This is a genomic window from Streptomyces sp. CNB091, assembly GCF_000377965.1.
This window is the reverse complement of sequence record NZ_KB898999.1, coordinates 259,425-315,737: the sequence shown is the minus strand read 5'-3', so window position 1 is coordinate 315,737 and position 56,313 is coordinate 259,425. Positions and strand designations below refer to the sequence as shown.

Here is a 56,313-nt window from a genome sequence, read left to right as displayed (position 1 = left end):
TTCTTGACGAGTCATCCGCACGACAACAACGCGATCGATCTCGTCAGGCGGCAGGCCCTCGTGTGCCCGCTGGTGGATGACTCGGACGTACTCCTCGGTCTGAAGCAGCCCCGGAACGAACTCGGCCTGGTAGTCGTGCAGGGCCTCGGCGGTTGCTTCGAGAGCAAGATACGCCTTGAAACTCGGAGCTATCGCCGGCCGATACTCCGGCGACTGCCACCAGTCCTTCTTGGTCTTGGTTACTGCGGCATAGCCCACCAGCGTAGCCCGGGTCTCGGGGTCCGCCCCGTAGATCTCACAGAGCGCCATGACGTCAGCAGGCTCGACCACAGCGTTCTCTCCGTGCTCCAACCTGGTGAGCTTCGAGGGACTGCACATCAGCTTACGGACCACCTGAGTGGACGTGAGCCCCGCGGCCACGCGGAGTTGCTTGAGCTCAAGACCTAACTGGAGGCGACAGAGGGCAGGAGTCGCGGCCTCTGCGCTCGTGATCATTTTTGCCTCCCAGTATGTGTAACCCAGTGTGACGGAGAATGTCTCGCTCCTGCAAGGCGACTTCTGCTCTCCCGCAGAACCTCTCGCCTGGGGACGCCAACATGACGCTCCCGCGCGGCACTTCGCGCAGAAACTAGCTCGCAGAATTCTGCTGGAACCCTTCCAACGGTACTTGCTGCGGTGCAACGATTACTAACAGTTGCCCATGAGCGCACGAAGCAACTACAGAGCGCAGACGCCCGGTGCGTGCGCACTCCCCCCATGCCCTTCACGGGCCAGGAGTTCTCTCATGACGGAAATCACCACAAGCCGGCCACAGGGGCCGGCCGGGAATGGCACGGCTTCGGACGAGACCGAGCTTCCTCTTGACATCGAGGAAGCGGATCGCGCTGCGGATGAAGCCCTGGGGCTCAAGCTCGGGACGACCACGCGCGAAGAGATCGACGTGTACACACTTCAGCTCCGAGGACAGCTCGCGCTCTTCGTCGAGGAAGTTCGGGACGATGGCAGCTTCGATCTGCGGCGCACGTTGTTGGAAGCTGAGCACCTTCTTGACAGCGGCCCTGCCGACGGCGTCCTCGTGTTCAACGCGTGGAACTACGCCCGCGACCTGGCGCGCATGCTCAGAAGGCTCGTGACCGAGCACCGCAACCAACTCGACCGTGAGAAGACGGCGCTGCCCACCCGATCGCCCCTGGCCTCGTTGACCAGGCTCGCCGCCAGTCGACGAGCGTACTTGGTGCCGAGTGGCCTGCCCCCACACACAGGCCGATGCCGCCGGTCTCGGAATGAGTGAGAAGTGGAAGCAGGTCGCGTACGTGCTCTGCGTCGCCGCGCTCGGTATCGCGCTGGCACTCGCGATAGCGAGCGAGCGGTGAAGCCCTCCCGCCGCCTGCGCGACTGGCGCGAGTGGGCCCTCGCTCTGTTCCCCCTTCTCGTGACGGCCGCGCTCTTGCGGCACTTCACCCAGGAAGACCCCGACGAGGGCAACGGCAACTTGTCCTGACTCCCTCATCCCCGCCAAGCAGAAAGGTGCAGCGTGCTTCCTGACCTTGAAACCCACGACTTAGTGGGCGCTATCGCGGCCCCCGCCGATAAGGGGAAGAACCCCATGGCAACAACCTTGACGGGCCTGACGTCCCTGCGGATCGGCGTCCTGTGCGGTGGCGACTCGCCGGAGCGCTCGCCAGCGGAGAGCACGCGCACCGGGCGCTGCGCGACGTCGGCCTCAACGCCGAGACGTTCGACCCTGCCAGCTTCCGCATGGAGTCCCTGGGGGATCTTGTCGACGTGGCCCTCCTCGCCCTTCATGGGCCGGCGGTGAAGACGGCAAGATCCAAGGGTCTCTGGAGACCGCAGGCATTCCGTACACCGGGTCGGGAGTCCTCGCGTCCGCGCTCGGCATGCACAAGCCGACGTTTAAGGGGCTGCTCACTCAGGAGCGCATCGACACCCCTCGCTGGGTGATGGTGGACCCGAAGATCTCCGTCGAGAGCACCCTGTCCATGGTGCGCAACACGCTCGGCTTCCCGACCTTCGTCAAGCCCGCGTCCGGCGGGGGAAGCCTCGCGGCCGGCATCGCAAAGGACGAACATGCGCTGCGCGCCATGGTAGAGGCCGCCCAGGCCGAGCAGTACGCCGAGCTGGTGGTCGAGGAGTACGTCCAGGGCATCCCCTGCACCGTGGGACTCGTAGAGGTCGAGGGCCGGGTGCAGACCCTGCCGGTTCACGATGTTGAGCCGAAGGGGGATTTCTACGACTACGCCTCGAAGCACGATCTGAGCCTCCGCACCGAGCACTGCCCGTCGATCCTGCCCGCCCCGACTACCGACAGCATGAAATACCTCGCCAACAGAGTCTTCCGGATGATCGGCGCCCACGGCGTCCTCCGAGTGGACTTCATGGTCGCGGCGAGCGGACGTATCACCGTGTTGGAGTGCAACACCCTCCCCGGCCTTTCCGAACTCGGCAACCTCGCCACCATGGCCAAGGCCGGCGGAATCCCGTACCCGACGCTCATGCAACACGTCGTCAGGACGGCCTTTACCAAGCCCTCCTACGTGCCCTAAGCCAGACTGGGGGCATGAGCAATTCGACCTTCAGACCTGCGGTGCCGTACTACTCCCAGTGGGAGTCAGCGGACCTGGTACCCGACTTCGTCTCCGGCCAGCTCGACGCCGCTGACGATCCGCTCTGGCAGAAGAGTGGAGCCGACTCCCCCGAGGAGTACGCGTTCTGGGCACCGCGGATGTGTGGTGTCGCCTGCTTACGCATGGCCCTCGACCACTGGCGACACCCCGTCCCTTCCTCCATCCCGCTCGTCCGAGAGCTGCTTGAGGCTGGCGCCTACGTGCGGGAGGGAAGCGACTCGGTGAAGGGGCTCATCTACCGTCCCTTCGCCGAGTACGTTCGGGCCCGATGGGGGCTGACCGCTGAAGTACGGCCCGACCTGCCGGTCAACGAGCTGCCGGAGATCACCACGTCCGGCAGCTTGGCCTTGCTGTCCGTTCACAAGACGATCCGCACCCCCGACATCGACCCTCCCAGTAGAGGCGGACACCTCGTACTCGCAGTGGGGGCCACCGAGGAGTCAGTGTTGCTGCACAACCCGTCCGGCCTCCCCGGCCGCTCGCAGGAGGCCGCTGAGGTTCCCTGGGCACGGCTGGCCGCCTTCTACGCGGGCCGGGGGGTGGTTCTAGGTGCCTGAGCAGACGAGTCCCCGGGCGACCGAGCCCGGTTCGGTCACCAGGAGGATCGCTGTCCTGGGGGAAATGCTGGAGCTGGGCGGCGAGGCCGCAAAGGCACACTGGGACCTCGGAGTATCGACGGCCGAGTATGGTGTCGACCTACTCATCGGAGTTGGCGGCGACCTCGCCAAACAGACCACCCTCGGCGCAGCACACGCCGGCGTCGAAGCGGCGCTCGTCCGCGACAACGAGACCGCAACGGCTCTGCTGGAGAAGATCTTGCAGCCCGGGGACATTGTCCTGATCAAGGGATCCAGGGGCGGGATGCGGTGGCAGATCGCCCAAGCGCTCACCGGCAAGGAGATCACCGGCATCATCTCGACACCGAAGGAATGAATGAGAGGCCCGGACCTTTAGCCTGTCCGGGCCTCCGTCATTCCCTGGTCAGATCGACAGAGGGAGCCTGTCTCCCGCTGCCTTCTGGTCGGTTTCCAGCTCTGCCACCTTGCGGGCCTTGATCCCGGCCCGCTTCATCTGGGCCATGTAGCGCCGTGCCGTACGAGGGGCCCGGCCAAGAACCTCACCCAGGTTCTCAGCGGTCACATCTCTTCCGGCCGTTTCGAGGCTGGCGATGGCGCGATCGCCAGCCTCCACGCCGACGGCACCGTGAGCGAGGCGGGCCCCCGCTCTCTGTGGTCCCGGCTTGAAGACGCGCACCGCGTCTTCACCGAGCACGACGAGCCCGGCCCCGAGCGCTACGGCCTCACCGTCGACAACGAGGCCCAGCGCGTATGGCTCGACTCCCCGGAGGGCCCGAGCTGGGACCTCCGCACGTAGCCGGCCGAGCAGGCGGCCCAGCTCTGGTCGGCCTCGGCTCCGGCCGGGCGGGATCTGTGAATGTTCTGGAGCGATGGCGACGGGCGGCGGAAGTTCCGCTTCGCGGAACTGGTCGGGGACTCTGCCAGGCAGTCGTGTCGTGCCGGCCGGCACCATCTACGTACTGATCTACGTCCTGCGCAAGGGCGCGGCCTGGCGATCTCAGGAGGTCAGGAAGTCGAGTTGGCCTTCTGGGAGGTCGGCTTGTGGGCAAGGAAGCCGGCGATCTTCCATGTCAGCTCTTCGTCGGGCTCCTGCACCAGTTGAGCGTCGATGGTGAACCCGGCCCGGTGCAGCAACTGCGCAAGTCGGCCCGGAGGCAGGCGGTAGGACTCGAAGGACACGGGAAGGCCGCCGTAGGCCTGTGTAGGACGACGGTGCTCACCGGAACCGACGTGGCTCACGAGGAGCAGATGTCCACCGGGTGCCAGGGTGCGGTGGAACTCGGCGAACACGAGCGGCAGCAGCTCGGGAGGCGTGTGATGGGTGGAGTAGAAGGCCAGGATGCCGCCGAGTGCGTCGTCCGCGAACTCCAGGGCGGTGATGGATCCCACGGAGAAGGGCAGGTCCGGAAAGGCGGTGCGCGCCAGTTCGATCATCTTCGGGGACACGTCGATGCCGATCGGCGACACCCCGAGCCCGGCGAGGTGCGCCGTCACTTTGCCCGGGCCGCAGCCCACGTCGGCGACCGGTCCTCGGCCAGATGCCTGCACGAGTTCGGCGAACGCGGTCAGCATCGAGCGTGACAACGGGTCTAGCTCTGATGGGGGCTTGACGAGGGCGGCGTAGGCGTTGGCCACGGTGTCGTACGACTCCCGGACCTCGGACAGGTAAGAAGGCTCGGTCACGCAGCGAATCTAGTGCCGCATCAGGCACCGTTCGCCCTGTCGGACAGGGCAGGCAGGATGGCGGCATGAGTGAGCAACTGGTGTTGCCGGTTTCGTCGTCGTGGCAGCGGATCGATGCCTGGCTGGCGGTGCACGCGCCCACGACGTTGGCGTTTCTCCGTCCCCCCGTGGCTGCGGATGAGCTGGAATCGGTTCAACGGGCACTCGGCGTGCAGCTTCCCGTCGAACTGCGTGAGTCGTTGAGCTGTCACAACGGGGTGAGCGAGTGGACGAGCCTGCTGCCGGAGCAGTTGCCGTTCGGTGCGGCAGGCATCGCCGAGCATTGGCGGATGTGCATGGAGATCGCGTCGGACGACGACGGCCTGGTCGCGCGCCCCTGGGACGATGAGCCCTGGTGGCACCCCTTGTGGGTTCCCTGGGCTGTGAGTGCCGACGGAAACGCCCACGTGATCGACCTTCGCCCTGGAGACGAGGCCGGACGTCTGGGCTGGGCCGGCCACTCCGGCGGAGGTGATTTCTCCGACTCGTGGCCCGGCCTGGCCGCATATCTACACGATGTCTCCCGGGCTCTCCACTCCGGCGGTGGCGTCCGCGACATGTACCCCTACCTGACCCCGGACCGCCGGCTGTGGTGGCATCGCGGCCAGGATTGCCGGTCTCTGAACGATGAGCCGCTCGTCCCGGCGCCGCTGGGGCTGGGGTAGGCACCACGACTGCGATGTGGCGGGCGGCGGTGAGCGGGTTGATCGCGAGGACGCCATCTTCGGTTGAACCGGGCAGGGTGCGGTGCGACACCGCGATCCCGCAGGTCCGCCCGAGGCTCAAGCCCCGAGCCGCGAGCACCGGGCTTCGAGCTTTCTCTGTAGGTATGGGTGGTTGGGTTCAACCCACCCACCCTCCCTCCCGATCCCTGACCAGGTTTCGAACCGCCCTGTGGGCTGCGCGAACTCGACCAGAAGTGACGGTTGGTGACCGGGTTGCGCCGGAGCGTATGCACGCTCTAGGTTCGCGATGAGCAACCCACTATCCGTAAAACGGACAACCCCGGTGGTGCTCGCAACACCGACCGGGGTCTGACCGTAAGAGATCGCACCCTTTAGAAAGACGATCCCCATGGCTGCCGCCAACCTTAGTGCCGCCCTGCGCGCACCCGTCGCCCACCCCATGGCGAAAGCCGGGTACGGGAAGCGTCACGCCCCCGATCAAGCCCCGTCCCGCGCCGACGACTTCTCCGACCTGGAGCCGCGTGAGGCGGCCATCGCCTCGTACATCGACCGGCTCCCCGAAGGCGCGGCGATCGGCTACAAGGTCCTCGCCGAGGAGCTGCCGGACTTCGGGCAGCAGGCGTGCCGCAGCGCGCTCGACCGGCTGACCCGGGCCGGACACCTCCGGCGTATCAGGGTCCATGTCACTGTGGCCGACGGCCAGATGCGCTGGGTGACGCGTACGTACTTCTCCCGGACCGCCCGCGACGCCGCCTGGTGGGCCGCCCATGTGCGGTTCGTCCGGGGCCTGGACGCGCCCGGCCAGCCCCCGGCACCCGCTGCCGCCGGCCAGCCCCCGGCACCCGCTGCCGCCGGCCAGCCCCCGGCCCCCGCTGCCGCCAGCCAGCCCCCGGCCCCCGCTGCCGCCGAATCGGCCGAGGAGCCCGAGCCCGGCGTGCGCGCCCCGCGCTCGGAGGCGTACGACGTCCTCGCCGGGCTCGGCCGCCGCGAGCCCCGGCTCCAGCTCTCCGAGGGCGACTGCGTGCAGCTGGAACACCTGGTCGGGGAGTGGCTGGCGCGCGGCGTCGGCCGCGAACAGATCACCCAGGCCCTGACCTCGGGCCTGCCGGCGTCCGTGCACTCCGCCGGACCCCTCCTCCGTAAACGACTGGAGACCAAAATGCCGCCGAGCCCCGCACCCCGGCCGGAGAACGACCACCCGAGCGAGCAGATCGTGGGCATGGTGATGATGTGCCTCTTCTGCGACGAGGACGAGACGACGACCACGCTGGACCACGGCGTGTGCTCCGACTGCCGCGCCCAGGTCGCCCGCGACGAGGCGGCCGGCCTGACCGGCGACGTCCCCGACACCTTCCTGGCCCGCCCGCGCGCCGAGGTCGACGTCGCCGCCCGCATGGCCGAGGTCCGCTCGGCCACCGTCCGCCCGGTCCTCCCGGCTCCGAGGTCGCGCCGGTGAGCGGGCGCGTGCCGGGTGAGCCCGAGATGTCCGTGGAGGAGTTCGAGGAGCTGTCCCGTCGCGCGCCGGAACTGGTGCGTCTGGAGTTCATCGGCGGGAAGGTGCGGGCGAAGCCTCCGGCCGACGGTACGCACGGGCAGGTCGTGATGTGGCTGATGAAGCGGTGCCGGGAGCACCGGCCGGACCTGTGGCTCTACCCGGCCTGTGGCCTCGCCGTCGAGACGTACCGCTCCGCCACCACCCGGCCCTTCGGCGCGGTCGTCGAACTGCCCGCGCCGGTCGGGTTCGCGCTCGACACCGAGAAGCTCAAGGAGTACGCCGCGTGAAGGAGTACGCCGAGTGACGGTGTACGCCGACTGACCCTTTCGGCTCGCCCGCCCGCCGCGGATCGTGTGGGCTGGGTGTGCCCGATCGTGTGGGCTGGGACACAAACGGGAGTGCTGCCGGGCTGGGTGGGCAACAGCCCCGTACGAGCGGTTCGGAGCGACACGCCGTACCGGGTGGTGAGCGGGACATCTCATCATCCGATATGGGCGGGTCTATTCCGGACTGCTCGTTAGACTGAGCCGACCGCAGTAATGACTGAGCGAGGAGCGCACGTGGGCCTTGTCGTGCAGAAGTACGGAGGCTCCTCCGTAGCCGATGCCGAGGGCATCAAGCGGGTCGCCAAGCGAGTCGTCGACGCCAAGAAGAACGGCAACCAGGTGGTTGTCGTGGTGTCCGCGATGGGCGACACGACGGACGAGTTGATAGACCTCGCCGAGCAGGTGTCTCCGATGCCTACCGGCCGTGAGTTCGACATGCTGCTGACCGCCGGCGAGCGGATCTCCATGGCCCTGCTGGCGATGGCGATCAAAAACCTGGGCCACGAGGCCCAGTCGTTCACGGGCAGCCAGGCCGGTGTCATCACCGACTCGGTCCACAACAAAGCGCGCATCATCGACGTCACGCCGGGCCGCATCCGGACCTCGATCGACGAGGGCAACATCGCCATCGTCGCCGGGTTCCAGGGCGTGAGCCAGGAGGGCAAGAACATCACGACCCTCGGCCGCGGCGGGTCGGACACGACCGCCGTCGCGCTGGCCGCCGCGCTGGACGCCGAGGTCTGTGAGATCTACACCGACGTCGACGGCGTCTTCACCGCGGACCCCCGGGTCGTGAAGAAGGCGAAGAAGATCGACTGGATCTCCTTCGAGGACATGCTGGAGCTGGCCGCGTCCGGCTCCAAGGTGCTGCTGCACCGCTGCGTCGAGTACGCACGCCGTTACAACATCCCGATCCACGTCCGCTCGTCCTTCTCCGGACTGCGCGGCACCTGGGTCAGCAACGAGCCGCAAGGGGACCAGCAGGTGGAGCACGCGATCATCTCCGGAGTCGCCCATGACGTCTCGGAGGCCAAGGTCACCGTCGTCGGCGTCCCGGACAAGCCCGGCGAGGCGGCGGCGATCTTCCGCGCCATCGCGAACGCCGAGGTCAACATCGACATGGTGGTGCAGAACGTCTCCGCCGCGTCGACCGGCCTGACGGACATCTCCTTCACCCTGCCCAAGGCCGAGGGTCGCAAGGCCATCGACGCCCTGGAGCGGACCAGGAGCTCCATCGGCTTCGACTCGCTCCGTTACGACGACCAGATCGCGAAGATCTCCCTGGTCGGCGCCGGCATGAAGACCAACCCGGGCGTCACGGCCGGATTCTTCGAGGCGCTGGCCGACGCGGGCGTGAACATCGAGCTGATCTCGACATCCGAGATCCGCATCTCGGTGGTCACCCGGGCCGACGACGTCAACGAGGCCGTGCGCGCCGTGCACTCCGCCTTCGGTCTCGACAGCGACTCCGACGAGGCCGTCGTCTACGGAGGCACCGGCCGATGACCGGACACCGCCCTTCGCTCGCGGTCGTCGGCGCGACCGGGGCGATCGGCGGTGTCATGCTCCGGATCCTCTCGCAGCACGCGGACGTCTGGGGCGAGGTCAGACTCGTCGCCTCACCGCGCTCGGCCGGCCGCAAGCTGGCCGTGCGCGGTGAGGAGACCGAGGTCCTCGCGCTCGCCGAGGACGTGTTCGACGGCATCGACGTGGCCCTCTTCCTGGTGCCGGACGAGGTGTCCGCCCGCTGGGCCCCGATCGCCGCCGCCAAGGGCGTCGTCGTCATCGACGACTCGGCCGCCTTCCGGCTCGACGACGACGTGCCGCTGGTCGTCCCGGAGATCAACTCCCATGCCGCCCGGCTCCGGCCACGCGGCATCGTCGCGTCCCCGAACTGCACCACGCTGTCGCTGATCGTCGCGATCGGCGCCCTGCACGCCGAGTACGGACTGCGCGAGCTGATCGTCTCCTCCTACCAGGCCGTCAGCGGCGCGGGCCGGGACGGCGTCGCCGCCCTGCGCGAGCAGCTGGCGCTGGTGGCCGGCACGGAGCTGGGCACCCAGCCCGGGGACGTACGCCGGGCCCTGGGGGACAGCGCGGAGGCGGCGGGGAGCCCGTTCGCCGCACCCGTCGCCCTGAACGTCGTGCCCTGGGCAGGTACGGACGCCGGCGACGGCTGGTCCACGGAGGAGATCGCCATCCGCGAGGAGTGCCGCAAGGTGCTGGGCCTGCCGGATCTGAAGGCCACCGCGACCTGTGTGTACGTACCCGTGGTCGCCACGCACTCGATGTCCGTCCACGCCCGCTTCGAGAACGAGGTCGCCGTGGGCAAGGCGCACGAGATCCTGGCGACCGCCCCCGGCGTGGTCCTCTTCGACAGCCCGGCGTCCGGAGATTTCCCGACCCCGTCCGATGTGGTGGGCACCGACCCCACCTGGGTGGGCCGCGTCCGGCGCTCGATGGACGATCCGCATGCCCTGGAAATGTTCCTTTGCGGTGACAACCTCCGAAAAGGTGCGGCTTTGAACGTGGCGCAGATCGCCGAATCGGTCGCCGCCGAATTCCCCCGGGCATGATCGAACCTGTTTTGTAGGATCTGTGAACGCCCTATGAGTAATTTGCTGGTCTGAACCTCTTGAGCTGGGACGTTGTCGTATCCGACGATGATCTCCCGGCCATCTGCAACCGCATCTTGGTCGGGCTGCGTCTATGCGGTCACTTCTTGCGTGGCCAGACGCTATGACGGGGCATTTGGGGAAGAGCAGGTACGTATGAGGGCATGTCGCACAGCGTCGAACGTGACGCCGTACGCGTACAACCCTGACGGGGGGCAGCGTGTCCAACAGGCGTGGCAGCAGAGGTTCTCGACATCACCGTGGTGGGCCCGTTGCGAGGCGCGTCGGCGCGTCCGCTCCGGCGGCCCCGTGCGCCCGGCGGCATGCCGGTGATCGCGCCCATGCCCGCCGCGCGCCCGGCACAGTTGCCCTCGCAGCGCGGGGATGCTGAAGAGACGGTGGCAGCGGGAACCACGGTCGACCATCTCACCGAGACCTATCGAGCCCACTACCGCTCCCTGCTCGGCCTCGCGGCCCTGCTGCTGGACGACACCGCGTCCTGCGAGGACGTGGTGCAGGAGGCGTTCATCCGCGTGCACTCCGCGCGGAACCGGGTCCGCGAACCGGAGAAGACTCTCGCCTATCTGCGGCAGACGGTCGTCAACCTCTCGCGCTCCGCGCTGCGTCGCCGCATCCTCGGGCTGAAGCTGCTCTCCAAGCCGATGCCGGACATGGCGAGCGCGGAGGAGGGCGCCTACGACCAACTGGAACGGGACGCGCTGATCAAGGCCATGAAGGGGCTGCAGCGACGCCAGCGCGAGGTGCTGGTGCTGCGCTACTTCGCGGACATGACGGAGGCCCAGGTCGCCGAGACGCTGGGCGTCTCGCTGGGCTCGGTCAAGGCGTACGGTTCCCGGGGTATCGCGGCGCTGCGCGTCGTGATGGAGGCCCAGGCATGAGCGGGCCCGAGCAGCGCGACGAGCACAGGCACGAGAATGACCCGACGGGAAACGGAATTGTGAACCACGGGCCGGAGAAGACTCCGCACACCGATCCGGACCGCCCGCACGACGGGAGCACGGGGCCCGAGCCGGGCGAGACCCCGGAACCGGCGCCACCCGCGCGGGCGGACAACGAGGCCGCCGAGGACCCCGACGAGCGGGACCCGGGGACGGCGCAGGGCGACGACGACCTCGTCGGCACGCTGACCGACCTCTTCGCCCGTGACCGGGGCGGAGCCTCCCCCGCCTCCGAAGAGCTGGACGAGGTGGCCCTGCGCCGCATGCTGCACGGCGCGGTGCGGGAGCTGGCCCCCTCCGAGGGGACCCTCGACCACCTCCACCGCGCCGTCCCCGCCCGCCGGGCCAGGCGACGGCAGGCCGTCGTCGGGGCGGCTGCGGCAGCCCTGCTGATCGGCACCGCCGTCCCCGCCTTCGTCCACGTCGCGACCTCGGACGGCCCGTCCAACGCCCGCCCCGCCATCGCCGGACACGGCGAGCAGGCCCAGGGCGGCAACGGGGACGAGACCGGCTCCGAGGCGCCCGGCCGGCGGACCGTGGAGCCCACCGAGCGGGAGAGCGAGGGCAGCGCGGGCGAGGCCGACCCGGAGCCCAGCCCCAGCGCGGGCGAGGGCCGTGACCCCGGCGGTGCGGCGACGGGCGCGGCGACCGACTCCCCGAGCGCGGACTTCGCCTCCCTGCCGGTCTGCGACCCGAGTCAGCTCGGCGTCGCGTCCGCGGGCACCGACGCGCCGGGAGCCGACGGCACCGTCTACGGCAGCTTCAAGATCGCCAACGTGTCCGGCAGCGACTGCACGGTCAGCAGCAACGGCACGGTGGGCTTCACCGCCATGGGCGCGGCCGACCCGCTCAAGATCGGCGTGGTCCAGCACGCCGCGGGCGACGCGGCCCCCGGGCTGCCCGACCCCTCGCAGGAGCCGGGCACGGTGCTGCTGAAGCCGGCCATGGCGTACGAGGTGCGGTTCGCCTGGGTGCCGGCCGACACCTGTCCGGCCGTGGGCCCGTCACCGAGCCCGACCCCGTCGGCGGACGGGGCCGGCGGATCGGTCGGCGAGGGAGACACCGACGAGCCCTCGGGCGTCGACACGCAGGCGCTGAACGAGGACGGTGAGGGCGCGGCGGAGGGCAGCGTCGCCGTGACGCACACCCCGGAGACGGGAGCGCCCACCGCGGAGACGGAGATCCCCAACGCCTGCTCGGGCACCATCTACCGTACGGGCGTGCTCGCCACGTCGTAGTCGGGTGACGCCGGTCCCGCCACTGCGCGACGGGACCTCCCGTCGTAGTCCGGCGACCGCAGGACCTCCCGTCGTAGTCCGGCGACCGCGGGCTCCCACCGTCGTACTCCGGCGACCGCGGGCTCCTCCCGTCGTAGTCCGGCCACGCCGGGTCCTTACGGGGCCGCGGGGGCTTTCCGAGCCGCCTCAGAGGCCTCAGGCGCCTCCGGGGCCCCCTGCGCCTCCTGCGCCTCCGGCGACGACGGGGCCGCCGCGTCCTCCGGTACGAGGCCCAGCGCGATGTCGCGCTCGGCCTCCGCCTCGCGGCGCACCAGCCGGAACCACATGAAGAGCACGAAGCCGGCGAAGACGAACCACTCGCCCGTGTACCCCAGGTTCTGGAAGGCCTTCAGGTCGAGGCCGCTGCCCTCGGGGGCCGCCGCGGGCACCGGCTTCATCGCACCGCCCGTACCGCCCGCCTCGGCCTCGGGAAGCGTCACCCAGGCGTCGTACACGTCGTACGGCACGAGGTTCACCAGGGTCGCCGCGCTGATCATGCCGACCTGGCCCCCGGGCAGCCCGCCCCGGGCGTTCACGCCCTTGCTGCGGGAGTTCTCAGAGGCCTGGAGGTCGCCGGTCACCGTGACCTCGCCCTCCGGCGCGGCGGGCACCCGGGCGCCGGTCGCGGAGCCGGGCAGCCAGCCCCGTACCACCGGCAGGGCCTTACCGCTGTCCGTGCGCAGCATGTTCAGGACGTAGAAGCCCCGACGGTCGTCCAGCTCGCGGCCGGGCACCAGGAACTGGTCGGCGTACGTGCCGGTGGCGACGGCCGGGCGGCCGGACGTCACCTTGTCGACGGGCAGCAGCTCGTCCAGGGGTTTCGCGGCCCGGGTGCTGGGATCGGGCCGCTTCTCCGCCTGTTCGTGCGACTGCACGCGGTCCTCGAAGCGGCCGAGCTGCCACATGCCCATGAACACGCAGAACGGGATGGCCAGCACGACGAAGAGGTTGATCCCCCACCATCGCGGGGTCAGCAGGAACCGGTACACCCCTCAAAGGTACGGTTCCCCGCCCCGGGTTCCCGGGGCGGGGTCCGCCATTTATCCGGTACTTACGCCGCTTCCGGCCCCGGGGTGCCTACCACGGCGCCTCCCCCGAGGTGCTTCAGGGCGAACTCCAACTCCAGCCGCACCTGCTTGATCCGCTCCTCCACCACCAGCGATCCGTGCCCGGCGTCGTACCGGTACACCTCGTGGACCGCGCCGCGCGCCGCCAGCCGGTCCACGTAGTTCTCCACCTGACGGATGGGGCAGCGCGGATCGTTGACGCCCGCCGAGATGTAGAGGGGGGCGCGCACCGCGTCGACGTACGTCAGCGGGGACGAGGCCTCGAAGCGCTCGGGAACCTCCTCCGGCGTGCCGCCCAGCAGCGTGCGGTCCATCGCCTTCAGGGCCTCCATCTCGTCGTGGTACGCCGTGACGTAGTCCGCGACCGGCACAGCGGCCAGGCCCAGCGTCCAGGAGTCCGGCTGGGTGCCGAGCCCGAGCAGGGTCAGATAGCCGCCCCAGGACCCGCCCGCCAGGACCAGGCGCTCCGGGTCCGCGAGCCCGGAGGCCACCGCCCACTCCCGTACGGCCGCGATGTCCTCCAGCTCGATCAGGCCGACCCGGTGCTTCAGCGCGTCCGTCCAGGCGCGGCCGTAGCCGGTGGAGCCCCGGTAGTTGACCCGGACGACCGCGAAGCCGTGGTCCACCCAGGCGGCGGGGCCGGAGGCGAAGGCGTCGCTGTCGTGCCAGGTCGGCCCGCCGTGGATCTCGAAGACCGTGGGGAAGGGGCCGTCGCCGGCGGCGGGCTTCTGCACGAGGGCGTGGATACGGCCGCCCGGCCCCTCCACCCAGGCGTCCTCGACGGGCACCGACGGCGGGGCCTTCGCGCCCGGCGGGTCCAGAACCACCGCACCGCTCGTCGACCGCACCACGGGCGGCCGCTCGGCCGAGGACCACAGGTACTCCACGGTGCCGTCCGGGCGGGCCGTGGCGCCCGACACGGTGCCCGCGGGCGTCTCCACGCGCACGGGAGCCGGGGCCCCCGGCTCGTACCGCCACAGCTCGCTGCGGGCCTCGAAGCCGTGCTCGACGAGCAGCGCGGAGCCGTCCGGATACCACTCGGCCCCCACGTCGCCCGGGAGGTCGACCGGCAGCGCGGTCTCCGTGCCCGCGACCGGGTCCCAGATCATCGGCTCCCAGCGGCCCCGGCGCTGATGCCCGACGAGGAGCCGGGTGTCACCGGCCACCGGGGCGAAGCCCAGTACGGCGAGGCCCAGTTCCTTCGTGCCGCCCTCGGTGTCGTCCAGCTCGGCCACCGTGGAGCCGTCGGGGCGCACCACGCGCAGCGCCGAGTGCATCGCGTCGCCGTGCTCGGTGTGCTCCAGGGCGATCAGGGTCCCGTCGTGGGAGAGGTCCCCGACCCCCGCGGACTCCCGGTGCCGGTAGATCTCCACGGGCTCGGCGCCCGGCGTCCGCACCAGGTGGACCGTCGTGCCGTCCTCGTCGGTCGAGCGGCCGATCACCGCCGAACCGTCCCGCCCGATGGCCAGGCCCGCCGGGTAGGAGGGAGCGAGGCCGGGGGCGGCCGGCTCGTCCTGACCGCCGTCGAACGGCTGGCGCATCCACACCCCGAACTCGTCGCCGTCGGTGTCGCTGAACCACCAGACGGCCTCGCCGTCCGGCGTCAGCACGCCGTCCGTCGTGCCGTTCGGCCGGTCCGTGACCTGGCGCTGCCGTCCGCTCGCCCGGTCCCACGCGTACAGCTCGTAGGTCCCGGTGGCGTTGGAGACGAACAGCGCGCGGTCGGGGGCGTCCTCGGCCCAGTCGGGCAGGGAGACGCGAGGCGCACGGAACCGCATCTCCCAGTCGGGCACAGCTGCTGCTGCATCAGTGGTCATCCCCTCATCCAACCCGATCCGGGGGCCGGACCCGTAACCGGATTCGGAAGACATGAAGCCGACGCGAAGTCGACCAGAAGTCGTTGTCGTGCGTCCTGTTGTGCGCCCTCTCGTGCGTCCTGTCGTGCACCCGAATTCGCCACCGGGCCGCATGCCCCGACCGAAAGAAAAGCGCGGCGGTCTTTCCGGATGCTCGCGCATTCGACTGTGATCGAATTCACTGAGGGCGAGAGGATCGATGGAGTCGTTCGTGCGCGACAGGAATCTGGAATGGCCTGTTCCGTTTGTCGGTCCTGGTGGACGGCGTGATTGATCGGACCAAGATCGGACGATACGGGCACGCGCCGCCCCTCCGGCTCCGCACTGCGCTGACCAGTGCTAATGTCCATCGACTTTTCGGTTTTCCGTTCGAGGGGGCCTCGGCGACCGGGAGTCGAGGGAGGGTATTTCCGTGGTAAGTGGTCGTATGCGCAAGGCCGGTTTCGTCGCCGGAGCCGCAGCGGTTCTCCTGTTCGCCACGAACACCAGTGCCTGGGCCAACTGGACCGCCAATAACTGGGTGGGAAACCAGGGCAAGATGTCCCAGCAGTGGGTCGACGAGTCGTACAACGAAATCAACTTCACCGGTTGCAGTGAGGTGTACGGCCGAAAGAGCGTCGATGTGGAGCTGTGGCAGCAGATCGACTGGGGGAAGGACAAGAGGCACGACACCTCCAAGTTCACCAACTGCTTCAAGGGCTCGGGCTCCAAGAGCACGGCCACGCAGTCGGGGCTGCCCAAGGACAGCTACTACTTCGAAATCGGCAACATCGGTTCGGGATGCGTTTCCTGCGCCGTCGTCGTTGGCAAGGTCAACGTCGACACCACCAAGGCCGACTGATCCCGCCGGGCCTCCGCGTGTCCCGCGCGGAGGCCCGGCTTCGCGCTCCACGACGAGGCCCTATGCGCATCACCGCTTCTCTCCGCACGCACCCCGCCGTGCTGGCCACCCCTTTCATCGGGATCTTCTTCGCCTACGTCTTCCTGACGAGCACCCGGCGCATCGGTCAGCTCATCGACCTGCCCTGGGCCGCACAGGCGGCTTCGTACGCGCTGCACGCCCCCGTGCCGATGGCGGCCGCGGCCGCCGCGGGTCTGACCGCCGTGGAAGCGACCCGGCTCAAGGCCCTGGGCACGTGGCAGTTGGGCGCCGTCCAGCCCACGTGGCGTATCGCGCTGCACTCCGTCCTCGTCACCGTGGTGTGCCTCTCGACGCTCACCGCCGGCGTCATGGCGGGCGGGCTGTGGGTGGTCGGAGTCCTTCCCGACCCGTACGCGTTGCAGATCATGGGCATCGTGGTGGTGCTGATCGCCGCCCACGGCGTCATCGGGTTCGTCGTCGGCAGGCACCTGCACGCGCTGTACTCCGCACCCCTGGTGGCGGTGGTGGCTTTCGTGGGCATCACCTTTCCGCTGGGCACGGACAGCTACTGGGCGCACCATGTCACCGGGGCGATCGACTGGGTGGGCTTCGGCGAGGCGTACTCACCGGCGATGACGCTGGCCGCCCTCCTGCCCACGGTCTGCCTCGCACTTGCCTGCGTCGCGCTGGCGGCCCTCCGCCGCGATCCCGTCCGTTATGCCGCCCTGGCCTTGGTCCTGGCCGTTGGCGGCCTGTTCGGCGCCTACGGCATCACGGCGGACTGGCGCTCGATGCCTCCGGCCTCCCGGGGGCTGGCCCCGGTCGTCTGCGCAGGGGAAGCGCCCGAGGTCTGCCTGCCGGAGGCCGGAGCCGAGCACATCGGTGAGATCCAGGCCGAAATCCGGCGGATGGCCGAACAGTTGGCGGCCAAGGGTGTCATCGACCGGAAGCCCGGCCGCATCACCGACGTCTCCGTGGCGGACGACCGGCGGATCGACACCGAGGGAGAGCACTGGACACTCGCCCTCGCACCGGGCACCGCGGACCAGGCCCTCGGGGAGAACATCGCCATCGCCGTGGTCGGAGCGCCCTGCGCCGAGCCCGACTGGAACGTGCTGCACTACAACACCCTCTGGGCGGCCCGCGCGATAGGGGTCGAGAACCAGTACCTGGCATGGCTGTCACGGGAGACCCAGGGGTTCAGCCAGGGCCAGACCAAGGAGCGGCTCCTGGCCGGGACGGCCGGCGTGGCCGAGCTGTCCGCGCGGGAGCAGCGGGCCTGGTACGCGGAGAAGCTCCGGTCCGCCTGCCGGGCCGGCGGCCCGGCATGATCTGGTGGCTGCGCCAACGGGGCGCTTTCGGACTGCTGCCCGGTGTGCTGCTCGCCTTCGCCGTGGGCATCGGTCTGACCAGCGGTGTGTCCGTCGTCTTCCCCTCGTTCCTGGGGCACTACGCGATGATGACGGAGCTCAGCACCTTCGTCGCCGTCCTCCCCGGCATCGCGGTGATCGCCTGCCTGGAGCGGCGGATGCCCTCCGTGGAACGCTCCGCTGTCCGGCGTGTCGACGCCCGGGACACCGTCCTCGTGGCCGGCTTCGCGCTCCTCGTGACCGCGGTGGCCGCGGGCCTGTCCCTGGTGGGGCCGGACGCCATGCTGGTGGCCGCGCGCAACAATCTGCTCTTCTGCGGACTCGCGCTGGGGGTCTGGCCGTTGCTGGGGCACCGCGCGACGCTGGTTCCCGTCTTCTGGATGATTCAGTCCATGTTCCTCGGCGGCCGCAGCCGTGACGACCCCTACCCCTGGGTGATCGTCACCGAGGCAGCTCATGTCACCCACGCCACCGTGGGAGCCGCCGCCGTTTTCCTGGCCGGACTTCTCTCCCTCGCCTGCTTCGCACCAAGGACCGACCGATGACCCTGCTGCTCGACCGCGTCACCTTCCGCTACCGCCGCTGGGAACGCCCCGTCCTCTCCGGCTTCAGCTACGAGGTCCCCGACGAGGGCCTGACGATCCTGCTCGGCCCCAACGGAGCGGGCAAGTCGACCACGATGTCCCTCCTGGCGGGCACGGTGGAGCCCCAGGGAGGCAAGGTCCGGCTCAAGGACTCCGCTCTCACCTCCGCCGCCCGCGCGTACCGCCGGCATGTGGCGTGGCTGCCGCAGAAGGTACCGACGTCACGGCAGCTGACCGCCCGCGAGTACGTGGCGTACGTGGCCTGGCTGAAGGGCGAGGACCGTACGGGGGCCTGGGAGCGCGCGGGGAAGGCCCTCGACCAGGTGGGCCTCGCCGAACAGAGCGGCCGGAAGACGGCCAAGCTCTCCGGAGGCCAGCTCCGCCGGGTCGGCATCGCGTGCGCGCTCGCCCACGACGCGCGGGTGATCCTCCTCGACGAGCCCACGGCCGGACTCGACCCGCACCAGCGCACCGTCTTCCGCAACGTGCTGCGCACGGTCGCCGACCGCGTTCCGGTCCTGATGTCCACCCACGACATCGCCGACCTGGCCGACGAGGCGAACACCGTCACCCTCATGGACCGCGGCCGGGTCCTCCACCACGGGGCGACCCGGAGCTTCCTGGACCAGGCGCGGTCCGACGCCGCTCCTGGCCGGCAGGCCGAGTCCGCGTACGCCGTCCTCATGGGTCTGGAGGGCACCGAATAACCACTCGCACGCCTCCCGGCCCGCGGATAGCTTTCCGGACATGTACTCCCCGACTCCGGACGACTGGCACGACACCAACCGCGCGCGCTGGGACGAACGCGTGCCGATCCACGTGGCGAGCGACTTCTACGAGCTGGACGCGTTCCTGGCGGGCAAGGACGTGCTGCGCGCCTTCGAAGCGGCCGAGGTCGGCGACGTCACCGGGAAGACCCTGCTGCACCTCCAGTGCCATTTCGGCCTCGACACCCTCTCCTGGGCGCGGCGCGGCGCCGCGCGGGTCGTGGGCCTCGACTTCTCCGAGCCCGCCGTCGAGACCGCCCGGGGCCTGGCGAGTTCGCTGGAACTGGGCCCGGACCGGGCGTTGTTCGTCGCGGCCGACGTGTACAACGCACCGGGAGCCGTCCCCGATCCCGGGTACGACATCGTCTACACGGGCATCGGCGCGCTGGGCTGGCTGCCCGACCTCGACCGCTGGGCCGATACCGCCGCCTCGCTGGTCGCGCCCGGCGGATTCCTCTACCTCGCGGAGTTCCACCCGCTGACCGATTCGATGGACGAGACCGGTTCGGTCGTCACCGACGACTACTTCAGCCGCGACGCCTGGGTGGACGAGACGCCGGGTACGTACGCCGACCTCGACGCGCCGACCGTGCACAACCGCAGCGTCGAGTGGCAGCACCCGGTGGGCCGGGTGGTGACGGCGCTCGTCGCGGCGGGCCTGCGGATCGAGTTCCTCCACGAGCACGACTTCTCGCTCGTCCAGCGGTTCGACGTCCTGGAGCGCCACGCGGACGGCCACTACCGCTTCCCGGCGGGCCGGCCGAGGATCCCGCTGATGTACTCGATCAAGGCGTCGCGGCCCGCGGAGTAGCAGGGGTGACCGGGGGGCCGCCGCCCTTCGGGACTTCTCCGGCCGATTGTCAGTGGTGGGGTACAGACTCGTTTCCATGACCGACACGACAGGTGGAACGGCGGGCGGAGCCACGCCCGGTACGGCTCCGGGCACGGCTCCCGGGACGACGACGGCCGCGCTGCGCGGGGTGGTCGAGGCGTACTGGTCGTCGGCCGAGGCGCGCGACTGGGCCGGGTTCGGGGAGACCCTCGCCGAGGACGTGGTGTACGAGCTGCCGCAGAGCCGCGAGCGGATCCACGGCAAGGAGCGGTATCTCCGTTTCAACGAGGAGTATCCGGGCGACTGGCACGTGCGGGTCGAGCGGATCGTCGTCGACGCGGAGGGCCGGCAGGCCGCCGCCCGGACCGGGTTCACGGTGACGGGGGACCAGCCGGAGGAAGAGCCGAAGGAAGCGCCGCAGGAGATGGACGCCATCCACTTCTTCACCTTCGACGAGAAGGGGCTGATCACCGGGGTGACGGACTTCTGGCCCGAGTCGTACGAGCCTCCGGCCGGCCGCGAGCATCTGGTCGAGCGCTACTGAGAACGGCGGCCCACCGATCCCCCGGTGAACCGCCGTTCCGTACGAGGAGCTGTCTGCGGAGAGGCACCCCGGAGCCGCTCCCCCTGAGTCACACCGCCGGACTGCCCCGCCGGACTGCCCCGCCGGTCTGTTCCGCCGGTCGGTCCCGCCGAACTACACCGCCGAGCGGAGGGCGGGCAGATAGCCGCCCGACTGCCCCGCGGCCTTGGGGTGGTACGAGTTGTGGATCGGCACCGTGACGCTGTGGAGCCAGGCGTCTCCGGAGCACAGCTCGTGCCCGGTGAATTCGTCCACCACGCTGGAGAAGGTGAACCCGGCGTCGGCGGACCGCTTGGCGAGGACGTCGTTCAGCACGTCCGAGGCGTTGTTGATCGCGGTCCGCTCGGCCTCGGAGAGCCCGGCGACGCAGCTGCCGGACAGCTGGTAAAAGCGGGGATAGCCGAGCACCACGACCTGGGCCTGCGGGGCGCGGGCCCGGATGCCGTCGTAGAGGGCATCGAGGCTGCCGGGCAGGGAGTTGTTCATCTGCGAGACGGCGTTGTTCACGCTGTTGAGGCAGGTGGCCTCGCCGGCCAGCACGCAGTCCTGCATGACGTCGGCGAACCCGACGTCATTGCCTCCGGCGGTGACGCTGACGAGAGAGGTGGACGCACTGAGCACGCCGAGCTGGGTGCTCGCCACGGACGAGGTGGTCGCCCCCGAACAGGCGACGAAGTCGAACGAGGCCGGGGAGTTCGCCGCCTGCCACAGATACGGGTAGGCGTTGGTGCTGCGCCGGCAGTCGCCGCTGTCGGAGAGGTAGCTTCCGGCGCCGACGCCGGAGGAGTAGGAGTCGCCGAGCGCGACATAGCCGCCGGCGGCGGCCGAGTCGGTCGCGGAGGCCGGTCCCGCGACGCCGAGCGCGGCCACGGCGGCGAGCGCGAGAGTGACGACAGATGCTCGAATTCTACGTACTGACATGGCTGCCGGCCCTTCGAGGTGTGGGGGGATGAGGGGGTGGGAGGACGAGCTGCGGGGGACAGGTGGGGGGTTGGGGGAGCGATGCAGTTTCTAGCAGCTCGCGGTACCCGCCGGTAATGCCCACGCGAGAAGTCGTCTGATATGCCCGAATGATCGTTCGGGGGGCCGGGCTCTGCGCGTAGATAAACCGCCAACTCCGTGCCGGACCTGGCAAGTTCGAGGAAATTCTGTGCGTCCAGGAGGGGCCGGACGGGCGGTGACGCGCGGGCCGCGAGGGCCCTGTCCGGCCGTCGCCGCACCGGCGATTTCATCCGGACGGGTGAGGGCGGGGCGGCCGTTGCGCGGGCCTTGCAGGGCGGTTGACGGCGTGCCTTGCCGGACTTGCCGGGCTGCCGGCCTTGCCGGTCACGTCGTCAGGGCGATCCGGGCGCCGGTCGAGACGCGTGCGGTCGCGCTGACGGAATCGGCGGCGCGAGCGGGACCGGCCCAGCCCGGCCACTCCGCCTCCCTTACGGGGCACCCCGCAGATCGTCCACCAGCAGGTCGAGCGTCGCCTCCTCATGGAGCGCTACCCCGAGCGCTGCCATGACAGGGGCGAGCCCCGCGTCCCAGACCGCGCTGACGGGCTGACCGACCAGCGGCAACTGGGGGATCCCCTCGGCCTGGCTGCGCGCGGCCAGGCGCTCGTAGTCCTCGGCGCCCATGCGCCATGGCCGGGCTCCGTAACGGCGGATGACCCGGTTCGCCAGAGCGATGCCCGGCCAGTCGAAGTCGCCGTGGTAGGCGAAGCGACAGTCGGTGGCGGCGAGAACGTCCAGAAGTGTGAGGACCACCGTCGCGGCGCTGCCGGAGGTACAGACCAGGGGGTGCGAACAGCCCGCGTCCGCCGCGGCCTCCACCACCCGTGGGTTCTCGCAGATGTGGACGGTCGTTCCGGCGGGCAGGTGAAGCCGTACGTCGAGCAGGTCCCGGGCCGTCAGGTGGGTCTCCGCACGGTGATCGGCCCGCTCCCGCAGTGACCTCGCGCGCCAGTCCTCGCCGAGGGGCCGGAGGCCGTACGTCAGCACGGTGCTGGATACCTCGTCCGGTGTGACCGAGACCAGCCGCCACAGTGCCCGTCGGCCGGCCGCGTCGCCGGGAAGGTCCGTGCCGTGGGCCAGGGCGATGCCGCGCTGGACGAGACGGGCGAGCCAGGTGCCGTCGTCCAGACCGTGCGCCGAACCCGTCGCCGACGCGGCCAGCTCACCGCGGCCCTGTGCGTCGGTACGGTGCGGGTCGAGCAACACGCCCAGGACCTGGACCGCCTGCTGAAGCGTCCGTACGGCTGCTTCCGGTGTCACGCCCTTCGGGACGCCGGTGCGGCGCAGCACATCCGACCACCGCTCCACCCACTCCAGCCCGGCCAGCGGCGACGCGTCGAGGGATGAGGCGAGCGAGGCCCAGACACGCTGCCGCTCCGCCGCGTTCTCCTCGCGGGCCGCACGTCGGTCGACGAGCGGAGGGCCGAGTTCCTCCAGGACCTCCCTGAGCCCGAGCCCGGCGGCCGAGGCCCGCAGCCGTTCGTCGAGCGCGTCGAGCCGCACGGTCACCGCCGTACCCGTGAGGGGCTTGCCCAACAGGAGTGACAGGCCGTTCCGTTCCTGGGCGCTCACCGCTGTCAGCCGGAGGGAGCCGGTGGACCGCGTCCCGTTGCTCTCCAGGCGATTACGCGCGCCACTCCAGAGCCGCGCGAGAGCGGGGCCCGCCAGCCAGTCGCGGGTGGCGGGCGGAAGGGCGCTCATACCGACGACGGCCGCCGGTGGCGACCGTTCCACGTGTAGTGCAACGTGGCCACTCCGCGTACGTGAGGGTCGCGCAGGCACTCGTAGATGTGCAGGGAGGGGACCTCGGCCCAATTGCCCATCAGGCGCTCGCTCGTGAGCACGAAGTCCAGGTCCAGATCGACCAGAATGCGGCCCAGGCGCCCGTGCGTGGGTTCGTCGACCTTGGCGAAGGCGTCGTCCAGGAGAATCAGCCGGGGCGCGTGCGGGGCCGAGTCGGCGAGGCTGGTGAAGTGGGCGGCAGCGGCGGCGAAGAGCACGAGGTACGAGAGGACGCGCTGCTCTCCCTGGCTCAGGCCGGTGCGGCCGGTCAGCTTCCTTCTGCGTCCGGGGGCGGCGTCCTCGACCACGAAGGTGTGGAAGGTGAACCAGGAGCGGTAGTCCAGCGCGGTGCGGAGGTGGGAGGTGTAGCCGGCCGACGGGTCGGCGCGGCGGGCGTCCTCGATGCGGCGTTGCGTCACGTCGCGGAGCTGCTCGGTCTGCTCGCGCGTCCGGAGGCTCGACGGGCTGCGCAACAGTTCGACGGCCACCCGCACGTCGGCGTCGGCGTCCTCGTTGAGTTTCCAGAGGAGCTCCACGCCGAGGCCGTGCGAGGTCCGTACGGTCTTCAGCGTGTCGTTGAGTGCCGCGACCAGGTTGGCCGCCGTGATGACCTGCGTGGAGAGGTGGTCGCCGAGCTCGCCGGTCAGGAAGCGCTGGAACACGTCGCTCTCGCGCTCGGTGAGCCGTCCTCGCGCCTCGGCGGCCTCCACGGCGATCCGCTCGCCCACGACCGCGACGTCGTGCGAACCGTGGTCGTCGAGCAGACGGCACACCTTGATGCCGTCGTGTTCGTCGAGCTGTGCGTCGTAGCCGCCCGCCAGTTGATCGCGCAGCGTTGTGTGCCGCTTGAGGAGAAGGCTGTCGGACACCTCTTCCCGGTCACGGCCGAGGCTCCGGTCCACCGCCTCCGCCAGTGCCCGCAGTGCGCGCAGGCGGTCGCGTGCGTCGGAGCCCGGGTCGTCCGGTACCTGATCCGGGAGGGACGTACGGTCCAGCCCCGCTCCGGTGACGACTTCCGGACGGCTGAGAGCACCGCGCAGAGCGCGGCCGGCCTCGATCACGGCCGCTTGCTGGTCTGCCAGTTCCTCGCGCAGGCGTTCCTCCTTCTCCTCCGCCCGCACACGTCGGTCGCGCAGTCCGTTGTGGTCGCGCTCTCTCGCCGGGATGGCCCCCACGGCGTTCGCGATGCGGTCCTTGGCCGCCTGTTCGTCGGCGAGGATTTCCTCCTCGGAAGATCCGACAGCGGCCTCCCGGGTCCGCAGATCCTGCTGCGCGGTGCGCAGCTGCCGGTGGCGAAGCCGGTAGCCCTCTTCCGCTTCCGTCCGCTTCTCGCGGGCCCCCGCGTACCGCCGGTCGTCCGCCCGGCTTCCGCCGAGCCGGGCGACCGTACCGTTGACCGCCCTGCGCAGGTGGCCGACGCCGGTGAGCAGCGAGCCCAGCGCGGTGCGTACGCGGTCCAGTGCGACGGTGTCGGTGGGCAGGTCATGGGCGGTCGCGGTGGCGTCGGCGTCGGAGCGCGTCGAAACGGCCAGAGCGCGGGCCGCCTCCGCCCGGCGCGCCGCCTCGGCCGCCTCGGCGGAGCGTGCTCGCGCCGTCCTCTCCTGTGCGGCATGCGTGTTCCAGGAGTCGGAGAGCCGCTGCGCTTGGGGGAAGTCGCGTTCCGCTTGGGCCAGGGCCCGTCGCCGGGAATCGGCTGCGGCGAGTTCGGCACGGGCTCCGGCCAACTGCCGTTCCGTCTTGCCGAGCCGCTCTTCCAGCTCGGCCAGGGCCCGTCGCCGGGTCTCGGCCCGTACCGCCGCGCCCACGTACTCGGCGGCGCTCTTGTGGTGCTGCCCCCGGAGGACTCCCAGCCGCCAGCTGCCGTCGAAGTGGACCGCGCCGGCGGCCGTCGTCCCCGCGGCCGGTGCGAGCACGATGGCTGACAGCAGGTGCTCCACCTGCTCGGTGGTGATGCCGCTCTCCGGCCGCGCGACCGGGCGCAGGGCCGAGGCGAGGGTCTGCGCCACGGGCAGCGGGCCGTGGGCCGGAGCCGCGTCGGGATGGGTGTCCCCGGAGAGGGGATCGGGATGGGTGTCCCCGGAGAGTGGATCGAGAAGAGCATCCCCGGAGAGCGGATCGAGAAGGGCGCCGCCCGCGCCGACCCACGCGTCGAGAAGGCCACTCGCCTCCAGTGCCGCCTCCAGACCGGCCCGGTCGGCGGGGGTCAGGTGCTCGGCGAAGTCCACCAGCCGGTAGAAGGGTGCGCCGCCGGCCGGGTCTCTTGCCGCGCTGCGGTGGTACGGGGCCGGAGGCTCCGGGTCCGTACGACGTTCCCAGGCCCGCCTCCGCTGTGCCAGGCGGTCGGTCTCCTCGTCGAGCCGGGCGACGTCGACCGCCAGGGTGTCGCGGTGCCGGGTGAGGGCGTCGGCGTAAGGCTCCAGAGCCAGGTGTGCCGTCTGTCGCGCGTGGGTGTCGATGCCGGCCGGGAGCGTGCGGGCGGAGAACGCCGCGTCGGAGTCGGCCGCGCAGGCCACCTCCGAGAGGACGGCGTCCAGCGGTGGGCACGCGGGTCCCGCCGTGGTCCGCGTCTCGCGCACCCACACGGCGACCGCGTCGGCGTACCCCCGGCTCTCCTCGGCGACCTTCTGCCGGCTGACTTCGAGCCGGGCAGCGGCCTCCTCCGCCTCGCCCTCCAGCCGTTCCCGTTCCTCGTCGGCCCGCACCGCGCTGCCACGCGCCTCTTCGGCCCGCGAGGAGAGCCGGGCCACGTCCCGCACCATCCGCTGTCGGTTCCGTACGACGGTCTCGGCGGCTCCCAGCTGTTCCTGCCAGGACCGCAGCCCGGCCTCCGTCGTCGCCGTGTCCACGCGCACCACCGGTCGGTGCCGTACGGTCCGCGGTTCCCCGTCCGGGCCGGCCAGCTCCGACTGTGTCGACGAGGAACGGACGGTGCGCGGCAGCGCGACCGCCTCGCCGAGATGCGCGGCGGGAAGTACCGCCCGCTCCGCCTGGGCCAGGAGTTCCCGGTGCTCCGTGGCCAGTTCGGTGAGCCGGGCCCCCAACTCCTCGACGCCCTCGTCCAGCCGTTCGGCCGCGCTCTCCTCCGCCTCGTGCGCACCGCGCAACGCGGCGAAGGCGGTCACGGCCGTGGTGTGAAGTGCCTCCACCGTGCTGCGGCGCTCCGACAGTTCGCGCAGGCTGCGGTAGGCGTGGCTGCCGTGCAGGGCGGCCAGTTCGGTCCGGGCGGTCTCCTCCTCCTCGCGGAGGTTCCTCAGCCCCTCCTCCGACACCTTCTCGTGCGCCTTCAGGGCGCTCGTGTGCTGGGCGGCGTCCCCGGCGTTCCGGCGGCGTTCGGAGAGAGTGTCCAGTTCCCGGCTCACGTCCCGGGCCGCGGAGCGCAGGATTCCGGCGAGGTAGCGGCGGTAGTCGGAGAGGAAGGCGCGCAGGGCCGCGTCGGTACGTTCCGTGCGCCCCAGTTCGGCGCGCACGGTGTCCAGATCGTGGAGGTTGCGGGCCACCTTCTCGACCACGTCCTCGTCGAGTCCGGGCAGGGTCTCACTGAGCAGGACGGCCAGGCCGCCGTGCTCGATGCGGTCCCCGACCGTGGGTCGCCGCAGCCGGTGCAGGAGCTGGGTGAGGTTGCGGTAGCGCGTCGCGTCCGTGATCCCGAAGAGGTCCCGGGCCACGCGGGCACGGTGTTCGACCGCCCGGTCCGTCCAGTTCCCGGGGCCGACGATCTGCTTGAGCCGGTCGAGGGCAAGGGGCTTGCCCGCCTCGACCAGGTGCAGGTCCTCGCCGACGCGCAACGGGGTGACGAAGAAGGTCGGCACCGCCTTCTGCGCCGACTTCGAGGCACGGATCGCGGCGCCGAGGGTCAGAAAGCGGTGGTCACCGGCCTCGTCCGTCCCCCGGAACTCCACCCACAGATGGCCGAGGCGGTTGGTCTGCTCGAAGCCGTCCAGCATCAGCCAGGCGAGCGTCGTCCGCCCGGTGCCGGTGGCGTCGAGGGCCCGGGAATCGCCGTCCAGGAGATACGGGAGCAGCATCTCCAGGGCCTTGGACTTGCCCGCCCCGTTCTTGCCGCGCAGCAGCAGCCGCCCGTCACCGAAGGCGAACTCCTGCTCGTCGTACTGCCAGACGTTCTGGATGCCCGCCCGGTGCAGCCGGAAGCGGGTGCTCGCCGTCGGCGCGTGACCTGGACGCGGAGGCGGAACGAGATCACGGGCGTCGGCGGTCATAGCGGCAACTCCTGCTGTGTGTCGGTCGGTTCGTGCCGCCGGTCGATCGCCCGCACGGTGACCCGGGTGGCGTAGCGGGCCGCCGAGGCGAGCAGGACCCAGCCCGCGCCGCCGTCGCCGGGCCGGGCCGCCCGGACGTCGGTGACCTGGCGCCCTTCCGGCAGCTCGCCGGCGTGCTGCTCCGGCAGCCCCGCTCCCCCGGATCGCAGGGGACCGGCCGGGGCGATCAAGCGCATGCGGGAGAGCAGGTCCAGCACGGCTTCACGCAGGGCATCGGGGTCTTCGAGGTAACCGCGCTGCCAGTTGCCGCGCTGCCCGTACTCGGCGACCAGCCCGGCCAGAAGCTCATCCACCGCACCGTCCGGAACGGCGACCCCGACGACGAGGACTCCGCCGGTCGCGGGGTGTCCGGGCTCCGCCGGGCGGAGCCGCTCCACCAGCCGTTCCACCAGGAGCAACGCGGCCTGGGCGACGGTCCCCGTCCCGGGCAGGTGGAGGTCGGTCAGCTCCTCCTCGGGGTCGACCAGGGCCACTCCCTCGGCGCGGATCTCCGTCTCCAGGCCGAGGAGTTCGAGGAACGCCTGGCCCTCCCGGCGCTGGCGGGTGCGGAGCCAGTCGCGTTCGGAGTCGGTCAGTTCGTCCAGGTGGACGACAGGGGTCTCGACCAGCATCCGGCGCACGTAGGTGCGCGGCCCTCCGAACCCCGGGTCCGCCGCCCGCCGGACCAGGTCGGCGCCGTCCCGCGACTGGGCGAGCGGTCCGGCCACGATGACCCGGGCGAGCTCGCGGTCGACCGTGATCAGCGCCTCCCCGTCGGCCTCCTGGGCGATGACGCCCACGTGACCGTGGGTCTCGATCAGGACGCCCCACTCGACGAGCTGCCGCAGGGCCGCGACCAGCGTCCGCTTCCCGGCCGCCCGTCCGGTCTCCTCCAGCTCGACGTCCGCGTCGGCCGCCGCGGCCCGGATGTCGGCGACGAGCTGGGACAACAGCAACTGCTCCGGCGCGGTGACCAGCACGGACAGGGCCAGCGCCAGACAGGCGTAGGCGTGCGGGGTGAAGGGGGTGCCGGTGGACCGTACGAGCCGGTGGCCCGACCGGGCTCCGAGCCCGGCCTTGAACAGCCGGGCGTAGGAGCTGTCGACCAGGAGGCGGTAGCCGAGCACTTGCTGGAACCGGCCGCGGAGCCAGTCGGCGTGCCTGCGGACCAGCGGAAAGAGGTCGGCGTGCGGGCCGTCCGACGTGACCAGCGGGTGGGCGAGCAACAGCCGTGCCGCGGTGCGGCGTTCGGTGGCCAGAGCCACATCGTGGGCGGAGGGAAGCGTCATGACACGCTCACCTCCTTCGTACCGCCGGCAGGCGCGCCGTGCGACCGAGGGGGAGGAATCTCGCTGCCGGTCGGCTCCGCCCCTTCCGCCGAGCCGGCCGTCCTGTGGACCACCAGCTCCAGGTCGTCCAGGAGCAGATCCCCGTCGGCCGAGTGGAGAAGCGTGCGCGCTCCCGCCGTCCGGTGCACGGTGAGCCGGATGCCCAGATCGGCGTCCTCGCTCCACGCGGCGTCCAGCCCGAAGCCCCGCTCCTCCCGCTCGTCCGCCTCGGCACGCCGCCTGAGCTGCGCGTTCCCCAGCGCCGTGGCCAGCAGCTCCAGGAGCAGGCTGAGCGCCGCCGAAGTGAGCCGTACGCCGTCGAAACGGGCGGACGCGCTGCACAGCTCGTCCGCCGCGGCGCTTCTGTCGGCGGCCCGCTGACGCGCCGCCTCCAGCAGCCGCTCCTTCTGGGCGGAATGGTCCTCCACCGAAGCCGTCCGGCCCCGCTGGGCGCGGCTGCCCCGCTCGCGCAGGGCGACCGGTACCTCGACCACCGGGCCCGTCCACCAGCTGGTGTAGGCGGGCACCACCTCGTCGGCGGCGGGCGGTATGCCCAGGTGGCGCGCGCCGTACAGCCCGAAGGCGGCGACGGCGATGTCGTGCGCGTCCTGCGGCGCGGCCTCGTCGAACCACCGGGCCAGCCGCAACAGGTCCCGGCGCCGCGACATCTCGCCGGTGGCCGAGCGCAGCATCCGCTTGGCATTGGCCAGCAGCGACTGAAGGGCCCGCAGGGTGGCGTCGCGCAGCTGGTCGACCTGGCTGCCCTGTCCGTCGGTGTCCCTGAACCAGCCCCGCAGCCCCTCCCAGTCCGCGAGCTCGCGACCCCGGCTGCGCTGCACGCGGGTCTCCGTACGGCTCCCGCTCTGCGCCGGCAGCCCGGCGAGCCCCTGCGCGTGAGCGTTCAACTGCTCCAGCAGGCCCGGGAGGTGGGGCCAGAGCACGTCCAGCGCCGCCGAGATGCGGGGGCCGCGGAAGGACACGTCCTCCGTGATCGCCTCGACGTAGTCCAGGAGGAGTTCCTTGAAGCCCTGGTACTCGCCGCTGTCCAGGTCGTACCGGGCGAGGACCTGGCCGAGATAGGCGTAGAAGTCCCGGACGGAGTCCGCGAACCCGGCGAACTGCACGAACAACGTGCTGACCCGCTCCAGCCCGTCCTGCGGGGCGATGCCGCCCGGCTCGGCGACCAGCTCGGCCAGCTCCCGCAGCCCCCGCTCGACCAGGGCCAGCAGCTCGTTGCTCACCTCACGGGCGGCGTCGGCCTCGGCCAGCACCCCGTCGGCGTCCCGCTGGACGCGCTCGCCCAGCCGCGACAGCTGGTAGCGGGCCCGCGAACGCTGGTACTCCGTGATGCTGGACGCCTTCACGGTGTGGCTGCCGCGCAGCAGGTTCCCCCACTTCACCAGCTGGTCCAGCCGCGCGGTGAGGGGGTCGGCGTCGAGCCCGGAGGCAGCCCCGCCGCCCTCGCGCAGCTTGCCCATCACGTCCGGGACGGCCAGGTCGGCCAGGAGGGTGCCGCAGAAGACCCGCATGATCGCGAGGTACTCCAGCCGCTCCGGCGCGCTGAGGTACGCGTACGCGTCGAGGCGCCGGCGCGTCTCGCCGGCGTCGGGTGCCGCGTGCGCGTCTCCGGGTTCCGGCGGTGTGCCGGGTGTGGGTTCCTCCATGTCCGCGAGGTTACGTGGAGGGTCCGACAGGCGATGCGGGGTGGCCGGAACTGGCCTCCGGGCAGCCGGCGCGTCGGCCTCGGGCCGGTTGGGGCGGTGGAGTGCTCTCGTTGGGTGAGGTGCATCGCGCCGAAGACTCTGGTCCTCGCTGAGTACGACCGCATGGCCACCGCCGGTCTCAGCCTCGGCACGCCCCTCGTGGACGGCGAGAACTACACATACACGCTTACTCCGCCCCCGGGACACGACCCGCGTCACCCGGCCGCGCCGGAGGCCGACTGACGTCACAGCGGTCCGGGCTGGTGGTGGCCGTGCGGCGCGCGTGTCCTCCCCGGACCGTTACAGCAGGTGGTCGGCTCTACCTGCCTTGATGTCGCGGATCAGCGTACGCAGCGCCTCACGTGTGTCCGTGAGATAGGTACCCTCTTGGCCGGCTACGGCGATGTACGCGTTGCCGTCTGGATCGGTGCCGATGCGAAAGCAGTTGTTGCCCTCTCCGCAGAAGGGGGCTTCCCACTCGATGTCCGCCACGGTCGTTCTCCTCACAGGTCTTTGATGATGTTGCGGATGAAGTCACGCGATGCTGTGACTGGCAGACTCTTACCGTCCATCCAGTCCAAGTGAGCTCGATACTTGGCCAGTTGCAGCTCAGCGTGCATGAACGCGGGGCCGTGAGCCGTATCGAGTTGCACCGTGTCGAGCTGGGGCACCGGACCTTTCGCGTACAGCGCGGCATGTCCCGCTCCGGGGAAGCTCCCGAGGGCAAAGGGAATGACCCGCACCAGGACGTTGTCCCGCTCGCTCCACTCGATCAAGGCTCCGAGCTGGGCTCTGGCGGCGTCTCGTCCCCCGAAGAGCATGCGCAGGGCGGCTTCGTGAATGTAGCCCGTATAGGTCGGCGGATCTCGGCGCTCCAGCACGCGCTGCCGGTCAACACGATGGGCCACACGCAACTCGACCTCCTCGCGAGGGAGGGGTGGCAGCACCGCGGCGAAGATGCTGCGAGCGTAGTCCGCTGTCTGAAGAAGGCCGGGCACGTGGGCGGTCTGTACCGTCTGGATACTGGCGGCGTTCCACTCCAGCTCGACGATGTCGAGCAACCCCGGCGAGATGCTGCCTCGATACTTGCTCCACCACTGGGGTTTGGCTGGTTGAGCCATCTCCTCAAGAGCGGCCAGGTACCGCTCGTCCGCGCAGGCGCAGTGCGTCGCCAGCGTCCGCAGCCGGTCCGGACTGATGGTGCGGACGCCTGACTCGATGTTGGAGATCTTGCCCCGATCGATTCCCAGCAAGCCCGCCACGTACTCGGCGGTGAGCCCCGCCTCCGTGCGCAACTTCTTGATCTCCGCGCCCAGTCTGCGCTGTTGCTGCGTGGGTGTGGTGCGTGGCGGCATCGATCGTCCCTCTCCTCGGGCCGTAGGCCAGTCTGCCGGGTGAGCCTCGCGCAATCCATTCGGGGCCAATCCCTACGACGGGGTGGTACATGCGCCACCCTCTGCCCTACCTTAAGTCACGCGACGCTCACGCAAGGCGAACAAGAAGAGCATCGCGTGAGCCTGCCCGCGTCCTCCTGCCCTGGGAGGGGTGTGCTCGCGCCAGGGAGACAGGCCACTGCCTCGCCGCGTCGTACATCCGTTCCGTTCCGGCCGTGTCGGGGTCGTACCCCGCAGTCATCACGCCTCGTCAACGACGCGATCGCGTCACGGTGTTCACCATCGATTGGAGCCGTCATGCCCGAGAGTCTGCCCAGGGTGTCCGCAACGTCTGCCGCAGCCGTCGACCCCGCTTCCCCTGCCGTCCCGCCCGCACTCCACACCCCCGCTACCCGCCGCGCAGGTCAACCCGGCCCGGCGGGCGGGCGATCCGCCCTCCCCGCCTTCACTCTCGGCTCCCCGTACGCCCTCCAGGTGGCGTCCCGGATCACCCAGTGCCCGCCGCCCCCGCCGGACCTCCGGGAGCCCGCGGCGTCCCACTTCGTCTACGGGTTGACGCTCCCCTCGGCCACTGCGACCCCGCTCATCGCGCACGAGGCGGCGGACGCGGTGCTCGACGTACACGAGGTCGAGGACGAGTTGATCGAACCGGCCCTCGAATTGGTCCATGAACTCGCCGTCCATGCCTGCCGGTTCACCGGGGCGGGGGAGATGATCCACCTGGTTCTCCGCCGCTCCGACGGCGTCCTCCAGGTGGTGGTGCACGACACGCACACCCCGCATCTCAACTCCCGTCTCGCCGGCCAGTGCGCCGAGCGCCGCAGGGTGTCGCTCACGGCGGTGCGGGAGTTGGCCGAGCGGCGTGGTGGCGAGTGCGGGTTCGCCGCCGCGCACCCGCCCGCGACGGGTATGTGCACCTGGGCGTCGATCGGGCTCGACCTGGCGGGGTCGGCCGGCCCGGGTGCCGCCGAGGGGGAGGCCGCCTGACGGTGCATGACTGCCGGGCGCCCAAGCCGTGGGCGCCCGGCGCGGGCGCGTGCGACTCGAACGAAGGTTCCGTGAACGCGAGTGTGAGCGACTGGCGGGGCAGATGGAATCTGTTGACATTGCCAACGTGTGTACGTGATGATTCAGTAGTGAACGGTTTGGCGCGCTCGTCGCGACCGCCGCCCACTCCTGTGAGGAGCACTTCATGTACGACGAGACCCCCCTGCGCCAGCTGATCGCCGAGCGCATCGACGCCGCCGATCCGTCCGTTCTGTCCCCCGAGGCCGCCGCCCTGCTCCAGGACACGCTCCCGGAGCCCGCTCCGGAGGAGGAGGGGCGGGCCGGTCCCGTCTACCTCCGGTCCATCACGGCGGCCGGCTGGCGGGGCGTCGGCCCCGAGGCGACGCTCGACCTCCCGCACGGCCCCGGCCTCACCGTGGTCTCGGGCAGCAACGGCACCGGGAAGTCGAGCTTCGCGGAGGCCGCCGAGATCGCGCTCACCGGGTTCAACGCCCGCTGGGACGGCAGCAACGGCGGTAAGCCCCGCGCGGCGCCTTGGCGGAAGGGGTGGCGGAACCTGCACGAGGCCACGACGCCTCAGGTCGCCGTGAGCCTGACCCTGGACGACGCCGAGCCGGTCACGGTGCGCCGCACCTGGCACGGGGAGAAGGTGGAGGACGCGCGCACGACGGTTGTCCGGGAGGACGGCACCGAGCTGAAGCTGGACGAGTGCGTGAACGCCACGATGCTCGACGTCTACCGGCCGTTCCTGCCCTACAGCGAGCTGGGCTCGATGGTGGACGGCACGATGAGCGATCTGTACCGGAAGATCTCCACGTTCATCGGGCTCGGCCAGCTCGCAGGGATGGACATCCGGCTCGCGGCCCGCGTCAAGGAGTACGAGGAGATCGAGGCCAGGCCCCGCCCGCTGAGGACCGCGGCCGTCGAGGTGCTCGACGGACTGGACGACCGGCGTGCCGTCGACGCGATGCGGGCTCTCGGTGGGCGTGCCCCCGACATCGGCGCCGTACGGGATCTGCTAGACCGTGACGCGGTCGCCGGCCAGGGTGACGCGGCCCGCCTTCGCGCGCTGGCGTCCCTGGCCGGTCCTGACGAGGCGGAGGTGGCGGGGGCGCTGGCCCGGCTGAGGGAGGCCATCGCGGGCTTCGAGGACGTACGGCACTCCAACGCGGAGGATGCGCGCCACCTGGCCGCGCTGTTGGAGGCCGCGTTCGAACAGCGCCGCCGGTCGGGAAGCCCCCACTGTCCGGTCTGCGGCACCGAGGACCGTCTCGACCAGGCATGGGCCGAGGCCACGCGGGCCGCGATCGAGCGGCTCCAGGCGGAGGCGGCCGAGGCCGATGCCGTACGCCGCACGCTCAGCGGTGCCAAGCGTGCCGTGCAGGACCTGGTGCAGCCCGTTCCCGACCTGCTGAGGGCGGAGGAATCCGATCTGGCGGGACTGTGGCGCGAGTGGTCGCTCTGCCGGAGCCTCACCGACCCCGCCGAATTGGCCGAGCAGGTCGGGCGCCTCGCACCGGCGCTGGGTGCTGCCTGCCGTCAGGTCGGGGAGGACTCGGCACGTCAGCTGACCGACCGGGACACCGTATGGCGGCCCGTGGCCGTGCGGCTCGCGGAGTGGGTCGAGGCGGCGGAGAAGGCGGAGGAGGCGACCGGACGGCGCAAGACGGCCAAGGCAGCCCGCGCGTGGTTCAGGAAGCTGACGGACGAGCTGAGGGCCGAGCGGATGGAGCGCTTCGCCAAGCATGCCCAGGAGGTGTGGACGAAGCTCTGCGAGAGCAGCAGCGTCTCCCTCGGCCGTGTCGACCTGACCGGGACGGCCAAGCTGGGCGGCGTCCGGCTCGACGTCTCGGTGGACGACCATGAGGCGGCCGCGTACAGCGTCATGAGCCAGGGCGAACTGCACTCGCTCGCCCTGTCGTTGTTCATCCCCCGGGCCACGCACGAGGCCAGCCCGTTCGGCTTCCTCGTCATCGACGACCCGGTGCAGTCGATGGACACGCAGAAGGTGGAGGGGCTGGCCACCGTCCTCAGCGAGTGCGCCCGGCACCGCCAGGTCGTCGTCTTCACCCACGACAACCGGCTGGAACAGGCCATCACCCACCTCGGGATCGACGCGACGGTCCACCGCATCTCCCGCGAGGAGCAGTCGCGTGTGACCGTCGAGCGGATGCGGGACCCCCTTCAGCAGGCGCTCAGCGAGGCCCGGGAGATCTCCTATGACGCGGACCTGCCCGAGTTCGTGGCGGACCGGACCATCCCGATGATGTGCCGTGCCGCCCTGGAGGTCGCCTGCGTGGAGACCGCCCGCCGCACGCTGCGGGACGAGCAGGGTCGTCGCCTGAACCTCGCGGAGTTCGAGAAGCGGGTGCCCGTACAGGCGCGGACCAGGGAGTACGTGGCCTTCGCGCTGCTGGGAGATTCCTCCGGCGATGCCGGTGCGGCCGTCGAGCGCCTGTACCCCGGGGGCGGGGCGCTGATCGGTGAGCTGAACAGGGGAGCGCACGGTGGGCTGGCCACCGTCACGGACCGCAAGGAGCTGGTGCGGCGTACCGAACGGCTCGCCGAGGCCATCCTGCGCTTCGGCCGGGGCACCGTCGGCCCGCAGGGTGGTGCCCGATGACGGACGACACCGCGCGCGCGGACGTGAACGCCGCCCGGTCCCTCCTGCGCCCCGCAGTCGGCACGATGACCGCGCTCGGCCCCGGGGTGCGGGCCCGTGCCTCGGCCCTGCTGCTGCGCCGGGCGCTCGAACGCGGCCTGGACGACTTCTGGCAGGGCGTGGTCCCCGGCATGACGCGCATCGGGAAGCACCGCATCCTGTGCCTGGGCGCGTACACCGACCGGGAGACCGCCAGGCGCTGCTACCTCATCTGGTCCGCGCTCAGCACGGCCTGCCACTACCGGGCGCACGAACTACCCCCGGGGCCCTCGGAGATCCAGGGCCGCCTGCTGGAGGTGGAGGCCCTGCTGGAGGCTCTGGAGAGAGGCCCGACGGTCCCGCACTCCGTGTCGGCCTCGCCCTCGGGGCCGGTCCACGCGGGGCGGCCGACCGCCACCCCCACCGCGCCCCCTGCACCGGGCCGGCAGCCGAGCGGGACCGTTCCGAAGCCCGGCCCGCCCCCGGGGCGGCAGGCCGCGCCTCCGGTCGTCGGCGGCCCGTGAGCGTAAGGGGGAGCCGTCCTCACGGCCGACGGCGGACGGCGACCCCCGCCCTCACGACCGGACGGGCATCCGCCGGACGGGCTTCGGCAGCCACCCGATGTGCCGGAGCGTCGGCACGACCCGGCTGAGCAGGAAGAAGACTACGGGCGTGCGTTCGTCCTCCTCGGGGAAGAAAAGCGCGTGCTGTACGGCGACGGTGTCCTGCGGGTCGTCCAGATCGACGTGGACGGGGTCCGCGAGCACGAACGCCGTGCCCAGCTCCACGTCGGGCCTGCTGGTCAGCTCCCGCAACTCGTCCAGGCCGCACACCTCGACGAAGTCCGCGGTGGTGAACGTCTTCTTGACGGTCGGCCGGTCGCCGGGCACCGCGACCCACCCCATGACACGGAGTTCCTCGCCCCCCGGGGCGGTCTCCTGGACACCCGCGCGACGACGGTTGTGCAGGTTGGACAGCGGAGCGGGCATCTCCGGGACCACGGCGGGCTGGTACAGGACGACATCCCGCTCGCCGTTCTCCCACCGGGTGTCATGGATCGTGAGCTCCGGCCGGCCCTCCAGACGTACGCGCCACACCAGCGCCGTCCCCCCGCACCGCTCGCCGGAGCACGTGGCCGCGACGCCCTTCGGCACCAGGCCGTCCCGTCGCAGAACGAACTGATCCATGATGGTCATGGCGACCACGCCCTCCCCTGTGGGGGTGGCACACACCGTGCTCCCCTGGGCGGAGATTATGCGCGCAACTGGGCCTAAACGGATGGGTGTTGGAAAAAGTGGCGATGCGGTCTTCCTCCGGAGCGGAGAAGTGGGCATGAGCGGGACCGAGGCGGGGCCCGGCAGCCCGGACGAGACGCCCGAGTTCCTGCTCAGGCTGCCCGGTGCGGACGAGGTCGACCGGGCCCGGGGCGTCCTGCTGGACGCGGTCGGGACCAACGGAAGCCGCAAGTTCCGCATCCTCGCCGGTTCGCCGGCCCGGGACCGGGAGATGCCGTCCTTCTCGAAACACTTCGCCAGCACGGCGAGGGCGCGCGCGGAGCTGAGGCGGAAGGGCGTACTGCGCCCGTCCACGCGCTGGCCGGGATGGCTGGAGACGGCCGAGGACATCGACTGCGGCTCGCCCTCCTTCGCCGCCGGGGTGCTGGTGGGGGCACCGCGCAACGGGTGGATCGACTGGAAGACGGAAGCCGACATACCGCTGTCGGACTTCATGGAGGGCGTCCGGTCCGGGCCCGCCCGCTCCTGGCTGGTACGCGGCAACAACGTCTCCGGCGCCGACCTCGTCCAGAAGCTGTGGCTTCCCGAGGGGCGCGTCTCCGTCGCCGCCCCGCGCTTGCGCCAGGGCGTCGGCCAGGGGGTGAGCAAGGAGCGTCTGCGCGCCATCGTGGAGGAGGACTGGGGCACCACCGCCACGTACAACCAGAAGCTCGAACTGGTCGAGGAACTGCACGCGTTCCTGTCCCGGATGAAGCCGGGCGACGCGGTGTGCACGCTCTCGGGCGGGCGGCTCTACGTCGGACAGATCTCCGGCCCGGCCGAACAGACCGCGTCCGACAGCGGTCTGTCCAATCTCCGGCGGCCCGTCGAATGGCAGAGCAAGGGCCACCCCTACGACACCCTGCCCGAGGAGATCAAGCAGCGCCTCGCCGCCCAGCACGACGTCGTGGATCTCACGGTGGTGCAGCCGCACATCGACGGGCTCGGCCGCACCGACGAGGAGCTGGCGGACGAGGCCGTGGAGACGGAGCGCGACCCCCGTGGTACGACACCCGCGCTCGCAGCCCGCCGCGAGCTGGAGCTGCCCGTCCCCGGCCAGGCCCTCGCCGACGAGCTGCTGACGCACGACGCCGGCTGGCTCAGGGAGGTCCGCGACCTGCTCTGGGACGAGAGGCAGTTGATCTTCTACGGCCCGCCGGGCACCGGCAAGACGTACGCCGCCCTCGCACTGGCCGAGTACCTCGGCGGCGGGGCCGAGCGCGTGAAGCTCGTGCAGTTCCACCCCTCCTACTCCTACGAGGACTTCTTCGAGGGCTTCCGGCCCCGCGAGGACCCCAAGACGGGTGACGTCGCCTTCCGCCTGACGGCCGGGCCCCTGCGCGAGCTGGCAGACCTGGCGTCCCGCGAGGGCCACCACCACATCCCGCACTTCCTGATCATCGACGAGATCAACCGGGCCAACCTGGCCAAGGTCTTCGGCGAGCTGTACTTCCTCCTGGAGTACCGCAGGAGGTCCGTGCGGCTCACCTACTCCGGCGATGACTTCCTGCTCCCGCCCAACCTCTTCGTCATCGGCACCATGAACACCGCCGACCGGTCGATCGCACTGGTCGACGCCGCGATGCGCAGGCGTTTCGCCTTCGTCGAGTTGTCACCCCGCACCGAGCCCACCCGTGGCCTGTTGCGGCGCTGGCTCGGCCGGCAGGGGTTCGACAGCCGCCCGGCGGATCTCTTGGACGCCCTCAACTCCCGTATCGACGACCCGGACTTCCTCATCGGCCCCTCGTACCTGATGAACAAGAGCGTGCACCGGGAAGGCGGCCTGGACCGGATCTGGCGGACCAAGATCCTCCCGCTGCTGGAGGAGCACCACTACGGTGAGACCTTCGACATCGCGAAGCGGTACGGACTCGACGCCCTGTCCCGGTCCCTCGGGGACGGCGACGGCGGACCGGGCGCCGCGACCCCGTGACGACCGTCGAACTGGGCGAGCACGGAGCCGCTCTCAGCGTGCCGCTCCCGGACGAGGTCGGCCGGGCGCTCGCCGCCTCCCGCATCGTCGAGGCGGCCCCCGACCCGTATCTGCCGGGCGCCTGGCGGCTGAGGGCCGGCGGCAAGGTCGGAGCGGTGTCCGTGAGGGTGCCGGGGCAGGATCCCGTGACCCTCAGGATCGCGCCCAAGGTGCCGGTGCGGCGGCTGTTCTTCCTGATCGGCTACGCCGCCGACCCCCGGGTGCACCGGGACGGCGAGGTGGACGTGACCGAGCACGACGAGGTCCTTCCCGCACTGGCCCACGGGTTCGAGAGGGCTGTCGAACGCGCGCTGCGTCAAGGCGTTCTCCAGGGCTACCGGCACACCGAGGAGACCTCACCGGTGGTCCGCGGGCGCATTCGGGAGGCCGACCAGGTCAAACGTCACCACGGGCGGGCCTTCCCGGTCGAGATCGCCTACGACGACTACGGCACCGACATTCCGGAGAACCGCCTCCTGAAGGGCGCGGTGGAGCGGCTGCTTCCCTTGGACCGTGTACCCGACGACGTACGCCGCCGACTCCGCCACCACAGAGGCCGCTTGCTGGACGTACAACCGCTGAAGCGGGGGGTGCGCGACCTACCGCGGTGGCGGTCCGGCCGGCTGAACCACCGCTACCAGCCCGCACTGCGGCTGGCCGAGACGATCCTGCGCGGTTCGTCGGTGGAGCACGGCGCGGGCCGGGCCTCCGTCGACGGGTACCTCATCGACACGCACAAGATCTTCGAGGACTTCGTCTGCGTGGCCCTGCGTGAGGCGTTGGCGCGACACGGGGGACGCGCGGCTCTCCAGGCCCGCGGCGTACACCTGGACGAGGACCGGAACGTAGCGATGCGTCCGGACCTGGTCTGGTACGGGGACGGCGGTGAACCACGGGCTGTCGCGGACGCCAAGTACAAGGCGGAGAAGCCCGAGGGATTTCCCGACGCCGATCTCTACCAGATGCTCGCCTACTGCACGGCGTTCGGCCTTCCGGACGGCCACCTCGTGTACGCGAGGGGGTACGAGCCGAGCGTGACGCACCAGGTGCGGAACGCCGCAATCCGCGTCCACCAGCACGCCCTGGCCCTGGACCGCCCGCCGGGAGAGCTGCTGGCCGAGATCGCGGCCATCGCCCACACGATGGCGGGCGGGTCTGGTGACGCGTCCGTCAGGTGGGGTCCTCAGGCGGCACGAGAGCCCCGTTGGTGAGACCGTCGCGAGCGAGAGCGCTCGCCTGCTCGGCCAACCGGGCGACTTCGCGCACGTAGGCCTCGAACTCCCGCAAGGCGCGGAAGGCGGCACCGTAACGCCGTTGCTCCTTCACGGCCATCTGCGGGACACGGGCGCCTTTCACGTCGAGGCGATAGGTCCCGCTGCTGCTGGTCGAGCGCCGCTTGTTGGACGCACTGCGCAGAAAGCCCTGTAGGTAGTCAGTGTCCAACTGGTCGCTCGTCGAATGTGGTTCGGCACCCGTGAGCTCGACAAGTCCGGCGCGGGACAGATCGGCCAAGCTGACTGTCGCGCCGTCCAGCGTTCCGGGCCCCTCGCCCGCCGAGAGGGCGGGCAGCAGGGCGTTGAGCTGCCCCAGCCTCTCCTCGATGCGTCGCCGGAGGGCACGGTATTCAGCGGGCAGATCCTCGCGTGCGGCGTCCACATGGGCACTCGGGGTGAGATCGACGGAGTCGTCGAGCAGGTCGATGAGCGGCACATCGACGGCTTGCCCGGCCGCGGGTTCCATCGGGCCGTCGGCCGAGTTGGAGGTGAGGTCCACCATCCGTACCGACCTGGCGACGCTGGACGCGTCGGCCGGGCGGCGCAGGACCCACAGATGAACGGGTTGCGCGTGTGAGGCGACCATCCCGGCCGGCAGGGCCACGACATCCGTGAGGATGCCCCGACGGACCATCTCCGCCCGAATACGTCTGCCGGCCTTCCGGTAGGCCACGGACGCGGGCATGACGGCGACGACCCTGCCGTCGGGCGCGGTGCGGGCGTAGCAGTGCTGGAGCCAGGCCAGATCCCCCTCCGCCTTCGAGGGCGTGCCCAGCTCCCAGCGGGAGTCGAGGAGCAGCTCCTCACGGCCCCAGTCCGGACCGGCGGTCGGCGGGTCGCACAGGACGAGGTCGGCACGGAGATCTGACCAGAGGTCCTGACGCAGGGAGTTTCCGGTCTCGATGACCGTGTTCCGGTACCCGGCGAGGTCAGCTCGCGCCTGCGCCAGCTCCGCCACCCCCGGATCGACTTCCTGACCACGCCGTAGAGGGCCCTCGGCGGGGCCGACGGACAGGAGCAGGGTTCCGATACCGCAGGCAGGATCGAAAATGACGGAGTCGCCGGACACGGCCCCCGCGAAGTGCCTTACTGCTTTGACCAGGCGCAGCGAAGTGACCTGATCGGAGCCGACGCGTCGTGAGGAGTCGCGGAAACGCTCCACCAGCTGCTCGACGACCTGGGCCGGCGATTCCCTCGCGGCCAGACCCGTGGCCAGCTCGGCCAGATCCTCGTCCAGTCCGCTTGCGTCGCCGCGAGCCAGGAGGCGGGCGACGCACGTGACACCCGTGATGATGTCGTCGCCGAAGCCACCTCGTAGCGCTTGCCACAGGCGGACGTCGTCCGAGACGTCCGTGCCCTTCTGTTGTCTGGCGAGCCAGGAACGCACTTCGGCGAGAGAGAAGAGCGGCGTGCTCGCTCCGGCATCGGCAGGGGCGGGGAAGTCGCTGTACCGCCGTCGCCAGTTGGAGACGGCGGCCCGGGTCACCCCCGCCAGCCTGGCGATCTCTGCTCCGGTGATCAGCGAGTCGGCGGCTGGTGGAGTTGATTCCTTCATGATTCCACCGTACACGGTATTCGCCTGAGATCCGATGGGTAGTGCGTTGGCGATGTCAACGAGTACGTTTCCGGCGCCGGCGCCGCCGTCCACCTGGCGGCCCTCCCCTCCAGAGAGAGCCGACATGGGCGCCGACGAGGGTCGTGTCCACGGCGTCCGCGAGCCGCCGCCGGTCCTGCCGGAGCGATTCACCGCCACACCGCACCACCCCACAACCAACGACCACTCACAGGTCCGCCGGGCGTCAGGCGTCGCGGTGGCGCAGAACTACGTAGCCGCCGAGCACAGCGGCGGCGGTCCAAGCGACCAGGATGGCGAGCGCCGTGCCGGAGGTGTAGTCGGGGCCGAAGCGGTCGTTGTCGGGTGGTCGGGCGATGCGCATCAGGTGCAGGCCGGCCTGGTCGGGCAGGTACTGCAGGACGGGTTTGAGGGCGGGGACGTTGCCGAGTCCCTGCGAACCGAGGAACAGCAGCGGCAGCAGGAGACTCAACGCGACGGCCGAACTACGCACGATGGCCGTGACTCCCATGGACAGGGCGCAGATCAGAGTCAGGTAGGTGATGGCGCCGGTGAGTGCCGTCGGAATCCCGTCCGACGTGAGTGAGGTGCCGTATGGGCCCAGGATCGCCTGTGCTCCGGCGAAGGTGACGATGACGGTGACGGTCGAGCCGGCGAGGGCGGCCAGCGTGCCGGCGAGTAGTTTGCCGCCGTAGAGCAGCCCGCGTTGGGGCACGGCGGTCAGCGATGCGCGCATCGTCCCGGACGAGTACTCGGAGCCGACGAGCAGGACGCCGAAAGCGACGAGGGCGAGTTGACCGATGGTCACGCTGTACAAGCCGGCGGCCAGTGGGCTGAAATTGACGACGTGCTCGATGTCGCCACGCCAGTTGAACGCGACGAGTGTGCCGATGCCGGTGCTGATCACGAAGGTCAGTAGCAGTGCGAGACGGGTCGACCGCACGGTCCACACCTTGGTCCATTCGGCGGCCAGTACCGCGCGGGGCGAGTTTCCGGTCATCGGTGTTCTCCCGCCGGCTCAGCCCGGTATTCGACCGCGTCGGCCGTCAGTCGTATGAATGCCTCTTCCAGGGACACGCCCTTGCGCGTCACCTCGTGCACCGTTACCGCGTGTGCTGCGACCAGTTCGCCGAACCGCTCTGCCGTGGTGGCCACTTCGAGGCTGCCGTCCGCGTGGTCGGCGGCTGTGATCCCCGCACCGACCAGCACTGCGCGCAACCGTTGCGGTTCGGGTGTGCGTACCCGCACCCCGGCGTTCGTGTGCCGGTCGATGAACGCGGTCATGCCGGTGTCGGCGAGTAGCCGGCCGCGGCCGATGACCACGAGGTGGTCCACGGTGAGCGCCGCCTCGCTCATCAGGTGGCTGGACACGAGGATGGTGCGCCCCAGGAGGGCCAGCTCTCGCATGAGTCCGCGGATCCACAGGATGCCCTCCGGGTCGAGCCCGTTGATCGGCTCGTCCAGGATCAGGACGGCGGGGTCGCCGAGCAGCGCTGCTGCGACCCCCAGTCGCTGACTCATGCCCAGCGAAAGCCTCCCGGCCCGACGGTGCGCGGCGCTCTCCAGGCCGGTCAGCTCGATCACCTCACGCACGCGGCGTGACGGGATCCGGTTGCTGCGGGCCAGACAGCGCAGGTGGTCGAGCGCGGTGCGGCCGGGGTGCACCGCCTTGGCGTCGAGTAGCGCGCCCACCGTGCGCAGCGGGTCGCGCAGCTGCCGGTAGTGGGCACCGTGGATGCGTACCTCGCCGCCCGTCGGGCGGTCCAGGCCCAGCATCATGCGCATCGTGGTGGACTTCCCGGCTCCGTTGGGGCCCAGGAATCCGGTTACCCGGCCGGGCTCCACTCGAAAGGTCAGCCCCTCCACGACGGTGGCTTTCCCGTAGCGCTTGGTCAGGTCGGTGACGTCGATCATGGAGGTGATGGTCGGGCACAACAGGGTGCGGCCGCGTCCGGCTCGGGGTGGACTGCCCTTCGTCCACCCCTGGGTGGAGTACGGCCGTCGACTGCCGACGGCACCCCACTGTGGGTGGAGCGGCGGAGCGGCGGTGTCGGCCGCAGGGTGGAGGTGCCGCGGCGTATCCCCTCGATAGGGTCGAGCGGTGCAAGCAGGTACGGCTGTGGACGACGACCCTCCCCTCCTGGCTCGGCGGTTGAGCCGGCGCCAACGCACAACCATGGACTGCGTGCTCGTGCTCGGCTATGTTGCCGCGCTGTTGTTGTCCGGGCCGGCGGGGGGATCGTCGGCCGCACCGGCGTCCTCGACGCCGGTGTCGTGGGAACGGCTCGTGCTCGTCGCCGCGGCCACGGTGCCTGTCGCCGTACGGTGGGTCTGGCCGGTGCCCGTGTTCGTGGTCGTGCTGGCGGTCACGGCCGTGGCGGTCGCGCGGGACCAGGCGTGGGACCCGTTCCTGTCGGGGGCGTTCGCCCTCTACACCGTCGCCGTCATGGCGCGGCCGCGCCGTTGGTGGCGGCGATGGCTGCCCGGCCTGGCGATCGCCGTGTTGTCGGTCGCCGGCGTGGTCGCGGCCGCGCGGGCCGGCGGAACGGACCGGTGGCACAACGGCCCAGGTCTGCTGCTGCTCGGCTTTGTCGCGCTGCTCGGCTCCTGGGAGCTGGGACGCGCCGTGCGGCAGAGACGTGCCTTCGCCGTGCGGGCGGCCGAGCAGCTCGCGCAGCGCGCCGTCACCGAGGAACGCCTGCGGATCGCCCGCGAGTTGCACGACGTCGTCACCCACAGCATGGGCCTGATCGCGGTCAAGGCCGGCGTCGCCAACCACGTGCTCCACGTCCGGCCGCAGGAGGCGTACGACGCACTGCAGGTCATCGAGCGCACGAGCCGCACCGCGCTGAACGACATGCGCCGGATGCTCGGCGTGCTCCGCGCGTCCGAAGGTGAACGGCAGGTCGCGGCCCTTGGCCCGGCGCCCGGAACCGATGCTCTCGCCGAGCTGGTCCGGCAGGCCGGCGCGCGGTTGGCCGTGCGCGGTGTCGAAAATCTTCCAGACGCCATCGCGCTGGCCGTCTATCGGATCGTGCAGGAGGCGCTGACCAACGTCGCCAAGCACACCGCTCCCGCGACCCGTTGCCGCGTGGAGGTCGAAGCGAACGGCCGCGAGGTCCGGCTCGATATCGTCGACGACGGCGCCGGCCGGGCGAGCCCCGCGATGCCACCGGGCGGACACGGCATCGTCGGCATGCGTGAACGCGTCGCCGTCCATGGCGGGACCCTTACCGCAGGACCGTGTCCGACGGGCGGCTTCGCGGTCCGGGCGATACTGCCATACGAGGAGAACGCTTGACCCGGCCCGGTGATCTACCCGACAACGCGATACGCGTGCTGATCGCGGACGACCAGGCGCTGTTGCGCGGCAGCCTGCGGGTGCTCGTCGACACCGAGCCCGGCCTGACGACCACGTCGGAGGCTGCCACCGGGGCCGAGGCCGTGCGGCTTGCCCGGCGGGATCCCCCGGACGTGGTCCTGATGGACGTGCGCATGCCCGAGATGGACGGCATCGAGGCGACCCGGCTGATCTGCGGCTCCCCCGAGACCGCGAACGTCAAGGTGCTGATCCTGACGATGTTCGACCTGGACGAGTACGTCTACGCCGCCCTACGAGCCGGCGCCAGTGGCTTCCTGCTCAAGGACACGCCACCAGGCGAGCTGCTCGCGGCGATCCGGCTCCTCGCCGCCGGTGACGCACTTCTGGCGCCGGCGGTGACGCGGCGCCTGATCGCGGAGTTCGCCCGTCGCCCAGAGCCCTCGCGACCGCGGAGTCCCACCCTGGACGGCGTCACCGCGCGCGAACGCGAGGTCCTCACCCTCATCGCCCGCGGCCTCTCCAACACCGAAATCGCCGGACAGCTCTTTCTCGGCGTTGCCACCGTCAAGACCCACGTCAACCACCTGCTCGGCAAGCTCGCCGCGCGCGATCGCGCCCAGCTGGTGATCGCCGCGTACGAGAGCGGCCTGGTGACGGCGGCAGCCCCGCCGTCCGGTGGCTGAGAGTCGTCGTCGGGCGGAGGACTGACCACCACGGATGCAGGTAACACCCACAGGAGAAGGAGGCAGCGAATGACGCGGCTGAAGCGGGGATCGGGACGGTTGTACGGCGTGATGCTCACGCTGGCGGCAGTGGTCCTGCTCGTGGACCAACTCACCAAGATCTGGGCGGTCTCCGCACTGTCCACCGGCGAGAGCGTCACCGCGATCCCGACTCTGGTCCGTTTCCGGCTGTTGTACAACGCCGGCGCCGCGTTCTCCATCGGCTCCGGCGCGACATGGGTGTTCACCCTGGCGACGGCGGGCGCAGTGGTCGGCATCCTCTATGCCGCACGCCGACTGACCTCACGTCGGTGGGCGCTGGTGCTGGGCACGCTACTCGGCGGCACGATGTCCCACTTGGGCGACAGGCTCTTCCGCGCGCCCGGCTTCGCCCGCGGGCATGTCGTGGACTTCATCGACTACGGCCCGTTCGTGGGGAACGTCGCCGACATCGCACTCTTCTGCGGATGCGCCGCGCTGACGCTGCTCTGCCTACGTGGTGTGCCGCTCGCCAAGACACCAGGCGAAGAGCCCTGCCCTGACGTGTCTACGGCAACGTCTGACTCGACACAGCCTGACGACTGAACCTCTGCGCCGTCTCGGAAGGCAGCACGCGAACCGATGTCCGTTTCGCGCCTGCCGGGGCTTCTGCGCACGGCTGCCACCTGGCGCTACCGCTGCCACCCGCGCCTGACACAGCACCAATGAGAGCCCGAAGCCGTAAGGGGTGATTTCGGGCGCCCACTTCGACAGTACGAGCCCGTGCTCACGCCAGGAGGGCGCGGTCGGTCAAGCACGCCGTGGACGCGTCCCCGGCCCAGCACAGCATGGCCGGCCACCGCCCTGTACGCCGACCTCGCCCCGCGCCTGCACTTCGTCCACGCGGACGTCGTCACCCACCTCCGCGCGAACCCGGGCGCCTACGACGTGCTGTACAGCCACTTCGGGGCGGTGGACTTCACCGACCCCCACGAGCTGCTCCCGGCCGCCGCTGACGCGCTCCGCCCCGGTGGGCGCCTGGTCTTCTCCACCCTCGCCCACTACCTGTCCGGCAAGCCCGCGCAGCCGGACGTCACGGCCGCCGAGGTGCCGGCGAAGACCCCGGAGGGTGAGAGCGCCACGATGTACCGGTGGGTGCTGCAAGAGCACGTGTGGATCAAGGTCCTGGACCAGGCCGGGTTCACCGGCATCCGCGTCGAGGAGCTGCCCGCCGGCGACGGCCCCCGGCCCGCCGCCCCCCTCCTCGTCACACCGAGTGCCCCGCCACCTGAGACCGGGCCGGGGAATGCCGCTGCCCCGGGCCGAGTCGCTCTCCGTGGAGAAGGCACCGCAGGCAGCACGCCGTACCACTACTCGGCGAGCCGTGGCCCGGAGTCCCCGCACGCAGACGCGGTGCCGGCCAACGGGCCGACGCTTGCTGGCTCCCGATGGCCAAGGGCCTCACGCCCCACGGAATGCGTCACGGGCTGCGGCGAAGTCCGGGCTGCGCGAGACACCCGGATTTCCGATCGCAGGGGTGAAATTCGGGCCTGACCCGCACGGCGCTGCTGGAAGTTGCTTCTCGGATCATGGGGACCACCTCTTGAGCCTCGGATGCAGAGAGGGAATGCGTAACCACGGACATACGGCCCTAATATGAGGGCCGCCTCGGCCGTTCGAGACTTGCTTGGCCGCCTGTCTCGGACGGCCGAGCGCCTTTCCGTGCGAGCCCGCCCGACGGTAAACGACTCGGCGGAGTGGCACCCGGGTGCCATACGATTGCGGCGGCTTGCAGAGCTGGCCGTCACCAAGCGTGACACGGTTGATCGACCTTGCGCGGTCGCGCCTGCTGCACTCTCCCGACTTCGGCCCGCCGTGGCACTGCCGCCGGCGCCAAACGTACGAAATGGAGCATCCAAGGATGGCTCGACACCTGGTAACCAGCGCGCTTCCCTACATCAACGGGATCAAGCACCTGGGCAACATGGTCGGGTCGATGCTTCCGGCGGATGTGTACTCCCGGTACCTCCGCCAGCGCGGCCACGATGTCCTGTACATCTGCGCCACCGATGAGCACGGGACACCGGCCGAGCTGGCCGCCAAGGCGGCCGGACTGTCGGTGGCGGAGTTCTGCGTTCAGGCTCACGACGCGCAGAAGGCCGTGTACGAAGGCTTCCAGCTGGCCTTCGACTACTTCGGCCGCAGCTCCTCGCAGCAGAACGCCGAGATCACGCAGCACTTCGCGCGGAAGCTGCGGGAGAACGGCTTCATCGAGGAGCGGGCGATCAGCCAGGTGTACTCCCCGGTCGACGGCCGCTTCCTCCCCGACCGGTACGTCGAGGGGACCTGCCCGCACTGTGGTTACGACAAGGCGCGTGGCGACCAGTGCGAGAACTGCACGCGCGTCCTGGACCCGACCGACCTGCTTGACCCGCGCTCGGCGATCAGCGGCTCCACGGAGCTGGAGGTCCGCGAGACCAAGCACCTCTTCCTGCTCCAGTCGAAGCTGCAGCACGAGGTCGAGGCGTGGGTGGCGCGGCACGAGGCCGACTGGCCGCAGCTGTCCTCCTCCATCGCCCGCAAGTGGCTGACCGAGGGCCTGCACGACCGGGCGATCACTCGCGACCTGGACTGGGGGGTGCCGGTCCCGGCGGACACCTGGCCGGAGCTGGCGGCCGAGGGCAAGGTCTTCTACGTCTGGTTCGACGCCCCGATCGAGTACATCGGCGCGACGAAGGAGTGGGCGGACGCCGCCCCGGACAGCGAGAGGCGCGACTGGAAGTCCTGGTGGTACGAGGCCGACGACACGGTCCGCTACACCCAGTTCATGGCCAAGGACAACGTCCCGTTCCACACGGTGATGTTCCCCGCCACCGAGCTGGGTGTCCGCGAACCGTGGAAGAAGGTCGATGTCGTCAAGGGCTTCAACTGGCTGACGTACTACGGCGGCAAGTTCTCCACCTCCCAGCAGCGCGGCATCTTCACCGACGCCGCGCTGGAAACACTGCCAGCCGACTACTGGCGCTACTTCCTGATCGCCAACGCCCCCGAGTCCGACGACTCCTCCTTCACCTGGGAGCACTTCGCGGCTACGGTCAACAAGGACCTGGCCGACACCCTCGGCAACTTCGTCAACCGCGTCCTGTCCTTCTCCCGCAAGCGCTTCGGCGACGAGGCCCCTGCGGGCAACGCGGCAGGCGAGCCGGAGACACGGCTGGGCGAGGAGATCGCCCACCTCCTCGCCGAGTACGAGGAGCACATGGACGCCCTCCAGTACCGCAAGGCTGGGGCGGCGCTCAGGGCCCTGTGGTCGGCGGGCAACTCCTACCTGGAGGAGAAGGCCCCCTGGCTGGAGATCAAGACCGACCCCGAGGGCGCGGCCCTGACCCTGCGCACGGCGATGAACCTCATCCACCTGTACGCGATCGTCTCCGAACCCTTCATCCCGGCCTCGGCGGCCGCCATGCGGGGCGCCTTCGCCCTGACCGCCGACACCCCGACCTGGGTGACGGCCGAAGAGGCGAAGTCCCTGGCCTCGGTCCCGGCCGGCACCCCGTTCACGGTCCCGCCGGTGCTCTTCGCGAAGATCTCCGAGGAGGACCTGGAGTCGTACCGCACCCGCTTCGGCGGCGCCGACGCCTGACGGTGCCTCTCGTGCCCCTACCGACCCCAGGGCCTCGGCGTACTCGCGTTGCGTCCAGTTTGTGATCACCCGAGGTCGAGGAGTGTGAGGGGCCATCGGGGATCCCGGGCGTTGCGTCGCAGACCCGCGACGCAACGTTGGAGCACAAAAGTTCCTTAAAGCGGGTCGCCGCAACTCCTACAGGTGCCTTCGCCATCGTCGTACATAACGCCGCAGCAGTAGGTGGGGCCGCCGCTGACTTCAAAACAAGCGCTGCACATCTGAGACTCGTCGTCCCAGTCAGTCGCGTTCTCGACGGGGTCGTCACACCCTGTACATACAAGCGCTGTCACCGCGCGGCACCCCAGCAATCGGAGGAGGTAAACGGGGAGCAGTAATCGCTGTCGTGTCGCTCGGAATAGTCGCTCATGTTGGCTGTCGGCCTACCACAGTTCGGACACGTGGGGTGTTCACCCGGACATGTGCGATTGTTGTGCCCATCAAGTCCACATACCCTGCATGCCATGACGACAGAGTAGATGACCCTCAGCCGTCGACCCAGGGCTTTGGCAGAAACTGGATAGCGTCCGGTTTGTGATTATGTGAGGCCGAGGAACGCGAGGAGTCGGCAGGCGTTGCGTGCGTTGCGGCGAAGGCCGACGGCCATGCCCTTGACGCCGCCCTGGGGTGCATTGCCTGTCCGCAGTTGGGAGGCGTCCTCGGCGAAGGCTCGATCTTCCAGCGGTCCCGGACCAGCTGAGCGAGCCGGGCGGGGGCGGCCTGTTCCGCGGTCAGGCTGGTCACCGCGTAGACGGTGGTGATGGTCTTGCCGTTCTTGCGGTCGGTGCGGCGGCGCTTGACTTGGACGGCCTGGCAGGCGCCGAGAAAGAGCAGGCTGATCACGATGGCGACCTTGATTCGGTGGTTCTCCACGCGGCCGTGGCCGCAGTCGCGCGTGCGGCCTTGGAGCGGGATGCCCTTCCAGGGAAGGGACTTCAGCTGCTTGCGCAGTTTCTTCTGATTGCCCTGACGATGGCGATGTAATGGGCCCGGCGGCCCAGAAGGTAGCCGGCGGGCTCGCGCTGGGTGTGCAGTGCGTCGCTGGTGACGACCGTCCCGGCCAGGTCGGCGACGGAAGCCAGCAGCAGCTGGAAGCAGGTGGTCTCGCTGGTCTTCTCGCCGACGTCGAGCTGGGCCAGGACCAGGCCGGTGTTGTGCTCCACCGCCGCAGGAAGGCACGTCGTCGTGGAGCTTCGCCGAATGGCTCCACCGCTGCCTGATCGGCGACGACACGGCCGGCCCAACAGCTCAGTTTTCTGTAACATCTCCCGATGCCGCCCGACGAATGCGCGAGCCTTGGTGCAGCCCGGACCGCGGCATTGGGTAGTGAACAGGAGCGGCACCCTGCACTAGTCACAACACAGCAGCCCGGGGGCTCTCTTAGTTGTCGAGCACTTGCCGGAGGGCGTCCCGACGCAGGCGCGTTTCCGGATCGGCGACATCCCTGTTGAAACGGACACCCTCGGCGATCAGGACGTCTGTAGGCGTGTCCGTACGCGTCTGATCGGGCCACTGGAAGCCTTGGCTGACGCGTCCTGCCGCATTGAGCACGCGCCAGGGGTTGGGGCATTGGCCGCAGGCGGCCAGATGGGTGCCGACCGGGACGGCATGGCTGCCGATCACCGCGGCTACGTCTCCGTAAGTGGTCCACCGTCCGGCGGGGACGGCGCCCAGCAGGGTGTGCAGCACCGTCCAGTCCTTGCGGGTGCCGTTGAGCTGCCTGGCCAGACCTGTGAGGTCGATCCCCGCCAGGGTGGCCCATTCTTCGGGGTCGACATCGGCGGGCACATGGTTGGTGTCGACGTCCCACCACGTCGTTCCCTGTATGCCGTCGGCGGTGCGACCTGTCACGCTCGTGAAGATGTGGTTGGCGAGCCCGGTTGGTGAATAGGACGCGTCATCGGCGTCCCAGATCAGTGGCTTGGCGGTGTTGTTGTTCCAGGTGACCGTTGCTCGGCTGATGTCCTCTTCCACCCACGCGTGGATGGCGTTGCGGATGGGTTCCGGCACGCCGTGACGCGGCGTCATCCGGAGCCTGGTTCCGTCCGGCAGCAGGCCCGCGCCGACGAGGACGTGCACGGCGTTGCGCGAGCGTGAGCGTTCCTGCAGCTTCTTGGCCGCCGCCTCGCCTTCGACCCGGGCTGGGGCAAGCGTGAACTCCTCGACCTCCGGGGTCGGATAGACCTTGGTGAACCCGGCGACGAGGTGTCCTTCCACCCGCCACAGGCCGACCTGGACGAGGTCAATGTCGATACCCATTTCCGAAAGCCAGACGACGGAGTGGGTGACCTGCTTGGGGAAGTCGGCGGCGATGATCACCTGCCGGGGACGCTGGAGCAGTTCCGGGCTCCACTCCCCGTCCACGTGGTCGAGCAGGAGCTGCCTGCACGCGTCGATGTCGAGGGCTTGCCCTCTACGCGACAGGAAGCCACGGTGCGCCTGGGTGAGGGTGTCGAGGTCGAACCGGGACACCAGAGCGGCGTAGGTGATCGCCTGAAGGTGTACATCCCGGTCGGCCGTCCCTCGCTTCAGCTCCACCACCACGAGGCGCCCGGTCGCATCCAGTCCGAGCACGTCCAGCCGGTCGCGGGCCGGCACTCCGTCGGTGTCGGCCCACCGGTCGTACTCGGAGGTGATCACGAGCACCGACTCCCCGAGCACCTGAGGATGGGCGATCACCCACTCCTGGAGGTGCTGTCGCTCCAGCAGGCTCTCGGCGGCGAGCCCGGTGCGCGATATCGGCGTGGCCGTCCGGCCGTCGACGGTGAACAGATGATCCACGGTGCCCCCTCGTGCGCCCGGCGCGGTGCGTCGGACGCCCAGAGCGTACGCGGACGGGACCGCCCCCGGGAGCTGTCTCGCCGAATCATCGAAACGCCGAACCACTTCGGGAGCCGATGGGAGCCGGGTTCCGAGATTGGCTCCCAAACGGCTCCCAAGACGCCCCCGGAAACCACTCAGGGGCCTGATCCACTAAGTGGATCAGGCCCCTGACCTGGTGTTTCAGCTGTCGGGGTGGCGGGATTTGAACCCACGACCTCTTCGTCCCGAACGAAGCGCGCTGCCAAGCTGCGCTACACCCCGATGTCCACCGGACTCCCGGCGACATCGATTACTTTAGCCCACCGGCGGCCGGAGGCGAAATCCGGTTTCTCCGGTGCTGGAACCGCCCCGCCACGTTCGGCCGTAGGTGGTCCGCGGTGGTGATCAGGACGCCCAGGGCGGCGAAGAGGAGGCCGAGGGCGATGGCCTGGATGAAGGTCCCGGCGTAGCCGTACGTGTCGACCTCGAGGAACGGGTACGGGTAGCGGGCCGGGGCGTCGGGGGAGAGCAGGGCTCCGCGGGTCAGGACGAGGGCCAGGTAGGCCGCGGGGGCGGACAGCCAGAGGGGGATGTGGGCCAGGCGCAGCGTGCGGGGGGCGGTCAGCAGGAGCCAGTCCGCGGCGACGGCCGAGGGGGTCACCGTGTGGAGCAGGAGGCTCGCGGTGGTGGACCAGTCGGCCCCCGTGTCCGGACCGGCGCGGGAGGCGCTCATCGGGGAGCCGCCGTGGTTCACCAGCACCAGGTGGTACATCAGGGCGGTGACCGCGGCGAGCAGAAGCACCCCGCCCGACAGCCTCGGCGACAGCGGTGGCCCGCCCCGCCAGGAACGTACGGCCGACCAGCCGAAGGCGCCCGCGATCAGGAGGTTCGACAGGACCGTGAAGTGGATCAGCGTCGGTGACGCGTAGCCGGTCGCCAGGGCGATGACCGGGCCCGTGGCCGCCGCCCCGCACGCGCTTGCGCGCAGGGCCGTGGCCCAGGGGCGGCGGGGCGCTGGGGGGACCGGGAGCACCTCTGCCGCCCGGGGGCGGGGGAGCAGGGCGGTCCGGGGCGGGGTCATGATTCGTACCGTAAGCGGGTGGGAAGACCCCCGCGATTCGTCCGCCCGCCGTGCGTGCCCCTCGCTCGGACGCCTCGGCGCGTCAGCGCCCTGGACCCGCCGACGCCTCGGCGTCAGCGCCCTGGACCCGCCCCGTGCGCGCTGGTCCCGCCCCGGCCCCGCCTCGCGTGCCCTGGTCCCGTCCTACCCCCGCCCCGCGTCCGTCGCGCGCTGCCCCCGCGTCCGTCGCGCGCTGTGGGCCCGCCCCGCCCCGCGCCCGCTCAGGCCTTCGGCGTCAGCGTCAGCAGGGTGACCTCGGGCGGGCAGGCGAAGCGGACCGGGGTGTAGCGGTTGGTGCCGCAGCCCGCGGAGACGTGGAGGTAGGCGCGCCGGTCGCCGACCGTGTGGCTGGACAGGCCCTTGACCCGGTCGGTGTCCAGGTCGCAGTTGGTGACCAGCGCCCCGTAGAACGGGATGCACAGCTGTCCGCCGTGCGTGTGGCCCGCCAGGATCAGGGGGTAGCCGTCGGCCGTGAAGGCGTCCAGGGAGCGCAGGTACGGGGCGTGGACCACGCCGATGGAGAGGTCGGCGCCGCTCACGGGGCCGCCCTGGACCTCGGCGTAACGGTCCCGCTTGATGTGCGGGTCGTCCAGACCGGTGAACGCCAGCTCCAGGCCGTCGAGCTTGAGCCGGCCCCGCGTGTTCGACAGGTTCAGCCAGCCCGCCTCGTCGAAGGCGTCACGCATCGGCTCCCACGGGTTGTGGACGACGCCGACCGCGGGGGCGTTGCCGTTGAGGCCGTGCTTGCCCCGGGCCTTCTCCAGGAGGTAGCGGGCGGGGTTGCGGAGCTTGGGGCCGTAGTAGTCGTTGGAGCCGAAGACGTACACCCCCGGGAACTCCATCAGCGGGCCGAGCGCGTCGAGCACCTCGGGCACGGCCTTCGGATCGGAGAGGTTGTCGCCGGTGTTCACGACGAAGTCGGGGCGCAGGCCGGCGAGCGACTGGAGCCAGGCGCGCTTCTTGCCCTGGCCGCTCACCATGTGGATGTCGGAGACCTGGAGCACGCGCAACGGACGCGCCCCGGGCGGGAGTACGGGAACGGTGACTCGTCGCAGGCGGAACGAGCGGGCCTCGAACCCGGCGGCATAGGCGAGTCCGGCGGCGCCGACCGCCGCGCCGACTGCCGTGACTTTCAGGGGTACTCCGTAGCGTGCGCGCATGTGCCCATCGTCGCAGAAGCGGAACCGTGAGCGGAAAACCGGTGGGGCGGCCGGAAAACCGGTGGGCGGCTCCGGCCCCGTACCTGTCACAATCGCGGCATGACCACGCTCAAGTCCAAGCTCAAGGAAGACCTCCACACGGCCATGAAGGCGCGTGACGAGCTGACCTCGTCCACCCTTCGGCTCACCCTCACCGCGATCACCAAGGAAGAGGTCAGCGGCACGTCGGCGCGCGAGCTCTCCGACGACGAGGTGCAGAAGGTGATCGCCAAGGAGGCGAAGAAGCGCCGTGAGGCGGCCGAGGCCTTCGCCCAGGGCGGCCGGACCGAGCAGGCCGAGCGGGAGAAGGCGGAGGGCGAGCTCCTCGACGGCTATCTGCCCCAGCAGCTCTCCGACTACGAGCTGAACGCGATCGTGGCGTCCGCCGTCGAGGAGGCGAAGGCCGCCGGGGCCGAGGGGCCGCGTGCGATGGGCGCCGTCATGAAGATCGTCAACCCGAAGGTCGCCGGGCTCGCCGAGGGCGGCCGGGTCGCCGCCGCGGTGAAAAAGCTCCTCGCCGGCTGAGGCACACGCGGAGAAGACGGAGAAGACGGAGAAAAGGGTGGGCGCCCCGGTCCTCGACCGGGGCGCCCACCCTTTTCCTGTCTGTACGAGTGCGGGAGACAGGGATACGGATACGGGTCAGGGGCCGTTCTGGCCTCGCCCGCCGCCACCGCCGCCGCCCGGTCCGCCGATCACGCCGTCCGGGAGTTCGATGCCGGGGAACCGGTTGCCGTCGTCGTCGGGCTTGGCGTCGTCGCGGTCCTCGTCGTCGCGGTTGCGATCCCGGTCCCGGTCGCCCTTCTCCTTGTCCTTCTTCTCCTTGCCCCGGGGGACGGCGACCTGGTTGAACCCGGGAGTCTCCGCCGCGTCCAGGGCTCCGGTCATCGCGATGCGCCAGATCGGACCGGGCAGGCAGCCGCCGCAGACCTTGTCGTAGTACTGGCCGCCGATGGTGACACCGAACATCGAGCTCTTGTCGCCGACGTCGTCACCGACCCACACCGCGGTGGAGAGGTTCGGCGTGTACCCGACGAACCAGGCGTCCTTGCGGTCGTTGGTCGTACCGGTCTTGCCCGCGTTGTCCCGGTCGCTGAGTCCGGCCTGCGTACCGGTGCCGTCCTCCACGACGCCCTTGAGCATCTGGTTGATCGTGTCCGCGGTCTTCTCGCTCATCGCCCGCGAGCAGGACGTCTTCGGGACGGGGACCTTCTTGCCCTGCGGGTCCTTGATGGACTTGATGGCGATCGGCGTGCAGTACGTGCCCCGGTTGGCGAACGCGGCGTAGGCACCGGCCATGGAGAGCGGGGTGCTCACCTCGCCGCCGAGGGTGATCGAGGGGTACTCGTCGATCTTCTTGCCGTCGCCGCGCTCGTAGCCGAGCTTCTTGGCCATCTCCACGGTCTCGCAGAGGCCGGCCTTCTGCTCCAGCAGCGCGAAGTAGGTGTTGATGGACTTGCCGAGCGCGCTCGTCATGTCCCACGTGCCCTTTTCGGACTTCAGCTCGTTCACGAGATCCCAGTCATCGTAACCGGCCGGGGAGCCGGCGCAGTTCCGGAAGTCCTGTTCCTTCACCGTCAGCTTCCAGTCCGTCGTGAACGTCGTGGCCGGACTGATGCCCTTCTCCAGCGCCGCCGCGGCGGTGAACGGCTTGAACGTGGAGCCGACCTGGAATCCGTACGTGCTGCCGCCCATCTTGTTGCTGACGGCGAGGTTGAGCACGGTCTCGTTCTGCTTCTGGTCCAGGCCGTACGGGCGGGACTGGCCCATGGAGAGGATCTCGCCCTTGCCCGGCCGGACCTGCACCACGGACGCCGCGAACTTGTCGTCCTTGTTGACCCTCGCGGTGGCGGCCTCGTTGGCGGCCTTCTGGGCGCGCGGGTCCAGCGTGGTCCGGATGGTCAGACCGCCGAGGTTCCAGAGCTTGGCCCGGTCCTCGTCGGTCTTGCCGAAGGCGGGGTCGGTGAGGATCGTCTTGCGGACGTAGTCGCAGAAGAAGCCGGAGCCGCTGACGGCGGTGATGCAGCCGTTCTTCGGCCGGGAGACCTTCAGCTTGA

50 protein-coding genes, 1 tRNA gene and 1 pseudogene (2 of these 52 running past the window's edge) are annotated in these 56,313 nt (G+C 70.4%); 29 read left to right on the top strand and 23 right to left on the bottom strand.

The window, feature by feature from the left end; translation table 11 throughout:
* A protein-coding gene (locus D581_RS0119580) for a Scr1 family TA system antitoxin-like transcriptional regulator (RefSeq protein ID WP_018958906.1) crosses the window boundary here: on the bottom strand, nucleotides 1-495 show its 5' portion. The gene continues 378 nt to the left of window position 1, outside the view; only the first 495 of its 873 coding nucleotides appear in the window; it begins with the start codon at nucleotides 493-495; its stop codon lies beyond the left edge, outside the window.
* 289 nt (nucleotides 496-784) lie between these two features.
* Here D581_RS0119580 and D581_RS1000000139020 point away from each other — a divergent pair, with 289 nt between their 5' ends.
* The 4 genes from D581_RS1000000139020 to D581_RS0119550 all read left to right on the top strand — a co-directional run bounded on the left by D581_RS1000000139020 (nucleotide 785) and on the right by D581_RS0119550 (nucleotide 3,578).
* On the top strand, nucleotides 785-1,291 hold the full coding sequence (locus D581_RS1000000139020; RefSeq protein ID WP_018958905.1) for a DUF6415 family natural product biosynthesis protein: 507 nt from the start codon (nucleotides 785-787) through the stop codon (nucleotides 1,289-1,291).
* Nucleotides 1,292-1,898: 607 nt separating this feature from the next.
* A complete protein-coding gene (locus D581_RS1000000138655; RefSeq protein ID WP_018958902.1) occupies nucleotides 1,899-2,564 on the top strand; it encodes an ATP-binding protein in 666 nt (221 codons plus the stop codon).
* Between the two features lie 14 nt (nucleotides 2,565-2,578).
* Nucleotides 2,579-3,202: a C39 family peptidase gene (locus D581_RS0119555; protein ID WP_026290698.1), complete on the top strand. Its 624-nt coding sequence runs from the start codon at nucleotides 2,579-2,581 to the stop codon at nucleotides 3,200-3,202.
* On the top strand, nucleotides 3,195-3,578 hold the full coding sequence (locus D581_RS0119550) for a glutamate ligase domain-containing protein (RefSeq protein ID WP_486585857.1): 384 nt from the start codon (nucleotides 3,195-3,197) through the stop codon (nucleotides 3,576-3,578). The genes D581_RS0119555 and D581_RS0119550 overlap by 8 nt, the downstream gene beginning before the upstream one ends.
* A 48-nt stretch (nucleotides 3,579-3,626) precedes the next feature.
* Here D581_RS0119550 and D581_RS1000000141335 read toward each other — a convergent pair whose 3' ends face one another.
* Nucleotides 3,627-3,836, bottom strand: a complete 210-nt coding sequence (locus tag D581_RS1000000141335; protein ID WP_158688619.1) for a hypothetical protein — start codon at nucleotides 3,834-3,836, stop codon at nucleotides 3,627-3,629.
* Between the two features lie 12 nt (nucleotides 3,837-3,848).
* Here D581_RS1000000141335 and D581_RS1000000140835 point away from each other — a divergent pair, with 12 nt between their 5' ends.
* Nucleotides 3,849-4,019 (top strand): hypothetical protein, encoded by a 171-nt coding sequence (locus D581_RS1000000140835; RefSeq protein WP_018958898.1) that lies wholly within the window; start codon nucleotides 3,849-3,851, stop codon nucleotides 4,017-4,019.
* Between the two features lie 209 nt (nucleotides 4,020-4,228).
* On the opposite strand, the gene D581_RS0119535 is transcribed toward D581_RS1000000140835, so the two are convergent.
* Complete coding sequence (locus tag D581_RS0119535) at nucleotides 4,229-4,906, bottom strand: class I SAM-dependent methyltransferase (RefSeq protein ID WP_018958897.1); 678 nt, start codon at nucleotides 4,904-4,906, stop codon at nucleotides 4,229-4,231.
* 65 nt (nucleotides 4,907-4,971) lie between these two features.
* Here D581_RS0119535 and D581_RS0119530 point away from each other — a divergent pair, with 65 nt between their 5' ends.
* The 7 genes from D581_RS0119530 to D581_RS0119500 all read left to right on the top strand — a co-directional run bounded on the left by D581_RS0119530 (nucleotide 4,972) and on the right by D581_RS0119500 (nucleotide 12,264).
* The gene (locus D581_RS0119530) at nucleotides 4,972-5,610 is read left to right on the top strand and encodes an SMI1/KNR4 family protein (RefSeq protein WP_018958896.1); all 639 of its coding nucleotides are present in this window, start codon (nucleotides 4,972-4,974) and stop codon (nucleotides 5,608-5,610) included.
* Nucleotides 5,611-6,019: 409 nt separating this feature from the next.
* On the top strand, nucleotides 6,020-7,087 hold the full coding sequence (locus tag D581_RS0119525; protein WP_026290697.1) for a hypothetical protein: 1,068 nt from the start codon (nucleotides 6,020-6,022) through the stop codon (nucleotides 7,085-7,087).
* Nucleotides 7,084-7,413: a hypothetical protein gene (locus D581_RS01000000137470; RefSeq protein WP_486585856.1), complete on the top strand. Its 330-nt coding sequence runs from the start codon at nucleotides 7,084-7,086 to the stop codon at nucleotides 7,411-7,413. The genes D581_RS0119525 and D581_RS01000000137470 overlap by 4 nt, the downstream gene beginning before the upstream one ends.
* 273 nt (nucleotides 7,414-7,686) lie before the next feature.
* Complete coding sequence (locus tag D581_RS0119515; protein ID WP_018958893.1) at nucleotides 7,687-8,958, top strand: aspartate kinase; 1,272 nt, start codon at nucleotides 7,687-7,689, stop codon at nucleotides 8,956-8,958.
* Nucleotides 8,955-10,028, top strand: coding sequence for an aspartate-semialdehyde dehydrogenase (locus D581_RS0119510; RefSeq protein ID WP_018958892.1), 1,074 nt, complete (start codon nucleotides 8,955-8,957; stop codon nucleotides 10,026-10,028). The genes D581_RS0119515 and D581_RS0119510 overlap by 4 nt, the downstream gene beginning before the upstream one ends.
* 362 nt (nucleotides 10,029-10,390) lie before the next feature.
* Complete coding sequence (locus D581_RS0119505) at nucleotides 10,391-10,966, top strand: SigE family RNA polymerase sigma factor (protein ID WP_003967506.1); 576 nt, start codon at nucleotides 10,391-10,393, stop codon at nucleotides 10,964-10,966.
* Nucleotides 10,963-12,264 carry a hypothetical protein gene (locus D581_RS0119500; protein WP_106434422.1) on the top strand — a complete coding sequence of 434 codons (1,302 nt, stop codon included), beginning with the start codon at nucleotides 10,963-10,965 and terminating at the stop codon, nucleotides 12,262-12,264. Before D581_RS0119505 ends, D581_RS0119500 begins: the two co-directional genes overlap by 4 nt.
* A gap of 155 nt (nucleotides 12,265-12,419) precedes the next feature.
* Here the strand turns inward: D581_RS0119500 and D581_RS0119495 are convergent, their stop codons facing one another.
* Together D581_RS0119495 and D581_RS0119490 are read right to left on the bottom strand one after the other, a co-directional pair.
* Nucleotides 12,420-13,292 (bottom strand): SURF1 family protein, encoded by an 873-nt coding sequence (locus tag D581_RS0119495; RefSeq protein ID WP_018958890.1) that lies wholly within the window; start codon nucleotides 13,290-13,292, stop codon nucleotides 12,420-12,422.
* A gap of 62 nt (nucleotides 13,293-13,354) precedes the next feature.
* Complete coding sequence (locus tag D581_RS0119490) at nucleotides 13,355-15,187, bottom strand: prolyl oligopeptidase family serine peptidase (RefSeq protein ID WP_026290696.1); 1,833 nt, start codon at nucleotides 15,185-15,187, stop codon at nucleotides 13,355-13,357.
* A gap of 451 nt (nucleotides 15,188-15,638) precedes the next feature.
* Here D581_RS0119490 and D581_RS0119485 point away from each other — a divergent pair, with 451 nt between their 5' ends.
* The 6 genes from D581_RS0119485 to D581_RS0119460 all read left to right on the top strand — a co-directional run bounded on the left by D581_RS0119485 (nucleotide 15,639) and on the right by D581_RS0119460 (nucleotide 20,185).
* Nucleotides 15,639-16,067, top strand: a complete 429-nt coding sequence (locus D581_RS0119485; RefSeq protein WP_106434421.1) for a hypothetical protein — start codon at nucleotides 15,639-15,641, stop codon at nucleotides 16,065-16,067.
* Between the two features lie 62 nt (nucleotides 16,068-16,129).
* Nucleotides 16,130-17,419: a DUF7224 domain-containing protein gene (locus tag D581_RS0119480; RefSeq protein WP_018958887.1), complete on the top strand. Its 1,290-nt coding sequence runs from the start codon at nucleotides 16,130-16,132 to the stop codon at nucleotides 17,417-17,419.
* A complete protein-coding gene (locus D581_RS0119475) occupies nucleotides 17,416-18,003 on the top strand; it encodes a hypothetical protein (protein WP_018958886.1) in 588 nt (195 codons plus the stop codon). The genes D581_RS0119480 and D581_RS0119475 overlap by 4 nt, the downstream gene beginning before the upstream one ends.
* Entirely contained in the window at nucleotides 18,000-18,749 is a 750-nt protein-coding gene (locus D581_RS0119470; protein ID WP_018958885.1) for an ATP-binding cassette domain-containing protein, read from the top strand. Before D581_RS0119475 ends, D581_RS0119470 begins: the two co-directional genes overlap by 4 nt.
* 40 nt (nucleotides 18,750-18,789) lie before the next feature.
* Nucleotides 18,790-19,620: a class I SAM-dependent methyltransferase gene (locus D581_RS0119465; protein WP_018958884.1), complete on the top strand. Its 831-nt coding sequence runs from the start codon at nucleotides 18,790-18,792 to the stop codon at nucleotides 19,618-19,620.
* A 76-nt stretch (nucleotides 19,621-19,696) separates the two neighbouring features.
* Nucleotides 19,697-20,185 carry a nuclear transport factor 2 family protein gene (locus D581_RS0119460; protein WP_078625885.1) on the top strand — a complete coding sequence of 163 codons (489 nt, stop codon included), beginning with the start codon at nucleotides 19,697-19,699 and terminating at the stop codon, nucleotides 20,183-20,185.
* Between the two features lie 153 nt (nucleotides 20,186-20,338).
* Here D581_RS0119460 and D581_RS0119455 read toward each other — a convergent pair whose 3' ends face one another.
* The 7 genes from D581_RS0119455 to D581_RS0119420 all read right to left on the bottom strand — a co-directional run bounded on the left by D581_RS0119455 (nucleotide 20,339) and on the right by D581_RS0119420 (nucleotide 31,649).
* A complete protein-coding gene (locus D581_RS0119455; protein WP_026290695.1) occupies nucleotides 20,339-21,145 on the bottom strand; it encodes an SGNH/GDSL hydrolase family protein in 807 nt (268 codons plus the stop codon).
* Between the two features lie 509 nt (nucleotides 21,146-21,654).
* Nucleotides 21,655-22,926 (bottom strand): TIGR02679 family protein, encoded by a 1,272-nt coding sequence (locus D581_RS0119450; protein ID WP_032752841.1) that lies wholly within the window; start codon nucleotides 22,924-22,926, stop codon nucleotides 21,655-21,657.
* Nucleotides 22,923-27,224, bottom strand: coding sequence for a TIGR02680 family protein (locus D581_RS0119445; protein ID WP_018958880.1), 4,302 nt, complete (start codon nucleotides 27,222-27,224; stop codon nucleotides 22,923-22,925). Before D581_RS0119445 ends, D581_RS0119450 begins: the two co-directional genes overlap by 4 nt.
* Complete coding sequence (locus D581_RS0119440; protein WP_018958879.1) at nucleotides 27,221-28,552, bottom strand: TIGR02678 family protein; 1,332 nt, start codon at nucleotides 28,550-28,552, stop codon at nucleotides 27,221-27,223. Before D581_RS0119440 ends, D581_RS0119445 begins: the two co-directional genes overlap by 4 nt.
* Nucleotides 28,549-30,255, bottom strand: a complete 1,707-nt coding sequence (locus tag D581_RS0119435; protein ID WP_018958878.1) for a TIGR02677 family protein — start codon at nucleotides 30,253-30,255, stop codon at nucleotides 28,549-28,551. Before D581_RS0119435 ends, D581_RS0119440 begins: the two co-directional genes overlap by 4 nt.
* Before the next feature lie 339 nt (nucleotides 30,256-30,594).
* Nucleotides 30,595-30,786, bottom strand: coding sequence for a hypothetical protein (locus D581_RS0119425; protein ID WP_018958876.1), 192 nt, complete (start codon nucleotides 30,784-30,786; stop codon nucleotides 30,595-30,597).
* Nucleotides 30,787-30,797: 11 nt separating this feature from the next.
* The gene (locus tag D581_RS0119420) at nucleotides 30,798-31,649 is read right to left on the bottom strand and encodes a Scr1 family TA system antitoxin-like transcriptional regulator (RefSeq protein ID WP_018958875.1); all 852 of its coding nucleotides are present in this window, start codon (nucleotides 31,647-31,649) and stop codon (nucleotides 30,798-30,800) included.
* A gap of 357 nt (nucleotides 31,650-32,006) precedes the next feature.
* Between D581_RS0119420 and D581_RS01000000137465 the strand changes: the two genes are divergently transcribed.
* The 3 genes from D581_RS01000000137465 to D581_RS0119405 all read left to right on the top strand — a co-directional run bounded on the left by D581_RS01000000137465 (nucleotide 32,007) and on the right by D581_RS0119405 (nucleotide 35,861).
* The gene (locus tag D581_RS01000000137465) at nucleotides 32,007-32,675 is read left to right on the top strand and encodes a histidine kinase (protein WP_486585855.1); all 669 of its coding nucleotides are present in this window, start codon (nucleotides 32,007-32,009) and stop codon (nucleotides 32,673-32,675) included.
* Between the two features lie 205 nt (nucleotides 32,676-32,880).
* Complete coding sequence (locus D581_RS0119410) at nucleotides 32,881-35,319, top strand: AAA family ATPase (protein WP_018958873.1); 2,439 nt, start codon at nucleotides 32,881-32,883, stop codon at nucleotides 35,317-35,319.
* Entirely contained in the window at nucleotides 35,316-35,861 is a 546-nt protein-coding gene (locus D581_RS0119405; protein ID WP_018958872.1) for a hypothetical protein, read from the top strand. The genes D581_RS0119410 and D581_RS0119405 overlap by 4 nt, the downstream gene beginning before the upstream one ends.
* Before the next feature lie 51 nt (nucleotides 35,862-35,912).
* Here D581_RS0119405 and D581_RS0119400 read toward each other — a convergent pair whose 3' ends face one another.
* Nucleotides 35,913-36,533: a hypothetical protein gene (locus D581_RS0119400; RefSeq protein ID WP_032752840.1), complete on the bottom strand. Its 621-nt coding sequence runs from the start codon at nucleotides 36,531-36,533 to the stop codon at nucleotides 35,913-35,915.
* A gap of 136 nt (nucleotides 36,534-36,669) precedes the next feature.
* Here D581_RS0119400 and D581_RS0119395 point away from each other — a divergent pair, with 136 nt between their 5' ends.
* Complete coding sequence (locus D581_RS0119395; protein ID WP_018958870.1) at nucleotides 36,670-38,544, top strand: DUF4357 domain-containing protein; 1,875 nt, start codon at nucleotides 36,670-36,672, stop codon at nucleotides 38,542-38,544.
* Complete coding sequence (locus D581_RS0119390) at nucleotides 38,541-39,794, top strand: 5-methylcytosine restriction system specificity protein McrC (protein WP_018958869.1); 1,254 nt, start codon at nucleotides 38,541-38,543, stop codon at nucleotides 39,792-39,794. Before D581_RS0119395 ends, D581_RS0119390 begins: the two co-directional genes overlap by 4 nt.
* Here D581_RS0119390 and D581_RS0119385 read toward each other — a convergent pair.
* From D581_RS0119385 to D581_RS0119375, 3 genes are all read right to left on the bottom strand, one after another.
* Nucleotides 39,754-41,412 (bottom strand): N-6 DNA methylase, encoded by a 1,659-nt coding sequence (locus tag D581_RS0119385; protein ID WP_026290693.1) that lies wholly within the window; start codon nucleotides 41,410-41,412, stop codon nucleotides 39,754-39,756. The genes D581_RS0119390 and D581_RS0119385 overlap by 41 nt on opposite strands.
* Nucleotides 41,413-41,656: 244 nt before the next feature.
* Nucleotides 41,657-42,430 (bottom strand): ABC transporter permease subunit, encoded by a 774-nt coding sequence (locus tag D581_RS0119380; protein WP_018958867.1) that lies wholly within the window; start codon nucleotides 42,428-42,430, stop codon nucleotides 41,657-41,659.
* Entirely contained in the window at nucleotides 42,427-43,344 is a 918-nt protein-coding gene (locus D581_RS0119375; protein WP_026290692.1) for an ATP-binding cassette domain-containing protein, read from the bottom strand. The genes D581_RS0119380 and D581_RS0119375 overlap by 4 nt, the downstream gene beginning before the upstream one ends.
* A gap of 187 nt (nucleotides 43,345-43,531) precedes the next feature.
* Between D581_RS0119375 and D581_RS0119370 the strand changes: the two genes are divergently transcribed.
* The 5 genes and pseudogenes from D581_RS0119370 to metG all read left to right on the top strand — a co-directional run bounded on the left by D581_RS0119370 (nucleotide 43,532) and on the right by metG (nucleotide 49,096).
* Nucleotides 43,532-44,731 carry a sensor histidine kinase gene (locus D581_RS0119370; protein ID WP_486585854.1) on the top strand — a complete coding sequence of 400 codons (1,200 nt, stop codon included), beginning with the start codon at nucleotides 43,532-43,534 and terminating at the stop codon, nucleotides 44,729-44,731.
* A complete protein-coding gene (locus D581_RS0119365; protein ID WP_018958864.1) occupies nucleotides 44,728-45,435 on the top strand; it encodes a response regulator transcription factor in 708 nt (235 codons plus the stop codon). Before D581_RS0119370 ends, D581_RS0119365 begins: the two co-directional genes overlap by 4 nt.
* Nucleotides 45,436-45,504: 69 nt before the next feature.
* Complete coding sequence (locus D581_RS0119360; protein WP_018958863.1) at nucleotides 45,505-46,059, top strand: signal peptidase II; 555 nt, start codon at nucleotides 45,505-45,507, stop codon at nucleotides 46,057-46,059.
* A 733-nt stretch (nucleotides 46,060-46,792) separates the two neighbouring features.
* Nucleotides 46,793-46,937: pseudogene (locus D581_RS1000000142190) on the top strand (LacI family transcriptional regulator); the annotation flags it as partial.
* Between the two features lie 437 nt (nucleotides 46,938-47,374).
* On the top strand, nucleotides 47,375-49,096 hold the full coding sequence (gene metG, locus D581_RS0119350) for a methionine--tRNA ligase (protein ID WP_018958862.1): 1,722 nt from the start codon (nucleotides 47,375-47,377) through the stop codon (nucleotides 49,094-49,096).
* A 525-nt stretch (nucleotides 49,097-49,621) separates the two neighbouring features.
* Here metG and D581_RS1000000142185 read toward each other — a convergent pair.
* The 6 genes from D581_RS1000000142185 to D581_RS0119325 form a co-directional block, all read right to left on the bottom strand.
* The gene (locus tag D581_RS1000000142185) at nucleotides 49,622-49,978 is read right to left on the bottom strand and encodes a hypothetical protein (RefSeq protein WP_469225322.1); all 357 of its coding nucleotides are present in this window, start codon (nucleotides 49,976-49,978) and stop codon (nucleotides 49,622-49,624) included.
* Nucleotides 49,979-50,070: 92 nt separating this feature from the next.
* The gene (locus tag D581_RS1000000142180; RefSeq protein ID WP_469225321.1) at nucleotides 50,071-50,298 is read right to left on the bottom strand and encodes a hypothetical protein; all 228 of its coding nucleotides are present in this window, start codon (nucleotides 50,296-50,298) and stop codon (nucleotides 50,071-50,073) included.
* Between the two features lie 217 nt (nucleotides 50,299-50,515).
* Nucleotides 50,516-51,916: an MGMT family protein gene (locus tag D581_RS0119340; RefSeq protein WP_018958861.1), complete on the bottom strand. Its 1,401-nt coding sequence runs from the start codon at nucleotides 51,914-51,916 to the stop codon at nucleotides 50,516-50,518.
* Nucleotides 51,917-52,145: 229 nt separating this feature from the next.
* A tRNA-Pro gene (locus D581_RS0119335) sits at nucleotides 52,146-52,219 on the bottom strand.
* A 28-nt stretch (nucleotides 52,220-52,247) separates the two neighbouring features.
* Complete coding sequence (locus D581_RS0119330; protein ID WP_026290690.1) at nucleotides 52,248-53,018, bottom strand: Pr6Pr family membrane protein; 771 nt, start codon at nucleotides 53,016-53,018, stop codon at nucleotides 52,248-52,250.
* 260 nt (nucleotides 53,019-53,278) lie between these two features.
* Nucleotides 53,279-54,217 (bottom strand): metallophosphoesterase, encoded by a 939-nt coding sequence (locus D581_RS0119325; protein WP_018958860.1) that lies wholly within the window; start codon nucleotides 54,215-54,217, stop codon nucleotides 53,279-53,281.
* Between the two features lie 99 nt (nucleotides 54,218-54,316).
* Here D581_RS0119325 and D581_RS0119320 point away from each other — a divergent pair, with 99 nt between their 5' ends.
* On the top strand, nucleotides 54,317-54,781 hold the full coding sequence (locus D581_RS0119320; protein ID WP_018958859.1) for a GatB/YqeY domain-containing protein: 465 nt from the start codon (nucleotides 54,317-54,319) through the stop codon (nucleotides 54,779-54,781).
* 117 nt (nucleotides 54,782-54,898) lie between these two features.
* Here the strand turns inward: D581_RS0119320 and D581_RS0119315 are convergent, their stop codons facing one another.
* A protein-coding gene (locus D581_RS0119315) for a transglycosylase domain-containing protein (RefSeq protein ID WP_018958858.1) crosses the window boundary here: on the bottom strand, nucleotides 54,899-56,313 show its 3' portion. It continues 838 nt past the right edge of the window; 1,415 of the gene's 2,253 nt are visible here — the last part of the coding sequence; the start codon falls outside the window, past its right edge; its stop codon occupies nucleotides 54,899-54,901.

What these genes read in the sequence shown, in the direction of transcription:
- D581_RS1000000139020 (WP_018958905.1), top strand. Translation starts at nt 785, where the DNA reads ATGACGGAAATCACCACAAGCCGGCCACAGGGGCCGGCCGGGAATGGC.
- D581_RS1000000138655 (WP_018958902.1), top strand. Translation starts at nt 1,899, where the DNA reads ATGCACAAGCCGACGTTTAAGGGGCTGCTCACTCAGGAGCGCATCGAC.
- D581_RS0119555 (WP_026290698.1), top strand. Translation starts at nt 2,579, where the DNA reads ATGAGCAATTCGACCTTCAGACCTGCGGTGCCGTACTACTCCCAGTGG.
- D581_RS0119530 (WP_018958896.1), top strand. Translation starts at nt 4,972, where the DNA reads ATGAGTGAGCAACTGGTGTTGCCGGTTTCGTCGTCGTGGCAGCGGATC.
- D581_RS0119525 (WP_026290697.1), top strand. Translation starts at nt 6,020, where the DNA reads ATGGCTGCCGCCAACCTTAGTGCCGCCCTGCGCGCACCCGTCGCCCAC.
- D581_RS0119510 (WP_018958892.1), top strand. Translation starts at nt 8,955, where the DNA reads ATGACCGGACACCGCCCTTCGCTCGCGGTCGTCGGCGCGACCGGGGCG.
- D581_RS0119505 (WP_003967506.1), top strand. Translation starts at nt 10,391, where the DNA reads ATGCCGGTGATCGCGCCCATGCCCGCCGCGCGCCCGGCACAGTTGCCC.
- D581_RS0119500 (WP_106434422.1), top strand. Translation starts at nt 10,963, where the DNA reads ATGAGCGGGCCCGAGCAGCGCGACGAGCACAGGCACGAGAATGACCCG.
- D581_RS0119490 (WP_026290696.1), bottom strand. Translation starts at nt 15,187, where the DNA reads ATGACCACTGATGCAGCAGCAGCTGTGCCCGACTGGGAGATGCGGTTC.
- D581_RS0119480 (WP_018958887.1), top strand. Translation starts at nt 16,130, where the DNA reads ATGCGCATCACCGCTTCTCTCCGCACGCACCCCGCCGTGCTGGCCACC.
- D581_RS0119475 (WP_018958886.1), top strand. Translation starts at nt 17,416, where the DNA reads ATGATCTGGTGGCTGCGCCAACGGGGCGCTTTCGGACTGCTGCCCGGT.
- D581_RS0119470 (WP_018958885.1), top strand. Translation starts at nt 18,000, where the DNA reads ATGACCCTGCTGCTCGACCGCGTCACCTTCCGCTACCGCCGCTGGGAA.
- D581_RS0119465 (WP_018958884.1), top strand. Translation starts at nt 18,790, where the DNA reads ATGTACTCCCCGACTCCGGACGACTGGCACGACACCAACCGCGCGCGC.
- D581_RS0119460 (WP_078625885.1), top strand. Translation starts at nt 19,697, where the DNA reads ATGACCGACACGACAGGTGGAACGGCGGGCGGAGCCACGCCCGGTACG.
- D581_RS0119455 (WP_026290695.1), bottom strand. Translation starts at nt 21,145, where the DNA reads ATGTCAGTACGTAGAATTCGAGCATCTGTCGTCACTCTCGCGCTCGCC.
- D581_RS0119450 (WP_032752841.1), bottom strand. Translation starts at nt 22,926, where the DNA reads ATGAGCGCCCTTCCGCCCGCCACCCGCGACTGGCTGGCGGGCCCCGCT.
- D581_RS0119445 (WP_018958880.1), bottom strand. Translation starts at nt 27,224, where the DNA reads ATGACCGCCGACGCCCGTGATCTCGTTCCGCCTCCGCGTCCAGGTCAC.
- D581_RS0119440 (WP_018958879.1), bottom strand. Translation starts at nt 28,552, where the DNA reads ATGACGCTTCCCTCCGCCCACGATGTGGCTCTGGCCACCGAACGCCGC.
- D581_RS0119435 (WP_018958878.1), bottom strand. Translation starts at nt 30,255, where the DNA reads ATGGAGGAACCCACACCCGGCACACCGCCGGAACCCGGAGACGCGCAC.
- D581_RS0119420 (WP_018958875.1), bottom strand. Translation starts at nt 31,649, where the DNA reads ATGCCGCCACGCACCACACCCACGCAGCAACAGCGCAGACTGGGCGCG.
- D581_RS0119410 (WP_018958873.1), top strand. Translation starts at nt 32,881, where the DNA reads ATGTACGACGAGACCCCCCTGCGCCAGCTGATCGCCGAGCGCATCGAC.
- D581_RS0119405 (WP_018958872.1), top strand. Translation starts at nt 35,316, where the DNA reads ATGACGGACGACACCGCGCGCGCGGACGTGAACGCCGCCCGGTCCCTC.
- D581_RS0119400 (WP_032752840.1), bottom strand. Translation starts at nt 36,533, where the DNA reads ATGACCATCATGGATCAGTTCGTTCTGCGACGGGACGGCCTGGTGCCG.
- D581_RS0119395 (WP_018958870.1), top strand. Translation starts at nt 36,670, where the DNA reads ATGAGCGGGACCGAGGCGGGGCCCGGCAGCCCGGACGAGACGCCCGAG.
- D581_RS0119385 (WP_026290693.1), bottom strand. Translation starts at nt 41,412, where the DNA reads ATGAAGGAATCAACTCCACCAGCCGCCGACTCGCTGATCACCGGAGCA.
- D581_RS0119380 (WP_018958867.1), bottom strand. Translation starts at nt 42,430, where the DNA reads ATGACCGGAAACTCGCCCCGCGCGGTACTGGCCGCCGAATGGACCAAG.
- D581_RS0119375 (WP_026290692.1), bottom strand. Translation starts at nt 43,344, where the DNA reads ATGATCGACGTCACCGACCTGACCAAGCGCTACGGGAAAGCCACCGTC.
- D581_RS0119360 (WP_018958863.1), top strand. Translation starts at nt 45,505, where the DNA reads ATGACGCGGCTGAAGCGGGGATCGGGACGGTTGTACGGCGTGATGCTC.
- metG (WP_018958862.1), top strand. Translation starts at nt 47,375, where the DNA reads ATGGCTCGACACCTGGTAACCAGCGCGCTTCCCTACATCAACGGGATC.
- D581_RS0119330 (WP_026290690.1), bottom strand. Translation starts at nt 53,018, where the DNA reads ATGACCCCGCCCCGGACCGCCCTGCTCCCCCGCCCCCGGGCGGCAGAG.
- D581_RS0119325 (WP_018958860.1), bottom strand. Translation starts at nt 54,217, where the DNA reads ATGCGCGCACGCTACGGAGTACCCCTGAAAGTCACGGCAGTCGGCGCG.
- D581_RS0119320 (WP_018958859.1), top strand. Translation starts at nt 54,317, where the DNA reads ATGACCACGCTCAAGTCCAAGCTCAAGGAAGACCTCCACACGGCCATG.